A 55,744-nucleotide genomic window follows, 5' to 3' on the forward strand; every position below is an offset into this window, starting at 1 on the left:
AACGCCATTGGGTGCCAGTTATGGCCACCAATCGGACCGGGCAAAATGACCGGAGACGCATCCTTGTAGGACAGGCCTTCGGCTTCCACCGGACGACCGGTTTCCATGTCCACATGGGTGGCCCATGTGATCGGTGTGTAGGCGTCAGCTGAAATCAGCTCACCTGTTTCACGATCAAGAACATAGAAGAAGCCGTTCTTGGGAGCCTGCATGGCTACCTTGCGTACTTTCCCGTCGATCTCGAGATCAGCAAGAATGATGTGCTGGGTCGCTGTGTAGTCCCAGTTGTCGCCAGGCGTTGTCTGGTAATGCCACTTCAGATCACCCGTATCCGGATCAATTGCCAGAATGGATGAAATGTAGAGGTTGTCACCACCGCCTGGTGAGCGGATGTAGCGCGCCCAGGGAGAGCCGTTGCCGGTGCCCACGTAAAGCGTGTTCAACTCGGGATCGAAAACCATCGAGTCCCAGGTCGTGCCGCCACCGCCGACTTCCCACCATGTGGGGCCTTCGTGGTCCTCACCCATGGACCATGTTTCCATGGCCGCTTCGAGTGCGGGGTGTTCAATGGGATCGTCCGGGTTCCCCGGAACTGTGTAGAAGCGCCACAGCTGTTCGCCTGTGTTGGCGTCATAGGCTGTGAAGTAACCGCGCACACCAAGCTCTGCACCACCATTGCCGATGATGACCTTGCCATTGATGACACGTGGTGCACCGGTGATGGTGTAAGGCGGTGTGTTGTTGATCGTATCAACCTGCCAGACCGGCGTGCCGGTCTTGGCGTCCAGCGCATGCAGACGGCCGTCGAAGGACGCGACATAGACCTTGCCGTCCCACACAGCCACGCCGCGGTTCACGACATCACAGCAGCCATAGCGGCCCCACTCGCCGGGAACTTCTGGATCAAACGTCCAGAGCTCTTCACCCGTGCGCGCATCAAGGGCGTGCGTAATGCCCCAGTTGCCTGTGAGGAACATGTAGCCGTCCACCACGATGGGCGACGCTTCAAGACCACGGTTAGTGTACATCTCATAGGACCAGGCCAGGCCAAGGTCTGAAACGTTGTCCGTATTGATCTGGTCAAGCGGCGAGAAGCGCTGCTCAGAGTATGTCCGGCCATGGGCCAGCCAGTTATGTGGCTCATCGTCGGCTGCAATGATGCGGGCCTTGGTGATCTTGGTGGCCGATTCAACCGACGGCTTGGCCGCATCAGCTTCAACAACCGGTGTTGGCGGCACAGCTTCAACGTCAGCTGCCGGTGCTTCTGCAACCGCAGGCGCTGGTGCCGGCGCATCGCCACGGTCCGGTGACAGCACAAGGGCTGACACAACAAAGACAGCACCAATCGCCAGGCCAGCAATAACTGGGGTCACTGACCCCGGGCCCTTCCAGTAACTCATACGTTCCCCCTCCAGAGGTATTTGGGGAGCTGGGTGTGTATTGGCTTTGTTGCCATCCCTAACCAGCGCCCGATCAGGCAGAGCTCCTGTGGATTCAGGAGCGTTGTTTTTGTTCGTTCAGCTAGGAAACTAGCGCGGGAGCGCCGGTTGGGAAAGCGGGAGCAGAAATACGAATCCCTCGTACGCATAAATATTAGGCATAGTGATCTATGTGCACACTATTTATGCACATTTGGTGCCCATCTGCTGATCTTTGAGTCAGCGCCACCCTCAATATGCCCATGATTTCAACATGTTAGGCGATTCTATCGAGTCTGGCACGCTTCATGATTCCTTAACTGCGCCTGGGGGGCTGGGGCGCACGTCTTTGCGCGTTTCTCCGGGAAGAAATCAGCGGCAGCCGGAACGTGATCCGGCGGCCATCCAACCGGCCAACGATAAACGGCCAAACCGACGTGAAGGAGGCCCAATGAAACTGGTAATGGCAGTCATAAAGCCGTTCAAACTGGACGAAGTCCGCGAGGCACTGACCTCGCTGGGCGTTCAGGGTTTGACGGTGACGGAAGTAAAAGGCTTCGGACGGCAGAAAGGCCATACCGAAGTCTACCGCGGCGCTGAATACGCCGTGAGCTTCCTGCCCAAACTTAAAATCGAAGTCGTGATCAAAGACGAACAGGTCGAACAGGTTGTTGAAAGCATCGCTTCCAACGCCAAGACCGGTCAGATCGGCGACGGCAAAATCTTCGTGTACCCGATCGATCAAGTCATGCGTATCCGCACCGGCGAGACCGACGGCGACGCGCTCTAAGAGATTTCGTGTGAGAGGAGAAATCTACTATGGATAACCTGAAGAAACTCTGGGGCCTCGCCATTGCGGCAGCGCTCACAAGCGTGATGCTGGTAGACCCAGCACTCGCACAGGAAGAGGCACCGCCCTCGACCTCGCCTGAAGAAGCCTATTTCGTATTCAACACTTTGCTCTTCCTCATCGGCGGCTTCCTCGTCATGTGGATGGCAGCTGGCTTTGCCATGCTGGAAGCAGGCCTTGTGCGTTCCAAGAACGTGGCCATGCAGTGCACCAAGAACATCGCGTTGTTCTCAATCGCCGGTCTCATGTACTGGCTGGTTGGCTACAACCTGATGTATGACGGCGTCGATGGTGGGTACCTCGGCTCCTTCACCTGGTTCGCTCACCCTGAGCACGGTGCTGAAGATCTGACCTATGCCGCTGGCACATCTGACTGGTTCTTCCAGATGGTGTTCTGCGCAACCACCGCGTCCATCGTGTCCGGCACGGTTGCTGAGCGCATCAAGCTGTGGCCGTTCCTGATCTTCGTTGCCATCCTGACCGGCTTCATCTACCCGATCCAGGCTTCCTGGCAGTGGGGCGGCGGCTGGCTCTCAGAAGCTGGCTTCTCCGACTTTGCTGGTTCTACCCTCGTGCACTCCACGGGTGGCTGGGCAGCTCTTGTTGGTGCCATCATCCTTGGTGCCCGCTCAGGCAAGTACGGTCCTGATGGCCAGATCAATGCGATCCCCGGCTCATCACTGCCACTCGCCACGCTGGGTACGTTCATCCTGTGGCTCGGCTGGTTCGGCTTCAACGGTGGTTCACAGCTTGCCCTTGGTACGCTGGGTGACGCCTCTGACGTGAGCCGCATCTTTGCCAACACCAACATTGCCGCTGCTGCTGGCTGTGTTGTGGCAATGGTCCTGACCCAGGTCATCTACAAGAAGGTCGACCTGACCATGGCACTGAACGGCGCACTTGCCGGTCTCGTGTCCATCACCGCAGAACCGCTGACGCCAACCTTCGCGTCTGCTTCTCTGATCGGTGGCGCAGGTGGCATCATCGTGGTTCTCACGGTGCCACTTCTTGACCGTCTTCACATCGACGATGTTGTCGGTGCCATCCCGGTTCACCTGTTCGCAGGCATCTGGGGCACCATGGCAGTTCCGCTCACCAACGGTGACACGAACTTCGCTGCACAGTTCATCGGTGTGGCATCCATCGGCGCCTTCGTGGTGGTGGCCAGCCTGCTGTTCTGGCTGATCCTCCGCTTCACGATCGGCATCCGGGCATCTGCTGAGGAAGAGATGGAGGGTCTCGACCGCTCCGAACTCGGCCTCGAAGCCTACCCGGAATTTGGTCGCGGTTCGCAGACCATCTAACGACTTCGCCACCGGGTGGGACCTCCCTCCCGGTGGCGCCCTTGTTCCCTCGCCCTGATTGGTTCTCACCCTTGGGGACCGCGTGAAGGGCAACCTCCCAACTTCCAAAGGCCCGGTGGCATGTCCTCCGGGCCTTTTTCTTTGCCCGATCAAAGACCCGTGACTGCACAAACTTTCATCTGACTGCCTAGTTTTTCTGCCCACAAATTGGGCGGTCAATGTTTGTGCAACATGACTGGGCAACAGGCACGAAGGCGTTAGTCTTCTGTTAACATTAGGGTTTCAATGCCTCATTGTTGAGCTGGCACGCCGCTTGAGTACCTCAAGCAGTTCTGACCACAACAACATAGCTGCCGCCCCACCCAACATCTGGGTGTGCAGGCAAGGCAGCACACTCGCCTGGAGGGGGAACACCCATGGGAGATCTGGACCCGGCCACCGTTTCAACGGTGCTGACCGGTGCTGACGTATTCTTTGTACTGATCGGCGCTATTCTGGTTTTTGCAATGCACGGGGGCTTCGCATTTCTTGAAGTCGGTACCGTTCGCCGCAAAAACCAGGTGAATGCACTTGTGAAGATCCTCGTGGACTTCTCAATTTCCACCATCGTCTACTTCTTCATCGGCTACATGGTCGCCTACGGCACGACATTCTTCATGTCAGCAGCCATTCTGTCGGGCAGTGCGCCTGGACCAGATGGCGTGGCCTTTGCCGGTTCCGGCCTCGACCTGGTGAAGTTCTTCTTCCTCGCAACATTTGCGGCGGCCATTCCGGCCATCATTTCAGGCGGTATTGCCGAGCGCGCAAAGTTCTGGCCACAGGCCATGGCCACCGCGGTCATCGTCGGTCTGATCTATCCCTTCTTTGAAGGCATGGTCTGGGGCGGCAATTACGGCCTGCAGGATTTCATGGAAGCCAACTTCGGCGCACAGTTCCATGACTTTGCAGGCTCTGTCGTTGTCCACGCCGTTGGCGGTTGGCTGGCTCTGGGCGCAGTGCTTGTGCTCGGCCCCCGCCTTGGCCGCTACAAGCCGAGTCAATCATCAGCACAGGGCATTCCGCCTTCCAACATCCCCTGGCTCGCCATGGGCTCATGGATGCTCTGCATCGGTTGGTTCGGCTTCAACGTCATGACGGCAGGTTCCCTTGAAGGTGTGTCCGGCCTCGTTGCCCTCAACTCCCTCATGGCAATGGTCGGTGGCGTTATGGCAGCTCTCATTGCTGGCCGAAACGACCCGGGCTTTGTTCACAACGGTGCGCTTGCAGGCCTTGTTGCCGTGTGTGCCGGCTCAGATGTGATGCACCCGATCGGCTCACTCATCACCGGCGGTGTTGCCGGTGCGCTGTTCGTTATCACGTTCCAGCTGGCTCAGAACCGCTGGAAGATTGATGACGTACTGGGTGTATGGCCGCTGCACGGTCTGTGCGGCGCCTGGGGCGGTATCGCCTGTGGCATCTTCGGCCTTGAAGCTTTGGGCGGACTTGGCGGCGTAACCCTGGCCGCACAATTTGTCGGAACGGTCATCGGCGCAGGCTATGCACTGGTCCTTGGCTACGCTCTTTACGGTGCACTCAATGCCACTGTCGGCATCCGCATGTCACCGGAAGACGAAGAGCGTGGCGCGGATCTGTCGATCCACTCCATCTCTGCCTATCCAGAAGAGGACCTGACTTCCCGCTCCTAAGCAGGAACAGGCATACCAACATCGGTAAGTGGATGGCCCGGTCGCGTCAGCGGTCGGGCCATTTGCGTTTCAGCACCAGACATGTGGTCTGTCATCGAAGCAATGTCCTTGCGGGCAAAGGTTGCGCCGACAGATGAATGGTGTGACAGCACGAGCTGCTGAAGGACCAATCGGCGCAATTTCGTGCCGCCCCACACAACCAGCCCAACACACAGGATACCCAAATCAATCAACAGCGCCTGCAGAGCATCAAATCCGGATGCCACCGCGCCGCAAAGGATGTAGATCGACGCAAACCCGGCTGCAAAAGCAAGCATGCCGCCCAGATGAGTCGCCCATTCGTCAGCTTTCGTCGTTTCTGCACTCATCGCACCTGACCTCCCGTCTTGATGACAGTTCGCCTCAACGTCGATGTGACCTTGAGACAAAGGCTACGGGAGCCAGCTTGCACATTCGCTGAAGGGTGCAGTTGCAATTCGTTCAACTTCTAACCATTCCACACACCACACGATTGAAATTGTGGTTTCAGCCGCCCTGACGCGGCCGTGTGGCCAGCGTTAACAATGCGTTAACGCTAAAGACGCAGGCTGCAAAAGCTGGCCGTTTTCCGTCGAAAACAGGCCTCGAAGCCTATGCCTTTTTCCATCAGGTCCTGGCCCCTGCCCCGACCATGAAAACGCTTAACACCCAGACGCGGGAAGCCCCGGATTTGTCAGATACGCCCACCTATCTCACCCGTTTTGACGGCATGCCGGAATCGCCCTTTGCGCGGTTGCGGGCCCTTCTGGACGGCGTTGAGGCCGGTGGCCCGACCATAAATCTGTCCCTCGGCGAACCCCGTCACCCCCAGCCTGATTTTGTGATGCCGGCTTTGACCGCAGCATCCGCAGGGTTTGGAAAATACCCCCCTGCCCTTGGCACGCCTGAATTTAGGGCAGCCTGTGCGGGCTGGCTTGAACGCCGCTACGGCCTTGAAGGCGTCATTGAGGCGAACGCCATGGTGCTGCCCGCAAACGGCACCCGCGAGGCCCTGTTCAATATCGGGCAGGTGATTGCGCCGGCACACAAGACCAGCGGCCAGACATCTGGGCGGCCGGCATTCCTCCTGCCCAACCCGTTTTATCAATGCTATGCAGCCGCCGCGCTGGGCGCAGGCGCTGAGCCGGTCTATCTCAACACCACCATCGAGACCGGTCACCTGCCTGACCTCGACGCCCTGTCAGATGAAGAGCTGGACCGCGCAGCAGCGCTTTACATCTGCTCCCCTGCCAATCCGCAGGGAGCTGCCGCCGACACAGCCTATTGGGTCAAGCTCATCACCCTGGCGCGCGCGCACAACATCACGATTGTTGCGGACGAGTGCTACGCGGACATCTACACGGGCACGCCACCAACAGGCATTCTCGAAGCAGCTCACAAATCCGGGCTTGGTTTCGCCAACATCATCACCTTCCACTCCCTGTCCAAGCGCAACAATCTGCCCGGTCTACGCTCGGGGTTCTCGGCAGGTGATCCTGACCTGACATCCGCCTTTGCCAAATTCCGAAATCTTGCAGCGCCGCAAGTGCCGCTCCCGGTTATGGCAGTGAGCATTGCCGCGTGGAACGATGACGCAGACGCTGCAGCCAACCGCGCGCTGTATGACGCCAAGTTTTCAACCGCAGAACGTATCATCGGCAATCGCTTCGGCTTCAAACGGCCAGATGGCGGCTTCTTCCTGTGGCTAGATATGGCCGAAGTGGGTGGCGGCGAGAAGGCTGCCCTGGCCCTGTGGCAGGAAGCAGGTATTCGCGTGCTGCCCGGCGGCTATCTGTCTCGTGACACCAAAGATGGTAATCCGGGTACGAACTATATTCGCATCGCCCTCGTCGGCGATGAAGACGAGACGGCCCGCGCCCTAACCCGAATGACGGAGATCTTTTAGCCATGCGTCTTGCAGTCTCCCTCTCCTCAACACTGTCTGCCGCCATAAACGTGGTGCCCCTGTCGGTGCGCGAATTCCTGCGGGACCGGACAAACGAACTGATGGGCATCGCGGCGCTCTTCGCGGCAGCCTGGACGGCGATTGCCCTCGCCACCTGGAGCCCGCGTGATCCAAGCCTCAATCACGCCACCGCAGCCGAGCCTCAAAACTGGCTGGGTGCAGATGGCGCTATCGCCGCTGACCTGATCATTCAATCGGTCGGTGTGGCTGCAGCGCTTCCGGTTCTTATCCTCGCCGTGTGGGGAACGCGGCTTCTCATTCACCTTGAAATCGAGCACGTCGGCCTTCGCCTGCTGGCAGTGCTGGGCGCAACTGTCGGCTTTGCCTTTGCCGCAGCCCTGTTCAGCCTGTCAGTCCTGCCCGGTGCCGGCGGGTCGGTTGGTGCCATCCTTCTCAACGCGACAATCGCCATCACCGGTGACATTGTCGCCCCCGTCATTGCACTGCTCGCTGGCGGGGTAGCCGTCATGCTGGCCGGCTGGGCCATGCCGGTGTCGGTTGATCAGGTCGCCCGCTCCGCGCCGTGGCTCGTAGATTTTGTCCGCGAATGCGCATGGCGCGCCCGCCCGGTGACACAGGCACTCTCACGCATGTCTGTCGCTGCCGCAGGACTCCTCATTGCACCCTTCAGACGCCGCGAGGCTGATGAAGACGATGCTTCCAGCACCCGACGCGAGCCGGTCTTTGGACAGCGCCACCGTGATGAGGTCATGGCCGCCCGCGCCCCCGTCGGCATCGCAGGCCCGGAGGAAAACCCGGCTCCTGCCAAGCGTGTTACCCGTATCTCCAAGCCGGTGCGCGAAAGCAAACGCTCTGCGGCCGAGCGCCAGCCAACCCTCAATCTCATTCCCAATGAGGACTATGAGCTTCCACCCCTCTCTTTGCTCACGCCCCCCAAGGCACGACAGGGAGAAGTGATTTCCGACGAAGCCCTGCAGCAAAACGCCCGCATCCTTGAAGGCGTGCTGGAAGATTTTGGCATTCGCGGTGAGATCATCGAAGTGCGCCCCGGCCCGGTTGTCACCATGTATGAGCTGCAGCCTGCACCGGGCATCAAATCCAGCCGCGTCATCGGCCTGGCAGATGACATTGCGCGCTCCATGAGTGCCGTCTCTGCCCGTGTTGCCGTTGTGCCCGGACGCAACGTCATCGGCATTGAGCTGCCGAACGCCAAACGTGAAACGGTCTATCTGCGCGAACTGCTGGCATCTGCGGACTATGAAGCCACCGCGACCCATCTGGGGCTGGCGCTTGGCAAGGATATATCCGGCGAGCCCGTAATCCGGGACCTGGCCCGCATGCCGCATCTGTTGATCGCAGGCACCACCGGCTCGGGTAAGTCGGTGGGCATCAACACCATGATCCTGTCGCTGCTCTATCGGTTGCCGCCGGACCAGTGCAAGCTCATTCTCATTGACCCCAAGATGCTGGAATTGTCCGTATACGATGGAATTCCACACCTGCTGTCACCGGTTGTGACTGACCCCAAGAAGGCTGTCGTCGCGCTCAAATGGGTCGTGCGGGAAATGGAAGACCGCTACAAGACCATGGCCAAGCTCGGTGTGCGCAACATTGAGGGTTACAACACACGCGTGGCCGAAGCCCTCGACAACGAAGAGATGCTCTCGCGCACGGTGCAAACAGGCTTTGACCCGGAAACCGGATCGCCCGTCTATGAGGACGAGGAGATGGAGCCAACGCCCATGCCGTTCATCGTCGTCGTGGTCGATGAAATGGCCGACCTGATGATGGTCGCCGGCAAGGAAATCGAAGGCGCGGTGCAACGGCTTGCGCAGATGGCGCGTGCGGCCGGCATCCACATGATCACGGCCACGCAGCGTCCGTCTGTTGATGTCATCACTGGCACCATCAAGGCCAACTTCCCGACCCGCATTTCGTTCCAGGTCACATCCAAGATCGATAGCCGGACAATTCTCGGCGAGCAGGGTGCCGAACAACTGCTGGGTCAGGGCGACATGCTCTACATGGCAGGTGGTGGTCGCATCCGGCGCGTGCACGGTCCGTTTGTGTCGGACGAAGAAGTCGAACAGGTCGTGCGTCACCTCAAGCAGCAGGGCGCGCCACAATATCTCGAGCAGATCACTGCGGAACCCGAAGACGGCGGCGAAAGCCTGTTCGGCACCGGGGTGGAAGATGGCTCCGGTGACGAGCTGTACGACAAGGCCATCGCCATCGTGGCGCAGGACAAGCGCGCGTCCACCAGCTACATCCAGCGCAAGCTGCAGATCGGCTACAACCGGGCCGCCCGCCTGATTGAGCGCATGGAAGAAGAAGGCATCGTCTCCGCTGCCAATCACGCCGGCAAACGCGAAGTGCTGATCGGCGAAATCGGGTCTGGCGACCACGCATACTAGGCCCGTGCCCGGCCCCTCCACGCGAACCATCACAAAACCTCGGTTTTGCCTGAATTGCTGTTCAGAGTAGGTTCACGACCTGATTGCGATGCTCGCACCCATGTTGAGTGTCCTGAAACTGAAAGTCTGGCTCATGCCGCGTATTCTGTCCCTTGCCCTGTGCGCCACCATGGCAGCATTTCTGGCCATGGTGCCCGCCAAAGCCCAGCTGGCCGCCCCGGCTCCCCTCAATTCCGAGGAACTGGCTGATGTTGCGCGCATAAACGGCTTTCTCAACAGTCTTAAAAACATGTCCGGCCGGTTTTTGCAGATCAATCCGGACGGCGTGCTGAGCGAAGGCGCGTTCTATATCGCCCGCCCCGGCCGCGCCCGCTTCGACTATGACCAGGAAGACCTGATTGTCGTGGCCCGTGGCCAGCAACTGCTGATCAAAGAAGGCACATTCGTCACCAACGAATTGCCCCTGGACGGCACGCCTTTGAAAATTCTGCTCGGCCGCGACATCGACCTGGCCACGGATGCCCGGATCATCGCCGTGGACAGCCGTGCAGGCACCCTCGCCACCACCATTCAGGACCCCGATGCTCCGGAACTGGGCCAGGTCACCCTGATTTTCACCGGCCCCACCCTCCAGCTGCAGCGCTGGATCGTCACTGACGCCCAGGGCCTGCGCACCACCATCTCCCTCACCGAGATCAACTACCCCGAGCGCATTGACCCGGACCTGTTCCGCCTGGAATCCGGCAACTCCACCTTCCGCGGGCGGCAGGATTAGGATTGCTGGGCTTGTTGCCGCTTGAATTGGGCGTAGTCACCCGACTGGATCAATGTCTTGCCTTCAACCGGCCAGTTATAGACATAGACCCAGACTTCAATCTGATTTCCATTCTCCTGCCGAGCAGTGACTTTCTTTCTCACATACTGACGCGGCTCCGGAAACTCGCTTGACGCCTCCTCATAGACATCAAGATGAGCGAGAGTTTCATCAGCGTTGGCTAGCTTGAATATTTGGCCATGGGTCAAGTGGTGGCCTGATCCATCAAGAATCATCCCGGGATACTCACCAATGTCAAAAAGCCGACCAAGGACAAAGGCTGGCCCCACCACGCTGGCCGCGCTGGAAAGCAGCCGCGCCATTTTATGCTGACTGTCCTCACGCAACGTGCCGTACACAAAAAGTAGGGACGTTTGATCTTCCATTATAGCTATACAGAAATCCTGTGCTTTTCCATGTAGGCGTGCAGGTTCTCATATCCCTCGCGCGCCGCGTACGTCAGAATGAATTCGTAGTCACAAAGACGCTTGAGGTAGTACTCAAAAAGCATGTGGACCTCGTCTCGGTGAAGACGACCCGTCTTCTCCATCGCCAGAATGAACTCAAAGAAGTTGAGATAGTCAGAGAAACTCTCATGTAGGTCGCTCGCGGCGTTGTCGGCAATATCCCGCTTAAGGGCTGCGTGCTCCGGGGTGACCGGGAAATCGATGATCCGCCGCATAGTCTTGTAGGTATCTGCCTCGTAAAACTTCTCAAAGAGTTGATAGAGCCAGTCCGCTCGTTTGAGCTTCAAATCCCGGACATAGGTCGATAGGCCGATTGCTGCAGCGGCAAATAGCAGTGCGAGTTCCGTGACCGCCAAATAGTCAATGTTCATTTGAGTGCCCATGTTCCTGACATTGTGACGAGCATAGCAGGTGCGAAATGTATCAACCTGCAGATGTATTAGCTAAATGAGGCCACCAAACGCGCAGATCCATGGGTTTTTGGACAATCCTTTCGCATCGGACGGCAAGCATTTCTGCAAAGGATATGCCCCCGGCCAGCCGCAGACAGCGCTGAAACGACACTGAACGATCATTCATCCACACTTATCCGCGTGCGGAATCGATGAGCGAACGGCCCAAAATCTGACAGAACCTTAACCTTTGCTTCATGAACCTGAAGGAATTGCGTTGAAGGGCGCCCGGACAGGGCCTACGTCTTACACATCAACGGGCGCAGACCTCTATGCCCGGCTGAGCGTTGCCCCCCCGCTCGTTCACCGGTTGGTCTGCAATAGCCCGCCGTGCCGACGATCCCCCTCTCGGTACGAAAAGAGCGCACCATGCGCGGCCCCTGGCTGTCCCCGCAGCCGGGGGCTTCTCTTTTCCGGGGTCCAGTCCCGCTCCTGTCAGGCGTCAGTTTCCATCAGCACGATCCTCGTTCTGGTTTTTACCCGGGGACCGCGCTATGGAGACGCCATGACCTCAAACCAGACGAATTCAGGCCAGTTCCCGCCGGATACCCCAGATTTGGAAGATGACGACATTCCCTCCGGACCGGAGATGGAAGCGCTGGAGGCTGAACTGCCAAGCCTCGCCCGCATCCGGCGGTTCGCGGTGGCAGCGGAACGCGTGGACTGGTTTGCCCATGTGGGCGAACACCCCGGCCCGCGCACCATGGACATGGCCGAACACTATGTGGATGCTCTGGGGTTCCCGGACGCCCGCGTCGCCCTGGTAACCGACTGGGCCGAAGCGGCAGCCGCTGCAGAAACGCTGGACTTCGATTCATCCGCCTGGGAGGCCGAAGAGCAGCTGCGCTCCGCCCTCACCATGGATGCGCTGGAGCTGATGAGCGAGGATGCCCTGCAGGTGGCCCTGACCCATGTGGCCGCCACCATTACCGACCCCATCAAGACAAGCGCCGAAGAAGCACTCGCCATCTGGGATGAGCCCACTGACGAGATGCTGGATCTGGCCGTCGGCAGCGCGGTACAGGCCTGCCACCAAGCTGTGCTGGTTCTGGCGGCAGGCGCTGAAGAAGATCACCCCTTTGCCCTCCGGTTTCGTCTGTTTGAGGGCGGCCGCTGGCCGATTGGCGTCGCAGGCCTGAGTTTCAATCTGTTTTAGGAAAGTCGCCCCCTTGTCCCTGAAAATCGCCACATGGAACATCAACTCCGTCCGTCTACGGATTGATTCCGTTGTCCGCCTGCTCGACGACCACAAGCCAGACGTTTTGTGCCTGCAGGAAACCAAATGCCCCGATGACCTGTTTCCCGAAAAGGCCATCAAGGCGGCGGGATATGAGTACATCGAGAAGAGTGGCCAGAAAGGCTATCACGGCGTGGCCATCGTGGCGCGCGTGCCGTTAGAAAAGTCATCCGTCAAACGGTTCTGCGGCAAAGAAGACTGCCGCCACATTCAGGCGACCGCAAAGGGCGTTGAGATTCACAACTTCTATGTGCCCGCCGGCGGTGACGAACCAGACCCCGAGATCAACGAGAAATTTGCCCACAAGATCCAGTTTCTTGAAGAGATGGCCAGCTGGTTCAAAAACGCCAAGCAGAAGACAACCGCCAAGCGCGTTGTTGTCGGTGACCTGAACGTGGCCCCGCTTGAGCATGACGTGTGGTCGCACAAGCAGTTGCTGAAAGTGGTGAGCCACACGCCGCAGGAAGTCGAGCTGTTTGAAAAGGTGCTGGCGTCCCACAAGTGGATCGACGTGCCACGGCTCTTCACGCCTGAAGAAGAAAAACTCTTCTCGTGGTGGAGCTACCGGTCAAAGGACTGGCAGGCGTCCAATCGCGGACGACGGCTGGATCACATCTGGGCAAGCCCCGCCATGGACGGCATGGCTAAATCAGTGACCACATTCACCGACGCACGCAGCTGGGAAAAACCCTCAGACCACGCGCCGGTGATTGCGGAATTCAAGCTTTAAGGTCCACCGCCTCCCTCGGCCTCTCAGTTCCCTCAATGCCGTCCCCTCTCCGCTGTCCCTCCGGCTTGACCGGAGGGCCTATGGGCGGCTCGGATAGACCCTCCGGTCAAGCCGGAGGGAAGTCGGGAGAAGGAAGGGAACCATCCATATTGACCAGGGCCTAAGACGCGCCGCTTTTGACGAAGCTGGCTGACGCCGCTTTGGCATCTCGGCTTGCACTGCTCAGCGCGCTTTGGTCCGCATCCGCATAGGCACTGACCTTGTGCAGAGCGCCGGATATGGCGTTGACCCCTTCCTTGATCATGCGCGTAGCAACCGGCGGCATGGACGCAGCCTTCTGGGCAAGATCCGTAGCGACATCGACCGCATGGCCTGCATCAGCCAGTTCATCCACCAGCCCCCAGTCCAAAGCATGCTCAGGCGACATGCGCTCACACAGAATGCAGATGCGCTTGGCCCGCGCCGACCCGACCATGGAGACCAGCCGTGGCAGCGCACCCCATTGCAGGTTGATGCCGATTTTCACCTCAGGAACGTAGAGGAAGGCGTCGCGAGACATGACCCGCCAATCAAGTGCCAGCGGCAACGCCACGCCCGCGCCGACCGCCATGCCTTCAATGGCGGCCACTGTGATCTGAGGCATGTCTTCCCACGCCTGGCACAGCTTCACGCCGCGATAGTAAACCTCGCGCAGTTCAAGGTCGCTCGACGCGTCGTCGTCGCGGGTCGACCGTTCCTTGAGATCAATCCCGGCAGAGAATGCATCCGCCCGCCCGGTGAGAACCACCGCACGGGTCTCAAGATCATCATGAAAGCTGCGCGCGACTTTGGTGAGCTCGATGATCAGCGCCTGATTGAACGCGTTGAGACTGCCACCACGGTCAAACGTGACCACGGCGACATCACCGCGCTTTTCGACCTTCACCAGATTGTCCGACATTTCCTGCGCCTCCCATTTTGTTGTTGGGAGAAGCTTAGCAAAATGCCGCCGAAGGCCGAGCGCTAATCCAAAAGTCTATTTGTCTGCAGGTTTGTCTTCGCGCTTCTTGAGGGTCACAAGCGTGCAGGTGCTCGATCCCTTGGCAAGCAAAGTGCCTTCAGCATCCAGCAACTCACCTTCAACAAACACGACAGATTTGCCGCGCCGCAGGACACGGCCACGACCAATCAACCGGCCGGGTTTGGCGACGGACAACATGGAGACTTTCATCTCGAGCGTTGGGGAAATCTGTCCCCATTCAAGCTTCAGGCCGACTGCAATCGCCAGAATATCGTCCATCATGGCCGCCACCATGCCGCCATGGATACCGCCCCACAGATTGCACAGATTGTCGGTTGCCTCGAACGCCAATTCGACGGTTCCCGCATCCACATCGCAATCAATCACCTCAAGGCCAAGATAGGCACTTGCCGGGGATTTGCGTTTGAAGATGGCTTTTATGTTCGGTGGCCAGTCTTCTGTTTCACGGGCACTTGCCATCGGTCTCTCCTGATGTGTCGATTTGGATGTGAATTGAATGAGGGTTTTCAGGCGCGTGGGCCCGGGGTGCGGGCTGCTTCACGCGCTTGCGCTCGGATGCCGCGGGCAAGGCCGCGCAAGTCCATGCCCAGGGAGCGCATCATGGCGCGCCCCATGGTTGGGTATTCGCCAATGAGCCGGGCAACGAGCGGGCGATCAATCACCAGCAGCCGTGTGTTTGTTTTTGCCGCCAGCCGGACAGCGAGAACCGTTTCGGCCATGGCGCCCTGTGCATTGATGAGGGCGCCGGGTCCCGCAACGTCATCACCAACAAGCAGCCGTCCCCCGCTCACCAGGTAAGCCGGTGCGCCGCGCACATCAGCTTCCTGCAGAACCGTACCGGCGGGCACTTCTTTCACGTCGGCGGAGAAAGCAAGCAACCGCAACTGCGCGGGCTCGACATCGCGAAACAGCGATGATCGCGCAAGAGCAGAAACCAGCTCTTCAAGCGGCAGGGCCGGATATATGCTATCTGACGCCGGGCGCGGCTTAGGGGTGTCATCTGTCATGACATAGTTTGTGACAAAGCATCCCTTGCCTTGCAAGCCCGCCACGCCTTCCCGCCACGACCACCCCGACTGGGCCACTTAAGACAGGAACGCCGAACCATGACTGCCCCTGCCTGGGACCATGAGAACCCCTACGTCGCATCGTTCAAAGTTCAGGACGCCGACATCGATGCCTTTGGGCACGTCAACAACGCCGTCTATGTCCGCTGGATCAATGACGGCGCATGGGAACACTCCAAATCACTTGGCCTCGACTTTGAGAAGTATCGCGAGCTGGATTCTGGCGTCATCGTTGTGCGCCATGAGATTGACTACAAGAGTTCTGCCATGCCCGGCGAGACGGCACTGGTCGCCACATGGATCAGCGCCAATGACGGCCGCGTACGCCTCAGCCGCCGCTTCCAGATTTGCGATGAGGCCACGGGACGAACACTGGTGCGGGCGCATACCAACTTCGCTGTCATCGCCCTGACCTCAGGCCGCCCTCGCCGCATGCCGCAGGAATTTATCGATGGCTATCCGGTGATGTGGCCGGCCGACTAACGTCTATACACCACCATCAAGCGGCTGACCCATCTGCACTTTGACCGACAGATCCGCAAGTGACGCGCACCCGAGCATCGCTGCAAGGGCATGGAGTGGTGCGTCCAGAGATTTGAAATAGGCAAGCTCCACAGGGTCCGCCGCATCAAGCCCCTGCTCATCGCACCAATCAGGAAAGTCGTCACTCACCTCATAGGCCACCGCTATATCCAGCGCGCGCACAAGCAGGCGCGCGGTGTCATCATGCGGCGGAGGCGTGCCCGTGCCCGGCAAGCAGACAGGCGGGCACTCGGGAGCCTCGAACCACAGATTAAAGCCCGAGTCTGTCAGTTCCGTTCGCCCATGCAGCTGACGCGATGCCACCAGACGTTCCAGTCCTGCAAAGACATTTGGCACACTAGACTCCCAGAATGCAGCTAGTCCCGTTTGCCAGACAGCATGATCGCCACACCCATGGCAAGGCTTCCGAAAGTGACGCACAGCCCCATGAAAAACAGGATGGCGAACAGCCACCCATCTGGTGATGCAAACAACAGCGTGCGCAGATTGGCGATGTTGGTCGCAATCAGCGCACCGCCGAACACCAGGCCCGCAACAAGACCAGCCAGCATGTGACCGAGCATGAAGCGGACGAGCTTTCGAGCATCGCTTGGGTCTTGGGTCATTCAGGTTCCCGGTTGGCAGCAAGTGCCCGAGCCTCGCACAGGTGCGGCGAAACCGCAGATGCGGCGCCGTGTCACTGGTGAAAGCACGCCGGTTTGGGCACATATCCCCCACGCATCCGGGGGGAGGCGAAATGCCAATTTGCTAGGGCTCTAACAGATGACAAACCCCAATTCCCTTTTGCTGCTCATGGTCAACACGTTGATGGTTCTCGTGCTGAGCGCGATCCTGGTCACACCGATGGTTTTCTTCTACGCGGCCCTCATCGGCGCGCCGGTGATGTTGTGCCTTCTGGTCATCATCACCCTGACCACGCGGGCAAAGGCCCCCATGGACACAAAAAAGGCTGCTGCCGCATAAGCGACAACAGCCTTCAAGTGCGTGTGTGATGGCGCCTATGGCACCAGGCGATAGCCGCCTGTTTCCGTCACCAGTATCTCCGCATTTGACGGATCGGATTCGATCTTCTGGCGCAGACGATAGATGTGCGTTTCAAGCGTGTGCGTGGTGACGCCCGCGTTGTATCCCCACACTTCGTGCAGCAGCACGTCACGACCAACGACCCGATCGCCGGAGCGATACAGATATTTGAGGATGGCGGTTTCCTTTTCCGTCAGCCGCACTTTCTTGTTGGCTTCTTCCTCAAGCAGCAGCTTGGCCGCCGGCTTGAACGTGTACGGTCCAATCTTGAAAACGGCATCTTCGCTCTGCTCATGCTGGCGCAGCTGGGCACGAATGCGCGCGAGTAGCACACCAAAGCGGAACGGCTTGGTGACGTAATCATTGGCTCCTGAATCAAGGCCCAGAATGGTGTCCGCGTCAGAGTCGTGTCCCGTCAGCATAACGATCGGGCATTTGACACCCTGACCACGCAGAAGACGGCAGACCTCGCGGCCATCCATGTCAGGAAGACCCACGTCGAGGAGGACGAGGTCCACATGGGCGTCTTTCGCCAGCTTGACGGCATCGGTGCCTTTGTCTGCGGTCGTGACTTCAAATTCCTGATGCAGGTCGAGCTGCTCGGCGAGGGATTCGCGCAGGGCGTCATCGTCGTCAACAAGAAGGATTTTCCGGATATTGCTCATAAGGGCCCCCGCCGCTTAATTGGCCGAACGCGGAGCACTCTCCGCTGGCTTGTTTCTACACTGTTACGCCATTTCAAGGCCCTCTTACAAAGGGTACCCCGCATCATCGGCGTGGGGCTTATGTAGGGGGCCGACCCGCACACGTGCCACACACACTCTTTCACCTACGCGTCAACCGCCCGTGAGCGGGACAAGCCGCACAGCTTGCCGACCACCCGGCAAATTGTGCCCGTAAGGGGATCTGATAGCGCAACTAAGTCATTGAAATGAATGGTGTTTTGTCTGGTTCGCCTCTTGCAAGGACAACCGCAAGGGAGCCTTATCATGCAGACCACAGTCATCACAGCGCCGTTACCAACGGTACCCAATCAGGAGCCAACCCACCGGTTTGGCCGCGCATTGGACGACCGTCTGCCTGCCACAGGCATGCACCCTGCGGGAGTTCAGGTCGCGGAAACCACCCCTGACGGGTCCCCAATCACCACAGCCTCGACCACACCCGCTGCGACAGCGGCAACCGATGAAGATGGCTTTTCGTTTGATGACCTGCTGGACATCGTCAATCCGCTGCAACACCTCCCCGTCGTTTCCACTGTCTATCGTGAGATCACCGGCGACGAGATCCGTGCGGAGTCCCGTGTCCTGGGAGGCGGCCTGTTTGGCGGAGTACTCGGTGCAGCAGCTTCTCTGGTTGATGTGGCTGTCGAATCTTTTTCCGGGGACAGCATGGGGGGTCACGTGATGACCGCCCTGTTCGGGGAAGATGAGGCCGCACCTGTGTCAGACGAAGACGCAGTGCAGGTAGCGGCTCGAGAAGCCGCCACAACACCGCCACCCGTTTCACCGGCTTTGCCCAGCACACCATCGGTCACTCCGGCAGCAACACGCCCCGCAGCAAGGACCCCAATATCTCATGTGGGGCCGCAAGCAGGAGCGGCCGCATCGGACATATCGACTGCACCGGCGCTTCAGTCTTTATCGCCCTCAGCATTTGACGCATTGCTTGAATCGTTCGGCGCATCCGCAACGCCAGCAAACAACAATGCCAAGCCTGAGTCCGGCCTGGCATATGCGCCGACCGCTGCCTCGTCAGGTCGCCTGGTCAACAAGGCTCTTTAGCCCGTTGGCACCAAGGGGACTGTGTGAATCCCTTCATACTGATAGACTTCCACCATGGATATTGATGTTTGGCAGCATGGCCCCAAGGCACATGGCGGCAGGCTGCGTATTGGCAATAGGGTCATACGCTGCGCCATCGGCAAGAACGGCATTACCTCGCCCGGATGCGAAGGCGATGGGGCAACACCCGCAGGAACATTCCCGCTTCGCCGCATTCTGTATCGAAGCGACCGGGGCCAACGACCATCAACGGCTCTCTGCGCCAAGCCGATTGGTCCGCGAGATGGCTGGTGCGATGAGAGCTCTGACCCCGCCTATAACCAGCCGGTCCGACTGCCCTACCCCGCAAGTGCTGAAAAACTTGCCCGGCGCGACCGACTCTATGATGTGATTGTGATCCTCGGGCACAACGACACGCCGGTGATACCTGGACTTGGCAGCGCAATTTTCATGCACGTGGCCCGGCGAGACTTTGGTCCGACGCTGGGTTGCGTTGCCCTAAGCCCCGATGATCTGGCCTACGTGCTGCGTCGTGTTACCAAAGACAGCACCATCACCATTCATGAAACACCCTTTGGAAAGTCCGCCTAGGGATGCTGGGTCCGGATGCCAAAGATGGCGCTGCCGACCCGAACATGGGTCGCACCATGGGCAATCGCTGTGTGGTAGTCAGCACTCATGCCCATACTCAACCCCTCAATAGCATTGCGCTGTGCAATGTCCGCAAGAAGGTCAAAGTGCGGCGCGGGATCTTCATTTGCAGGCGGGATGCACATCAGCCCGGCGATGTGCAGACCAATCTCATCACGACACGTGGCAATGAACCCGTCAGCATCTTCTGGCAATGCTCCGGACTTTTGGGGTTCCCTGCCGGTGTTGATCTGCAGAAACAAATCCGGGTGCCGGCCCTGAGCCTCGATTTCACGCGCAAGCACGCGCGCAAGTTTGATCCGATCGACGGAATGTATGGCGTCGAACAAGGCCACTGCGTCCTTGGCCTTGTTGGTTTGCAGGGGACCAATCAGATGTACATGGGCATCCGGAAAGGTTTCGCGAAGCGTTGGCCATTTCTCATGTGCTTCCTGAACTCTGTTTTCACCAAAGATCCGCTGGCCCGCCTCAAGAACGGGAACAATCGCCTCGACCGGAAACGTCTTGCTGACCGCGACAAGCGTAACGGCGTCGGGGGCGCGTCCCGCATCAACGGCGACGGATTTAATCCGGGTACGGATGGCCTCAAGTGGGCCATGGGTGCTGGGGTCTGGAGTGGTGCTCATGGGAGCTGACCATAAGGCCGCGCTGCGTACAATCGCAAGGCTTGCGGACCTGCGGTTTGCGCCGCGGCCGCGGGACGCGTGGCCGAACCTTGTCATCATGACGGATCGTGCGGTGCAGGGAGATGCCTGGGATCTGGCAGACGCTGTTGCGGCAGGTACAATCATCTGCCTGCGGGACTATGACCTGAAAGATCGCGCGAACTACACCGCAAGGTTGGCGTCCGCCTGCCGCCACAAAAATGTGCGTCTTGTGGTGGGTGGAGATGTCTCGCTCGCTTTGCGAGTCGGAGCCTGGGGAGTGCACATCCCTGAAGGTCTGTGGAAGCGGAGCATTCAAGACGTCGTGCAAGCGCGAGATCATGGTCTCCGGGTTTCGACCGCGATCCATAGCCGTCAGGCGGCAAGGTCTGTTGTCATCGGGGGCAAAGTTCTGTGCGACGTGGCCATGGTATCGCCGGTCTTTCCGACGCTAAGCCATCCAGGACAACCGGTTTTAGGTCCCTTGGGTCTCGCCGGAATTCTCGACGCGCTGCCAACACCCGCTTATGCACTGGGCGGCGTGACGCCAAGGACCATAGGTCGATTGGCGGGTCTACCCTTATGCGGCGTTGCAGGCATTCGCTTTACCTGACACCAGATCCCGGTCCATGGGCGGCCGTGGTTTAGACCAGCGACCAGGCCTCAGACAAAAGAAAAGGGCGGCTCCGGAGAGCCGCCCTTCCCAAAGTACCGAGTGGTATGAAGCTTAGAACTTCACGCCGAATTCGGTGAAGAGAGCAGAACCTTCGCGGTCCACAGCTTCGTCTTCAGCGTACTTGTAACCGAGAGTGACGTTAGCGCCACCGCCCAGTGAGTAAGCAACACCAGTCACGATTGCAGACAGGTCAACTTCGTCGAAGTTGCGAGCTACTGCACCCGGGTTGATTGATGCGTCACGGTTAGCTTCAGCGTATTCAACACCGAAAGTCCAAGGACCTGTGCCGTATGTTACGCCGATGTCCCATGCCTTGTAATCTTCAAGAACACGAGGCTGAGCCGTACCAACACCGAACTGTGAAGCGTCTGTTTCCTTGACGGCATATGCGCCACCAAGTGTGAAGCCAGCGAAACCAACGCTTGCGCCAGCTGCCCAGTCTTCAAGATCAGGTGCGCTGTTGCCGATGACCTGAGGTGTGCCAGTTGCGTTGGTGTTAACCACGCCACCGTCAGCTGTCAGGTAAACGAAGGATGCGCCAAGGTCTACGCCGTTGAATGCGTATTCCCAAGTGATACCAGCTTCGAAGATGTTCTCGATCGTGTTGTTGCCCGAGAATGAGTCACCGAATGACTCGTCACCTGAAAGCTCTTCAAGTTCTGGTGTGAACGAAAGACCAATCTGGAAGCCAGCAAGACGTGGCGTGAAGTAGATGATCTTGTCGCTGTCGCCAGAGAAGTCGACAACAGTGTTGATGATGCCATCGTTACCGGACTGAACCAGTGCACCAGCACCACCAGCGCCAACAGCCGCTGTTGTGTTGGAGAACAGGCCTGCGCCACGGTTGTCACCGGCACCCAGTGGGTCGAGGTCGGTGTCGTTAGCAAACGTTTCCAGGAAAGGAGACGGAGCAACGATTGGCATCTGATCGCCAACGCCGTCCTGTGCACCGAACTGGAATTCACCGAAAGCGCCGCTTACCCAGAGGTATGCTTCGTCAACGGTGTCTGATGCGCCACGCTCACCAGATTCAAGCTCAAACTTGACGCCGACTTCAACGCCGTTGTCGAGAGTTGTTGAACCCTTGAAGTGGATTTCAGCTTCACGACCGAAACGGATAGTCCGCTGGTCCTGACCCTGAAGGAGCGGAATGGCAGCCGGTGCAGCAGCGCGGGTACGACCCTCGCCTGCATCGTTGTCAAAAACCGCAGCGATAGAGCCGACGAAATAACCGCCGACCTTAATGTTGATCTTATCAGCAGCCATGGCAGGCGCGGTCGCAAAAGCGGCGGCCACCAGGGCAGTAGTTCCAAGAAGCTTCTTCATCTGTCCCTCACATTCGAAAAGAGGTGTGCACTAGAGCACGAGAACATGCCCAAACGGGACGAGGTTCGCCCCCCATGCTCGACACGCAAACTCTGACATTGACGGCCAATCGTCAAGCAGTGCGGGCCCGATCCGGGTTCGGACGCATGCAGATGTGGCTTGGGGGACACAATTCCCTAACGAGGGATTACCAAAACCACCCTTTCAGGGCTGAAATGGCCGGATATCTTGGGGAAACAGTGCCCCATACTAGAACGGGCATATAGGGACATATAGAGGTGCACCGCCCAATGTGGGGCCTTGCAGTCATATCGAGTGTTGCATCAATGTCTCACCTTGCGAACCTGCGCAGCACCAGTTTGTGGTGAAGTGTAAGGGGTCGTGATGCAACGTCAGTTTGTTGTGGCTTGCTAAGGGCCGCAACGGCTCGTTATAAGCAAATATCAAGGGCTTAAAGCGTTTTGGCGGTTGCCCTGCCGCCTTCCCAGACCGGATTGCGGGTCGGCCTGTGCAAGTTGGACATACATTGAATTACCTCAAGATTTTCGCTGTCTCTATAGCTATCGCCATGGGTGTTGCCGGGTGCGGTACCGGTATTGAGACTGAGAACCGCTTTCCCACAGAGAAGCCCGGCGGCAAGAGCGACCCTTTCGGCAGAGCCGGCAATGAACCAGGTGTTTTCGGTGAAGGCGGTCTGTTTGGTCTGGGTGGCGGAAGCTCTGGCGGCGGCGACAATGCCAACGGCATCGGCGTCAACAGCTTCCTGTGGCGGGCATCTCTCGACACAACGTCCTTTATGCCTCTGTCTTCAGCTGATCCGTTCGGTGGTGTCATCATCACTGACTGGTTTACAGCACCGGAAGCACCCTCAGAGCGCTTCAAGATGACGATCTACATTCTCGACACCAGCCTGCGGGCTGACGGGGTGAAGGTATCAGTCTTCAAGCAGGCACAGGCACCAGACGGCACAGGCTGGGTCGATGCGGCGGTGGCACCAGGCACAGCAGCGCAACTTGAGAATGCAATTCTCATCCGTGCACGCCAGTTGCGCATTGATACGCTAGCGGCGGAAGAGTAAGCCTCACCCCGCCCAAATCGATCACTTCAAGATCACCACATACATTTTATGGGCACGGGTGTTTTGAACCCCGTGCCCAATTTGTTTGAGCAATCCAGATGACCACGTCAGTTCCAGACCGCTACAACCCAAAGACATCAGAACCCAAATGGCAGCAGGCCTGGGACGAGCGGAATGTCTTCCAGACCCCGCCGACCGATGACGACCGCCCGAAATATTATGTGCTGGAGATGTTCCCCTACCCGTCGGGCCGCATCCATATGGGGCACGTGCGCAACTACGCCATGGGAGATGTGGTGGCCCGCTACAAACGGGCGCGCGGTCATGCCGTGCTCCACCCCATGGGCTGGGACGCCTTTGGCATGCCGGCTGAAAATGCCGCCATGGAAAAAGGTGTCCACCCCAAAGGCTGGACCTACGACAACATCGCCGCCATGCGCGAGCAGCTCAAAGTCATCGGCCTCGCCATTGACTGGGAGCGCGAGTTCGCCACCTGCGACCCGGACTATTATCAGCACGAGCAGGCCCTTTTCCTGGACTTCCTGGATGCCGGCATTGTCGAGCGCCGCAAGTCCACCGTGAACTGGGACCCGGTCGACAACACGGTGCTGGCCAACGAACAGGTCATTGACGGCAAAGGCTGGCGCTCAGGCGCACCGGTTGAGCGCCGCGAACTGACGCAGTGGTTCTTGAAGATCTCGGACTATTCCGACGAGTTGCTGGAAGGCCTCGACACCCTGGGCAGGTGGCCGGAAAAAGTCCGGCTGATGCAGAAGAACTGGATCGGCAAGTCACAAGGTGCCCGCGTGTTCTTCCCGTTGTCGGGAAGTGGCGTGGACGCGGATGAAAAACTTGAAGTTTTCACAACCCGGCCGGACACCCTTTTTGGTGCTTCCTTCTGCGCCATTTCTCCGCAGCATCCACTTGCTGCACGGCTGGCCGACGGCAACGCGCCGATAGCAGACTTCATTGCTGACTGCGCCAAGGTCGGCACCAGCGAAGAAGCCATTGAAAAGGCCGAGAAGCGCGGCATCGATACTGGCCTTACAGCGCAGCATCCGTTTATCGACGGCAAGCAGCTGCCGGTCTACATCGCCAACTTCGTGCTGATGGAATATGGCACAGGCGCAATCTTTGCCTGCCCTGCCCACGACCAGCGCGACCTGGACTTTGCCCGCAAATATGATTTGCCGGTGACAGCCGTCGTGGCGCCCAAGGATGCCGATGCGTCTGAGTTCGCCTCCACATTGGAAGCCGGCACCGAGGCCTATACGGGCGATGGCGTTGCCATCAACTCTGACTTTCTCGACGGGTTGGCTGTTGGCGAGGCAAAGGCCAAGGCAATTTCCGCCCTCGAAGACAAAGCACTGGGCGAAGGGACAACAAACTATCGCCTGCGCGACTGGGGCATTTCGCGGCAACGCTACTGGGGTTGCCCCATCCCGATCATCCATTGCGATGACTGCGGTGTGGTAGCTGTGCCCAAGGCAGACCTGCCGGTGACATTGCCCGAGGACGTGACCTTTGACGCCCCCGGCAATCCGCTGGACCGTCACGCCACCTGGAAAGACGTGGACTGCCCCACATGCGGCAAGGCCGCCCGTCGCGAGACGGACACGTTTGATACCTTCGTGGATTCATCCTGGTACTTTGCGCGCTTTACAGCACCCGACGCAGCCACACCGACAGATCGCGAAGCGGCCAACAAATGGCTGCCTGTTGATCAATACATCGGTGGCATCGAGCACGCGATCTTGCACCTGCTCTATTCGCGCTTCTTTACCCGCGCGATGCAGAAGACCGGGCATGTGGATCTGGCTGAACCCTTCGCCGGGCTGTTCACCCAGGGCATGGTGAACCACGAGACCTACAAGTCCGCCGATGGCGCGTGGCTGTCACCTGCTGAAATCGATTTCAAGACAATTGATGGCGCCCGCACAGCAACCGCGCGCGAAACCGGCGACCCGGTCTCGATCGGCAGCGTTGAGAAAATGTCGAAGTCGAAGAAGAACACCATCGACCCGACCGACATCATCAATGAATACGGTGCAGACACCGCCCGCTTCTTCATGCTGTCCGACAGCCCGCCCGAACGCGACGTTGAATGGACCGAAGCCGGTGTTGAAGGTGCGTGGCGTTTCACACAACGTCTCTGGCGCGCGGTAACGGGCAATGCCGCCGCGATGCCTGCACCTGAAACGCCCGCACCATCTGATTTTTCAGATGCAGCGCTGGTTCTGCGCAAGGAAACACACAAGGCCATTCAGGGCGTGACAGACGGGATCGACTCCTTCCGCTTCAACAGTGCGGTTGCCCGGCTCTATGAGTTGGTGAATGCGCTGTCGGGTTTCAAAATCGACGCGGACAATGCGGGTGACGGCTTTGCGGTGCGCGAAGCAAGTGAGACACTCGTCCAGCTCGCAGCTCCCATGATCCCGCATCTTGCGGAAGAAGCGTGGGCGACCCTGGGCCATGAAACCCTGGTGGTCGATCTGCCCTGGCCGCAAGCAGACGACGCTTTGCTGGTGGAAGACAGTGTGACCCTGGCTGTGCAGGTAAACGGCAAGCGCCGAGATGAACTGACAGTTGCGCGCGATGCTGATCAGCCTACTATCGAGAAGGCTGCGCTGGCGCTGGACAAGGTGCAAAAGGCGCTGGACGGCAAGCAGGTGCGCAAGGTCATTGTGGTGCCCGGGCGCATCGTCAACATCGTTGGATAATCAAATGCAGGTAGCAGGGGTCGGCATGGGCGTGAAGGCGGTAGCAGTTGGACTGGGTCTGGCGCTGGTTTTGGCGGCCTGCAGTTTCCGGCCTCTCTATGGCACCAGCAATGAAGGCAACGCGGCACGCATTGGCAGTGAAACCATCGCGATTGGGCCGATTGGAGATGATCGCGTCGGTCAGCAGTTGCGCAACGGCCTCATCAACCGCCTGACGCCGCGCGGCCAGCCCGCCTTTCCCGCCTATCAGCTTGATGTGACCATCACCGATTCACTGGGGGACTTGCTGGTACAGGAAGATTCAACCGTTCTGCGCCGCAACTACAAACTGACGGCGTCCTACCGCCTTGTTGAACTGGCGACCGGTGATCCGCTGCACAGTTCCACGGTAAGCCGTACGGCATCGCTGAATCGGTCAGATTCCGAATACGCCAACGTCATTGCGCAACGCGATGCAGAAGAACGCGCGGCGGAGGCGGTCGCGGACGTTCTGGCACAGCGTCTTGGCATTGAGCTCGCGCGCCTGGCCTCGCCAAAGGAGCGCCGTCGGGCAGCCATCGCGGAAGCCGCGAAAATTGCAGCCGCCAAGGTAGACCGGACCTATCCGCCCGAACCTTTGGACTCTCCCCTCTCACCGCCGCCAGCGGATGACGACGAAGATGAAGCCGAAGCGCGCTTCCCGGCACCCGTTGCTGTGCAGCCGGGCGAGTAGCCCCGCACCCTTGGTTGCCCCCACGCCCCTAGGTAGAAGGTGCACTAGCAGGTGAAGCTCAAAGCCTCCGAGATAGAGCGTTTCATCAAGACGCCACCGGACAATGTGCGCGCCGCCCTTATCTATGGACCAGATCTGGGCCTGGTGCGCGAGCGCGCAAAAACCCTTCTCAATGCCCTGACCGACACACCGGATGATCCCTTCAGTGTCGCTGACCTTGAAGAGCAGGCCCTCAAGGGGGACCCCGCGCGACTGGCCGATGAGGCGGGTGCTGTTGCGATGTTCGGCGGACGCCGTGTGGTGCGTGTGCGCGATGCGGGCGAAGCCGCCGCCAAGTCGCTGGCCGGATATCTCGACCAGCCCGGCGATGGGTTTGTCATTCTGGAAGCCGGCGAACTGACACCGCGGTCAGCGCTGCGCAAACTGGCTGAGTCCTCCAAGGAAGCAGCCGCCCTGCCCTGCTACGCCGACACGGCAGAAAATCTCGAGCGTCTGGCCCAGGGCATGTTTCGTGAAGCCGGTCTCGACGCCGACCATGCCGTCCTCACCACATTGGTGGAACAGCTGGGGGCAGACCGGCAGCTGTCGCGCAACGAGATTGAAAAACTCATTCTCTACAAGGGCGGCGAAAGCCCGGTCACGCTGGAGGATATCGAAGCCAGTGTCGGGGGGGCCGACGCCCGCGGCCTTGATGATGCGGTGGATGCGGCCGCCAGCGGCGACATGCAGGCTTTCGATACAAGTTTCGCCAAGCTGATTGAAAGTGGCGTGGCACCGGAGCGAATGATCCGTACACTGACGATGCATCTGCAGCGCCTGCATCTGGTGCTCGGCCGTGTTGAACGCGGTGGACGACTGGACGAAATTTTGCGGTCCTTGCGCCCGCCCCTGCATTTCTCCCGGCAACCGGCCATGCGACGCCAATGTGCAGTCTGGTCCCGTCGTCGCCTCGATGGCGCGCTGGCCATGCTGGCGGATGCCGAAGCAAATTGCCGGGGCGCCGGCGCGCTGACAGAGCCGGTCGTCGCCCGCGCCATGATGAGCATCGCCCGCGCGGCAGCAGCAGGCCGACGAGGCTGAGTGCATCGCCCGCACGGCAGCAACAAGCCGCCGACGCTTAATGCATCGGCGGCCCTGAAAGCAGCAATTAAATTGTCAGTTGGACAGCCGCAGAAAGAAGACGGCTAGATCTTGCCATTTGCCAGACGACGGCAGATCTCATCGAGCTGCTCCAGCGTCTTGTAATTGATCAGCACCTTGCCGCCCGCATCGCCCTTGTGGTCAATCGAGACGGTGAGCCCCAGAGATTCTGCAATATTGCGCTCAAGGGATTTCGTGTCAGCGTCTTTCTCGGCAGAAACACTGGCTTTCTTGGCTTTGGCGGCCTTGAACGGCTTCTTGCCCAGCGCTTCAGCTTCACGCACCGACAGACCATCAGCAATGATCTGCTTGGCCAGCGCCACCGCATCATCGTGACCCATGATCGCGCGGGCATGGCCCGCACTCAGATCACCGGCTGCAAGAAAGCCTCGCACCTTTTTGGGCAGCGAACGCAGACGCAATGTATTGGCAACATGGCTGCGGCTCTTGCCGATGAGTTTGGAGACGTCCGCCTGCGTGTAGCTGAACTCCTCCATCAGCCGGTCATAGCCGTCGGCTTCTTCAATCGGATTGAGGTCGGCACGCTGGACGTTTTCGATGATCGCAATTTCGAGGGTCTCGGCATCGCTGAGATCACGAACCACCACCGGTACGCGATCAAGCTTCGCAGCCTGGGCAGCACGCCAGCGACGTTCACCGGCAACAATCTCGAATGAGTTCGTCGCGCCTGAAACCGGCCGCACCACGATGGGCTGAATGACACCCTTCTCGGCAACGGATGCCGTCAGGTCAGCCAGATCTTCCTTCGTGAAATCTCGGCGCGGCTGATACGGATTGGCCTTCAAAAATTCGATCGGCACCGTGTTGGGGCTGATGGTCGCTGCGGGCTGACCGGCACGCTTGGCCGCAGGCGCATCGTCTCCGATCAGAGCCGCAAGCCCACGTCCCAGTCCGCGTCGTTTTCCCTCGTCTGCCGCCATTTTTTCGTATCCTTAAGTCGCTGCGATCTTGGCCTGAGCACAGGTATGGCCTGGCCCTACTTTGCTGTCGCCTGCTTATGTTTCGGTCTCAGGTTCCGGTGCCGGGTCGCCCTTTCAGGCGGCGGCGTGCTTGATGTCACGCTCACGCTGAATGAGCTCGGAAGCCAGTTTCATGTAGGCTTTGGAGCCAGCACATTTGTAGTCATAGACAAGTGCCGGTTTGCCAAAACTCGGCGCCTCGGAGATGCGCACATTGCGCGGGATCACCGTGCGGTAAACTTTGTCGCCCATATATTCGCGCACATCGGCGGCCACCTGATCAGACAGATTGTTCCGCTTGTCGAACATGGTGAGGACGATGCCCTGAATCTCAAGATCAGGATTGAGACTTGTGCGCACCCGCTCGACCGTGTGGAGCAGCTGGCTCAGACCTTCGAGGGCAAAGAACTCACATTGCAGCGGAACCAGAATGGCGTCGGCTGCGACCATGGCATTGATGGTCAGCAGATTGAGCGACGGCGGACAATCCACCAATACATAAGAGTAAGCGCGGCCTGCTTCAGATGACGTGAAAGCATCAAGCGCGTTGTCGAGGCGATGTGAGCGCTGCTCGAAATCAGCCAGCTCAAGTTCTGCACCCAGCAGATCCATGGAGGAGGCAACGAGTGACAGACCCGGAACGGTTGTCTCGATCGTGGCGTCTTTGATTTCAGCCTCGCCGATCAACACCTCATAGGCCGTCACCGGGCGGCTGTTGCGATCAACGCCAAGACCGGTTGATGCATTGCCCTGGGGATCAAGATCGACAACCAGCACCCGTTCGCCGACAGCGGCCAGCGCGGTGCCCAGATTGATGGCTGTCGTGGTCTTGCCGACGCCGCCTTTCTGGTTGGCCAGAACAAGCACACGGGGCTGCCCTGGCTGGACCGCAGCGCGGATCGCGGACAGGTCAATTGGGGTATTGTCAGACTGGCCTGCAGCAGGTGCTGAAATCTGATCAGTTGGCTCTTTCGGCGCGGACACGGGCAAGCTCCTCCAGCTTGAGTATGACCCCATCCCCGGCAGTAATACTTGGGGCTTGAGAGGCCTTGATCGTCCAACATTTTGCGGCTTCGGTCAATTCCAACACTACATCTCGTCCCTTCATAAAGAGACCAGTGGAATCCTGTGACCAAAAGGGCGCAATCATTTCGAGCAGTTTTGGCAGTGGCGCTACCGCCCTGGCCGAGATCACGTCCGGGTAGCGGCCCACCTTTTCGACCACACTTTCAGCCGCCTTTTCAACCCGCATTGGCAGCACCCGAACAGGTGCTTTCGTCTGTGCAATGACGGTCTGCAGGAAGGCACATTTGCGGGTGTCGCTTTCGATCAGAACAACTTCCGCACCCGGATGAGTTTCCATCATCATGATGCCCATCACGAGACCCGGAAAGCCGGCCCCGCTGCCAACGTCGAGCCACAGCTTGATGTCGTCAGGGGCGTGGGCGAGCAGCTGGGCTGAATCCGCGAAGTGCCGCTCCCATGCCGTGTCCACTGTGGAGGGTGCCACGAGGTTGATGGACGCCTGCCATTTGACGAGCAGTGCCTGATAGGTCTCAAGCCTCTCCCGTGTTTCACGTGAAACAGCGGCCAGGCCGGAAAGGGATTCTACGTCAGTCACTTGCAGACCTTTATCCACAGGAAATGCCCCGGCGGGGGATTATTCCGCTGCAACGCCCGAGCCAGCCGGCCGGGACCGCAGATGCATCAGCAATGCTGTGATGCCCGCCGCCGTAACACCCTCAACCCGGGCAGCCTGCCCAAGGGTTGCCGGCTGCACCCGTGTCAGCCTCTGCTGGCACTCAATCGAAAGGCCGGGAACCGTGGTGTAATCAAGGCCTGCGGGCAATCGCACATTCTCGTCGCGTTCAAAGGCTTTGATGTCTGAGGCCTGCCGCTCGAGATAGACCGCATAGCCGCCCTCAATTTCCATCTGCGATGCCACAGCCGGATCTATCCCCTGCAGCTCAGGCCAGACACGGCCAAGCCAGGCCATATCCACTTCCTTGTACCGCAGCATCTCAAAGGCAGTGCGTCGGACACCATCCTGATTGATCTTCAGCCCATGCTCCGCTGCTTCCCGCGGGATCATTGTCAGGGCTTCCAGACGGGCACGCGTGGCATCAAGGGCGGCACGCTTATGGGCAAAGTGATGCGCCCGCTCAGACCCGACGCAGCCAAGGGCGACGCCCTGCTCCGTCAGGCGTTGATCTGCGTTATCCGCCCGCAGGCTCAGCCGATATTCGGCCCGGCTGGTAAACATCCGATAGGGCTCGCTGACACCCCGCGTCACCAGATCATCAATCATGACGCCGATATAGGAATTGGAGCGCTCAAAGCTGATGGCCTCACCACCACTGGCAAGACGCGCCGCATTGAGACCCGCAACCAGCCCCTGCGCGGCTGCTTCCTCATACCCGGTGGTGCCGTTGATCTGGCCTGCCAGAAACAGTCCCGGTACCGATTTGACGGCCAATCCGGCTGACAGTTCACGGGGGTCCACATAGTCATATTCAATGGCATAGCCCGGCTGGATCATCCGGGCTTCTTCAAGCCCGGGAATGGTGGTCAGCATCGCAAGCTGCACGTCTTCCGGCAGCGATGTCGAAATGCCATTGGGATAGACCGTATGGTCATCCAGACCTTCAGGCTCCAGGAAGATCTGGTGTCGGTCTTTCTCGGCAAAGCGGACCACCTTGTCCTCTACTGACGGGCAGTATCGCGGGCCGGTGCCCTCAATCTGGCCGGAGTAAAGCGGCGCACGATCCAGATTGGCGCGAATGATCTCGTGGGTGGCTTCCGTGGTGCCGGTGACATAGCAGCTGATCTGCTGCTGGGTGATTTCCGTCGTCAGCGACGAAAACGGCTCTGGCGGCACATCACCCTTTTGTTCCGGAAGCGATTCCCACCTTATGGTCCGCCCGTCCAACCGGGGTGGGGTGCCAGTCTTGAGTCGGCCCAGATTGAGTTCAAAACGGTCAAGCGTTTCCGCCAGACCAATGGCAGGCGCGTCACCGATGCGCCCCCCGGACGATTTGACCTGACCCATATGAATGATGCCGCGCAGGAAGGTCCCGGTGGTCAGAACCACCCCTGCCCCGTGCAAGCGGCGGCCATCATCCAGAACAACGCCGGACACCGTCCGGTCCGTCACAATGAGGTCTTCCACCGGCGCTTCTACAACGCTGAGATTATCGGTCTCACCGATGGCCTGCTGCATGGCGTTTCGATACAGCGCCCGATCCGCCTGGGCACGCGGCCCCCGCACCGCTGGACCCTTGCGCCGGTTCAGCATCCGGAACTGAATGCCGCCCTTGTCAGCCACCTGCCCCATCAGACCATCCAGAGCATCGATCTCCCGGACCAGATGCCCCTTGCCGATACCGCCAATGGCCGGATTGCAGGACATCTCACCGATGCGGTCCGCCCGATGGGTCACCAGCACCGTCTGCGCGCCCATGCGGGCAGCGGCAGCGGCAGCTTCACAGCCCGCATGACCGCCCCCAATGACGATCACGTCAAAGCGGGCGCCGTCAGCAGGCGCGATGATATTGGGCATCAGGGTCATGGGAGCGGTGCATAGCGCAATAGGGCGGCAAACTAAAGGACGCAGACAGGGGAAAAGCCATCTTTATCCACAGCTTTGGACTCCATTTGTTTCACGTGAAACATTGAGGCCCTGTTGCTGTGAATCATCGGCGGTTCCCCATGAAACACCTGTGGGGGGTTAATGCCGCGTTAACACCGGTTAACAGGTCTTAACGCTATTTCCCGATACAGAAGTCGCGGAAGATCACGTCGAGCACGTCTTCAACATCCACCGTGCCCACCAGACGACCGAGCGCTCGCAGGGCCATCCGCAGTTCCTCGCTCACCAGCGCCGCCTCGCTGCCCGCTTCCTGGCGAGCCTCATCAAGGCCCCGCTGCAATGCGTCCGCAGCCTCCCCCAGAGCCGCCGCCTGCCGGGCACGCCCTACAACGGCGGATCCCCCGGAGCCCCCGGCCAGATCCCGCGCGGCATCCGCCAGCCAGGCCTCGAGGGCATCAAGCCCCTCTCCCGTGGTCGCAGACAGGCGCAGGTCGCAGGGCTGCCCGTCTCGCTCACCCGCAATGTCAGCCTTGTTGCCAATCACCAGCCGGCGGGCCGTTTCAAGACCCTCCGGCCACACGGGATCCTGAGCGTTGCTGAGATCACAGACCCACAAAGCAATATCAGCGGCGGCGGCTTTCGACTTTGCGCGCGCAATGCCTTCGCGCTCCACCGGATCGTCAGTGTCCCGCAACCCGGCTGTATCCGCCAGAACCACAGGGATTCCGGCCAGATCAAGCCGCACTTCAATTATGTCGCGCGTGGTGCCGGAAATATCTGAGACGATTGCAGCCTCCCGGCGCGCCAGCCGGTTCATCAGACTGGACTTGCCCACATTCGGTGGCCCGAGAATGGCAACTTGCACGCCATCGCGCATCACTTCGCCCGCACTTGCGGACGCCAGGATCTGCATCATCTCACCATGTACGCGGGAAATCATGGACACCGCCTGATCTGACAGGCCTTCCGGCAGTTCCTCGTCGCTAAAATCAATCTCCGCCTCAATCAGCGCCAGTGCCTTCACCAACTGCGCCTTCCAGTCAGCACAGCGCGCCGTCAGCCCACCTTCAGCCTGCGCCAGAGCCAGACGCCGCTGCCCGGCCGTTTCCGCATCAATGAGATCAGCCAGACCTTCCACCTGTGTGAGGTCCATACGGCCATTGGCAAAGGCGCGGCGGGTAAATTCGCCTGATTCCGCCAGCCTGAACCGGGCAAGGGTCGAAAGTGCATCCAGAACACCCGCGACCACCGCCGTGCTGCCGTGGACATGCAGCTCCGCCATATCCTCGCCGGTGACAGTGCCGGGCCCGGGCAGCCAGAGCACCAGCGCGTGATCAAGCTGTTCGGATGTATGGGGGTCCGTGAGCCGCCGCACGACGGCCTTGCGCGACGGTGGAAGGCCAGCGCTGCCCAGCGCCGTCAGCGCATCCGCAGCACGCGGCCCGCTGATGCGAATGACCGCAATGCCTGCCCGCCCCGGACCACTGGACAGGGCAAAAACGGTGTCGTCCATGGGGGTCGTAATCCGGAATTAGCTACGCTTGCGTCGAGTCTTAGGGGTCTTCTTTGGTGCGGGTGAATCGCTCTCTACCTCGTCATCCATCGGTGCACCACCGCCGCCAACGGCAGACTTCGCCACACCCCAGAAAAGCTTCTGCAGCTTGTCGATACCTTCAACGCCCACCGGCAGCGCCAGCTTCACCAGCAGCTCCGGGTCCACATAGGCAACATTGCGTTTGATCTGATCGCTGATCTGCGCCACCAGCTCTTCCTGCATGGGAGCGAGGTCCGGCAGGCCGATGACCTTGCGGGCTTCCTCAGGGGTCATCTCGATGTCGATGTTGATCTTCATGCGTTGCTCCTGCATTCCTGATGGCGTCGGGTCACCATTGTGACCCCTTATGCACCGCCCTACGTCGTGAAAGCCACCATGTCACAAAACCTGCTCCGCGAAGAGACCAGCCCGTATCTTCTTCAGCACAAGGATAACCCGGTGCACTGGCGCCCCTGGGGCCCGGCAGCGCTGGCGGAAGCCAAGGCAGCCAACAAACCGATCTTGCTGTCCGTGGGATACGCCGCCTGCCACTGGTGCCACGTCATGGCCCATGAAAGCTTTGAAGATGACGCGGTGGCTGCGGTGATGAATGAGCTGTTCGTCAACATCAAGGTGGACCGCGAAGAACGTCCGGACATCGACACCATCTACATGTCCGCGCTACATCATCTGGGCGAGCAAGGCGGCTGGCCGCTGACAATGTTCCTCACCCCTGACGGCGAGCCCTTTTGGGGCGGCACATACTTTCCCAAGACCGCAGGCTATGGCCGGCCGGGCTTTCCCGATGTCTGCCGCGAGGTCTCGCGCATCTTCCATGATGAAAGCGAGAAGGTGACCAAGAACGCAGATGCCCTGCGCGCGGCTCTCAAGGAGCAGGCAAAGGCACAGGCCCCCGGAGAGCCTGCCCCGGAAATCCTCGACAATGTGGCGGACCGGCTGGTGCGCAGCGTTGACCCGGAACATGGCGGCGTTGGCAGCGCCCCCAAATTCCCGCAGCCCTTCCTCCTGGAGCTGCTCTGGCGGTCCTGGCTGCGCACGGGAGACCAACGTGCCCGCAACGCTGTGACCCTTACCCTCACCCGCATGTGCCAGGGCGGCATCTATGATCATCTGGGCGGTGGCCTTGCCCGCTATTCCGTCGACGAGCGCTGGCTGGTCCCCCACTTCGAAAAGATGCTCTACGACAATGCCTGTCTCATCAGCCTGTTGAGCGATGTTGCCACCGGCACCGGCTCCACTCTGTTCGCGGCCCGTCTGCACGAGACCGTTGGCTGGGTGCTGCGCGAAATGGTGACCGAGGAAGGCGCCTTCGGGGCCAGCCTTGATGCCGACAGCGAAGGCGAGGAAGGCAAGTTCTATGTCTGGAGCGAAACCGAAATCGACGCCGCGCTCACCGACTTTGCGCCCGACGACGTGGCCGACTTCAAGCGCATTTATGACGTAACACCCGACGGAAATTTCGAGGGCCACACCATCCTCAACCGTCTGGACCACCCCGACGACCTGCCAACCGAGCAGGAAGCCCTGTTTGCCCGCATGCGCGAAGTCCTGTTCACCACCCGCGCACCGCGCATTCGCCCCGGCTGGGACGACAAGATCCTGACCGACTGGAACGGCCAGATGATTGCTGCCCTCGCCAAGGCCGGTGCCGCCCACAACGAACCCGTCTGGTTGGAAGCGGCTCAGAAGGCATTCGACTTCATCCGTACACGAATGATCATGAACGGCAGGCTGCATCACGCTTTCAGGGCGGACAAGCTGCAACATCTCGCCATGGCAGACGGCTATGCCAACATGATTTCAGCCGCCCTCGCCCTCTATGAGGCCACGGCGGATGACACCTGCCTGAGCCAGGCCAAAGACTGGTCAGAAGAGCTGCACGCCCACTATTGGGACGAGGAAGGTCACGGATATTTCTTTACCGCGGACGACGCCGAAGCCCTGGTGGTGCGCACCCGCAGCGTGACCGACGACGCAACGCCCTCCGCCAACGCCACCATGATCGAAAACCTGGCCCGGCTTTATTATCTCACGGGCGATGAAACCTATCGCGATCGAGCCAATCAGATCATCCGGACATTTGCCTCTGATCTGGCGCGCAATTTCTTCCCCATGTGCACCTATCTCAACGGCCTCGACACCCTTCTCAACGCGACCCAGGTCGTGATCGCAGGCACGGGCCCTGAGGCAGATGCATTGCGGCAGGTGGCCCTTCAATCTCCCCTGCCCTCCCTGGTTCTCAATGTCGCCAGCGATGATCTGCCTGCGAGCCACCCAGCCCACGGCAAGACCGTGCCAAAGGACGCTGAAGCGGCAGCCTATGTCTGCCAGGGCACAAATTGCTCGCTACCGGTCAACAACCCGGATGCCCTCCACAGCATGCTGGCACGGCCCGTATAAGAGTGCGTGCCCGAAAGTGCTGATCTAACCAGCCACTTCACATCCTCAGCACACAGGCCACATTTGCTTGCGTGACGGTCCCTGCACGCTAAGGTGCGCGGCAATAGTCAGGATATTCCTCACCCAAGCTATGGAGCGCGACACGTGAGCGGACAGGACATCGAGATCAAAGGCCCCGACGGCACATTTGGCGGCTACCTCGCCACCCCGGACAATGGCAAAGGCCCCGGCATCGTCGTCATCCAGGAAATTTTCGGCGTCAATCAGGTCATGCGCGATGTTTGTGACCAGCTCGCGCGGGAAGGGTTTGTCGCCCTGTGCCCGGACCTGTTCTGGCGGCTGGAGCCCGGCATTCAGATTACCGACAAAACCGAAGAAGAATGGGCCAAGGCGTTTGAGCTATTTGGCAAGTTTGATGTAGATGCCGGCATCATTGACGTAGACGCCACCATCGAGCATCTGCGCCAGATGGAAGTCTGCAACAACAAGGTCGGCGCTGTGGGCTATTGCCTCGGCGGCCTCCTCGCTTACCTGACATCTGCCCGCACAGACGCGGATGCCAGCGTCGGCTTTTACGGCGTCAACATTCAGGAAAAGCTGGATGAAGCCGAGCAGATCAAAAAACCACTGATGCTGCATATCGCCGAAAAGGACGAGTTTGTTCCTGCCGAAGCACAGGCAGCGATCAAGGAAGGCCTCTCCGGCAAAGACCACATCACGGTTCATTCCTATGCAGGCCGCGACCATGCCTTTGCGCGCGAAGGCGGAGCCCATTTCCATCAGGACGATGCTGATCTCGCCAATGGACGCACCCTGGCATTCTTCCGCCAGCACCTCGCCTAGCCTCGGGCGGTTTAAACCTGAATCAATCCGGGCATCGTTCCGTACACGAATCAAAACAACACGCACTTAGTGACAGGCAGGAACGTCTCCATGGTCAAAGCCATTCGTATTACTGAAACCGGTGGCCCGGAGGTTCTCAAGCTTGTGGACGTGGATCTGGCTGATCCAGGCGCTGGCGAAGTCCAGGTTCAGCACACCGCGATTGGGCTCAACTACATCGACACTTACTTTCGGTCAGGCCTCTACCCGGCGCCCATTCCATGCGGCCTGGGTCTTGAAGCAGCAGGCGTCGTCACGAAAGTCGGCGAAGGCGTCACTGCACTGAAAACCGGTGACCGTGTTGCCTATGGCTCAGGACCACTCGGCGCCTACTCAGAAGCCCAGAACGCACCGGCCAATCGCCTGGTTAAAGTGCCCGATGGCGTGAGCGACAAAGATGCCGCCGCCATGATGCTCAAGGGCATGACCGCGCATTACCTTCTGCGCCGTACATATGAAGTGAAGGCCGGCGACACGATCCTGTTTCATGCAGCCGCTGGCGGCGTTGGCCTTATTGCCTGCCAATGGGCAAAGCATCTGGGCGCAACGGTCATCGGGACTGTTGGCAGCGAAGAAAAGGCTGCACTCGCCAAACAGGCCGGAGCGGACCACACAATTCTCTACCGTGATGAAGACGTGCCTGCACGGGTCCGTGAGATCACCGGCGGCAAGATGGTGCCGGTTGTCTATGACGGCGTCGGCAAGGATACGTTTGAAATGTCGCTGGACTGCCTTGCCCCGCTGGGCCTGCTCGCCAGCTTCGGCAATGCGTCAGGACCGGTTCCGCCTTTCGACCTGAGTATTCTGAATCTCAAGGGGTCGCTGTTTGTGACCCGGCCATCACTGGCGGCATACACCGCAAGCGATGAAGATCTCGCGATGACGGCCGCAGACCTGTTCGAGGTCATGGCAAAGGGTGCTGTGAAAGCAGATGTACGCCAGGAATATGCTCTGGCAGACGCGGCCCAGGCCCACAAAGATCTTGAGGGTCGCAAAACGACCGGTGCAACCGTCCTGATCCCTTAGAAAGCAGCGCCGACGCTAAGCCCTATTGGCCGTCCAGCAAACTCTTGTCTGGCGTCCCGGCACCCACGTCGATGAACGCTGTGTTCTCGACCGCCAACAGATGCTGCTTCTCCGGCTGATATGACATCGGGTCCAGAACGTCGCGCGCCTTGCACCATTGCAGTGTGCCAATCAGGCGCGGCGGACCGTCACCAACAGCAACCGGCAAAAACGTCATTTCAAATGCATGACCGGATGCAGGCTCACTGTCACTGTCAGTGCGAACCACCATCACACACCCACAGGGATGGTCACCAACGCCCTGAAAAAGGTTGCGTCGAAAATCACGCCGCTCCGGCGCCACATAGGCAAGCATGTCCTGGCCGGTCAGATCGACGCCCGAGCTTTCGGTAAGAGCACTGCCCCACAACCGATGCACCAGATCGGGCCCCTGCCATTCGAGATATCGAACATAGGGTGCAAGAGTCCGCATTTGGGGCGGCGAAATATCTTCTTTGTCGGGAACCGTTTTGTCGCCGCGTATGTACCACCAGTGGGCAAGAAACGCGTGAGCCACCGGCGTCAGCCGCACATCCCCGTGGTGACGGGGAACTTCTGACAGGGGAGCGGCGACTTTGGCAGCTGCCGAGTTGGCAACCTCTGGGCGCAATGCAGAATAGGCCCATCCAGACACGAGAGGCGGGTTGTCTTTTTCACTCACGTGAACCTCTTCCTGAAAGGGGGCCAAAACGTCGGTCGAAGCAGCAATTCTGCCCACTTAAGGCACAAATCGTGGAAAGAAACCGTTACTTCGTTGGATGACAGTTGATCGGACTTAGTCCGGAATGCCATACCCAAGATCAAGGTACCGGAACGAATGGATGACCGTTTTAGGATCGTCCGCCAGCTCAACGCGCTCGCCGGGCACCGAATCCACAAAAGACCCGGGGCCAATCATACGAGGCTCCCCGTCTTCTCCCGCTGCAACCGGCAATGTCAGAAACTCGAACAATCGCGTCATGCCGGATATGTCGGTGACCCGGCGCTGCTGAACAAAGCCGCAGGGAACGCGATGCAGGTTCTTCAGGCGTTGGATTTCCACCGGGCGCTCGGCTTCAGGTAAAAAATCGAAGACATTACGGCCAGTCAGATCCACATTCATCCACTCGGATAGTGCTGTGCCCCAAACTGTGAAGACCACAGCATCCGGCCCGCGCCATCGCATATATCTGACATATGGGAGCAGGCTGACGAAGTCCGACGGCCGAACGTCTTCCGCAGCCGGGACCGGTGATGATCCACGGACGTCTTTCCAATACGCCAGAAAAGCCTGCGAGCGAAACGAGAGTGTCGCCTCACCGTTCACGTGGCCGACAAATTCCGGTAGATGATCCGTATGCGCCATAGGACGAACCTAGGCCGCAAAGGTCTGCAATCAGTTAATGATCAAACTAATTTGCACAGGACCTGGAAGTCCTAGACCGGAACACCAAAGCCAATATCAATGAAGGCGTGCTCGAGCAGATCCATGGGCTTCCTTGAATCAGCCATCCCGTCCCAACGGTCCGGCAACTCACGCATCATCACCGAGCCCAGAATGCGGTCATATCCGACGTTTGCGTCACTGCCATTCGAGACCGCCGCAACGGGCAGATGAAGCACTTCCAATTCCCGGACGCCGCCGCCTGCAATGTACGACCTCTTGACCGCGACACTTCCACACGGCTGCGCATGCAATTCCCGAAAAGTGGAAAGCTCACGATCACGCTCTTCCGGCACCATGAGATCAAGCAGGTTCATGCCAGTGAGATCATGGCCGAGCGCCGCGCTCAATGCGCTGCCAAAGACACGAATACGCAGGTCTTCTGCGCCTTCCCAGCTCAGATAGCGGGCGTAGGGAAGCAATTCACGGAAGCCTGACGGGCTGATCTGGGAACTGTCGGGCATGGCGCGTGAGCCGCGGACACCATGCCAGTAGGTCAACATCTCGTTGCCAACATGGGTCAGGGAGATGTCGCCCTGCACCATCGGTAGACCTTCGGTCTGTCCGGAAAACTCGGTTTTGGTCGCACGCACATAGGATGGATCAAAGGCCGGCGCAGACCAACCAGGCACAACCAACTCATCTCCACCCAAAGGGGTGTTCGCTCGGATACCGCTCGGCCCGTTGTCCTGAGTCACTACGCATCACCCATGGTTGAGCCTCGATACGTGAAGCTGTCACCATGGATGTTAGCAGCAGAAAGTTACGTGTTCATTGAATCGAAGAATTCATCGTTCGATTTCGTCTGCTTGAGCTTATCGAGCAGGAACTCAATCGCGTCCGTGGTGCCCATCGGGTTCAAAATACGGCGCAACACATACATTTTCTGCAGCACCTTCTTGTCGACCAGCAGTTCTTCCTTACGCGTGCCGGACTTGAGAATGTCCATGGACGGGAAAGTCCGCTTGTCCGCGACCTTGCGGTCAAGAACGATTTCAGAGTTACCGGTGCCTTTGAATTCTTCAAAGATCACTTCGTCCATCCGGCTGCCGGTATCGATCAGCGCCGTTGAGATGATGGTCAGTGAACCGCCTTCTTCAATGTTACGGGCCGCACCAAAGAAACGCTTGGGCCGCTGCAACGCGTTGGCATCCACACCACCGGTCAGCACCTTTCCCGAGGACGGCACAACTGTGTTATAGGCGCGGCCAAGGCGGGTGATGGAGTCGAGCAGGATCACAACATCGCGGCCATGTTCCACCAGGCGTTTGGCTTTTTCGATGACCATTTCAGCCACCTGCACATGACGCTGGGCGGGCTCATCAAAGGTCGACGACACGACTTCGCCCTTCACCGAGCGCTGCATGTCCGTCACTTCTTCAGGACGCTCATCAATCAGCAGCACGATCAGATAACACTCGGGATGATTGGCAGCGATCGAGTGCGCGATGTTTTGCAGCAGAACCGTCTTACCGGTACGCGGTGGCGCAACGATCAGCGCGCGCTGGCCCTTGCCCAGCGGCGACACGATATCGATGACGCGTGAGGACTTGTCCTTGATGGTCGGGTCTTCGACTTCCATCTTCAGACGCTCGTCAGGATAAAGCGGCGTCAGATTGTCAAAGTGGACTTTGTGCTTGGCAGCATCCGGGTCTTCAAAATTGATCGTGTTGACCTTGAGCAGCGCAAAGTAGCGCTCGCCGTCTTTCGGACTGCGAATGTCACCTTCCACCGTATCGCCGGTGCGTAGGGAGAAGCGGCGGATCTGCGATGGCGAGACATAGATGTCATCGGGGCCTGGCAGATAATTGGCATCCGGTGAGCGCAGAAAGCCGAAGCCGTCCTGCAGCACTTCGAGAACGCCTTCACCGATAATATCGACCTCTTTTTCCGCCATGTTCTTGAGGATCGAGAACATCAGCTCCTGCTTGCGCAGGGCACTGGCGTTTTCCACTTCATACTCTTCGGCAATGGAGAGCAGCTCAGTGGGGCTTTTGGCTTTGAGGTCGGCGAGTTTTACAGGATCCATCGGGTCTTCTTTGAAACTTTGGCTGGTGCCTCATGACCACTTTGGCGGATGAGGCAAAACGGGGATGGGCTACGACCTGCCGTCCGGCAAGTAGCGCCCTGAATGGGAAAAATCCTAATGGCCGCTAGGAACGGCAATCCGGCAACGTCTTTGTTTTTAAAACTGACCGCTTGTGGCGCGGTCATGACATCAGCTTCGGTATGGATTTGTGAGGAGGCGGGTCATTCTCAGGACACGAGATTGGGAGGAACCCCAACAACAGCAACCAGAAAATGGTGAAAGCGAATTTGTCTAACGGTCGGAATTAGTCAGATTTGCCGGTGAGCCAAGTTGACCAGAAGTGCGGCCAGACACAGTGACAACGGCAAAACGTCCGGATGACGTTGGGGACAATATCTCTATCGACGGCTGAAAGCTTACCGGAATCCGCAGCCAAGCGCAAAGCCATAAAGAAGGCCGCATTCTACCTAGGGGTGGAAGCGTCCTAGAACGGCTTCACGATCACCAGAATGACGATGAAAATCGTCGCCACCGGCCCGATCTCATTGATCATCCGGAAGAACTTCTCGGTCTTCGGCCGCTCATCGCGCTCAAACTTCTTGCGCCAGGCTGACAACATGCCGTGCAGGGCACTGAGCCCCACAACGAGGGTGAGCTTGCCGTGCAGCCAGCCGGCCTGGCCAAAGCCCTCAAGGCCCGGATAGAGCGTAAAGACAAGCAAGATGCCCAATAGCCAGGTAGCGATCATGGCGGGGTTGATGATGATGCGCATCAGCCGCCGCTCGGCCAGCTTCATGGTCTCCGACATCTCGGAACCAACGGCAGACGGGTAGTGGTAGATGAAAAGCCGCGGCAGCATATACATGCCGGCCATCCAGAAGATCACCGAAATGACGTGGAGCGCCTTGATCCACAAATAATAATCCGCCACCGGTTTTCTCCCCGATTTATTGGTCTAGGCCGCCAGATCAGCGGGACATTTGCCACAGGTTCCCGGGCAGATACGCTTGCCGCCCACTGGCGCCACGCCATCCCCGGCCCCCAGAACCGCTGCTTTCAGCGCCTCGATATAATGCGGGTTTGTGCCCAGCGCAGGCACCCGCTTGTAGGACACAACGCCCGCTTTTTCTGCCAGTTCGGCATATTCGATATCAAGCTCTACCAGCGTCTCGGAATGCTCGGACACAAAGGCGATCGGCACAACGACAAGTGACTTGCCCTCTTTGCCCGCCCGCTCGATTTCATCATCTGTGGATGGTCCGATCCACTCCAGCGGACCGACGCGGCTTTGGTAGCAGGTGACATAATCAAGGTCCGGTTGACCAAGGGCTGAAACCGTCGCCGCCACCGTCTGCTCGACCTGCCATTGATAGGGATCTCCGCCGTCGACAACCTTCTTCGGCAGCCCATGGGCGGAGAACAAAACCCGGGTGTTGGGCTCTGACACATAGGACCGGAGCAAATCCGTGTGCGCCGCGACATATATGCTGTCCGTCGGGTAGCAACACACAGTTTTCGTGTGCACCGCAAAATCATGCGCCCGCGCCTGCTTCTCCCAATCCAGAACCGACGATCCCGTGGTCGTGGTCGAGAACTGCGGATAAAGCGGCAGCAGCGTCACTTCATCCGGCCCAAATGCTTTCAGTTCCGCAATCACCTCAGCCGCAAACGGATGCCAGTAGCGCATGGCAATCACGACCTTGAAGTCATCCGCGGGATTTTCAGCTTTCAGGGCCGTTTCCAGCGCAGTTGCCTGAGCCTGGGTCAGCTCCAAAAGCGGCGACTTTCCGCCGATATGACCGTAGATTTCCTGGGCAACCGGCGCCCGGCGCGTGGAAATCAGCTTGGCCACCAGCCACCGCAAAGGCTGCGGCAGACCAATAATGGCCTTGTCGCTGAACAGGTTGAACAAGAACGGCTGCACGGACGCCAGCTGGTCCGGTCCACCCAGATTGAAGAGAACAACAGCCCGTTTCATCGATTGCGCACCCTTTCAACGACCTGACCCACATGTTCCGGCGGTGTCTGCGGCACAATCCCGTGGCCGAGATTGAACACAAACGGCTTGCCGTCAAACGCCTCAATAATTGTATCCACCGCCTTCAGCATCTTGTCGCCACCGGCCACCAAAAGCAGCGGATCAAGATTGCCCTGGCAGACTGTCTTGTCGCCAAGTTCTGATACCGCCCATGACAAGGGAACCGATGGATCAAGCCCCACCGCATCAACCCCGGTCTCCGCCACATAGCGCGGCAGCAAGGGTCCTGCCCCTTTCGGGAAGCCGATGATGGGCACCGTCACGCCAAGCGCTCTGAGCCGCTCAACCAGTGCCTTGGTGGGGGCAATGGACCAGCGGGCGAACTCCTCCTCCGGCAAGACACCCGACCAGGTATCAAACAGCTGCAAGATGTCAGCCCCCGCCTGCACCTGCCGCAGCAAATATTGCGCGGTAGATTCAACGAGCACATCCATCAGCGCCTCAAACGCCTCGCGCTGCTGATAGGCAAACAACCGCGCCGGCGCTTGATCGGGGGTGCCGCGCCCGGCAATCATGTAGGTCGCAACCGTCCAGGGCGATCCGGCAAAGCCGATGAGATCTGTTTCAATCGGCAGGGACGACCGCAGAATGGATACCGTCTCATAGATGGACGAGAGCGCGTCCGCTGCGCTGTCCACATCAAGCGCCGCGATCGCTTTGCCGTCTTCGAGAGGCTCAAGACGCGGACCTTCACCAGTTTCAAACCAGAGCTTTTGGCCAAGCGCCTGGGGGATAAGCAGAATGTCCGCAAACAGGATCGACGCATCAAAGCCATAGCGGCGGATCGGCTGAAGTGTCACTTCGCTGGCAAGCTTTGGATCAAAGCACAGGTCAAGAAACCCACCCGCCTTCTCGCGTGTTTCCCGATACTCAGGAAGGTACCGCCCGGCCTGACGCATGAGCCATACGGGAGGAGGTGACATCACCTCTCCCTTGATAGCCCTTAGAAGCCTGCCGTCTGGTCGAGACGCTTGAGAAGTCTTTATGTCGCTCGGCACGTCACTCTTCCAAACTATGATTCTTATCTAAATAGATGAGGATAGTAGGGGGCAGGGAAAGCGGGGATTGTGGCGCTGTCCCAGTCTCACCCAGAGATATACTCCGGTTCGCACGTCGACCCATAGGCTTTGCAGAAAAGACCTGTGGGCAAATGCACCAATGCCAGTGACAGTAGGCGAAAGGATAACGGGGAAAACAGGATCAAGTGACGCAGGCGCTCCGACTTACCCCCATAATCCCCGTGTTCAGATCAAACTCTGGCCGGGCTCATCCACAGACTCATGGATTTGCCGTTAACACTTCATTAACCCTTGTGATTCACAGGCCCCCCTGTCGAAAGGCGAATCTATCCCCATAAACAGGACATCACACATGGCTTATCCCGGAGCCCGATTGGACCTGTATGAGCCTGCTGACGGCCAGGTCATGGCTGTCGCAACCGCGCCAAAAAATGCCGCGCCATTGCCAGCCAAGCGAGAGAGCGGTAACCACGACTGTCTCTTGTCCTCCAAAGGCTCACCCGCGTGACTGCACCCACTGCCCCTAGCGACAGCAAGTCGTTCTTTCATCTGCATCTCGTGTCTGATTCAACAGGCGAGACGTTGAATGCTGTGGCGAAGGCAGCCGTTGCCCAGTTCGAGATGGTGCATCCGGTGGAGCACATCTATGCGCTTGTCCGCGGGCCGCGCCAGCTGGACCGGGTTCTGCGCCAGATTGAATCCTCTCCCGGCATCGTCATGTTCACCATGGTCAACGACAAGCTGCGTCGGGAACTGGAGACCCGATGCCGCGAGCTGCAGATCCCCTGCATTGCCGTTCTTGATCCGGTTATGCAGGTGTTGGGTGCCTATCTTGGAACCGAGCGCACGGAAAAGCCGGGGTCGCAGCACACCCTTGATGCTGAATATTTCAGCCGCATCGAAGCCCTGAACTACACCATGGCCCATGATGACGGCCAGAACCTGGACAACCTCGAAGAAGCCGACATCGTATTGGTAGGTGTCAGCCGCACATCGAAAACACCAACCTGCATGTATCTGGCAAACCGAGGCATCAAGGCTGCCAACTACCCGCTGGTGCCAGAGGTCCCTGTCCCACCGCAGATTGAAGCACTGGAGTCGCCTTTGGTCGTCGGCCTGGTCGCCTCACCGGAACGGCTGATGCAGATCCGCCGCCAGCGTCTTTTGTCTCTCAAGGAAGATTCGCAGACGGACTATGTCGACCTTGATCTCATCCGCAGCGAAGTAACCGCCGCACGCAGGCTCTATGCCCGCCACAGCTGGCCCATCATCGATGTCAGCCGCCGCTCCATCGAAGAAACAGCCGCCGCCATTCTCAATCTACACACCGAACGCCTGGCCCCATCTGACTAGAATGCCCGACTAGAATGTCTGATTAGGCCGCCTGATTTGCGAGTACCGAATGTCTTCAATACCCCCAACCATTATTCTTGCTTCCGGGTCAGCCGTGCGCGCCAACCTCATGCGCGGTGCCCACATCCCGTTTGAAATCGTGCCCGCCGACATCGACGAAAGCATTCTGAAATCGGAACTTGAGAACAGCCCGGCCGCAAACGGCGAACATGGCGCCGGTCCCGACATTGCCACAGCCCTTGCAAAGGCCAAGGCAGAGATTGTGTCGAAGACGCATCCAGATGCATTGGTGATTGGCGCCGACCAGGTCATGACCCTGGGCAAGACCTGCTACGACAAGCCGCGCGACATGGCCGAAGCTCGAAGCCGTCTATGGGAGTTTCGCGGCAAGCCACACCTGCTGCACGGCGGCGTCGCTCTGGCCAAAGGCGGCAAAACGATCTGGGACTATTACCAGCCGTCTCACCTCACTATGCGCAATTTCTCTGAGGCGTTTCTCGATCACTATCTGGAGACAGCGGGCGATGCGATCCTGAAAAGCGTAGGCGCGTATCAGCTTGAAAGCATCGGTGCACAATTGTTTGAAAGCATCGACAGCGACTATTTCTCCATTCTTGGTCTGCCGCTGCTGCCTTTGATGGCCGAGCTGCGCCGCCTTGGAGCACTGCCGGAATGAGCGAGACAGACATTCCCAATACGGGCCCGCGAAAAGTCTGTGTCATTGGGTGGCCGGTAGAGCATTCGCGCTCGCCGACCATTCACAACACCTGGCTCAAGCGCCACGGCATTGAAGGCGAATATACCAAACTGGCCGTGAAGCCCGAAGAGCTTCTGGACACATTGCGCTATCTGCCAAATCTCGGTTTCCGCGGGGCCAATGTCACCGTCCCGCACAAGGAAGCCGCTTTTGAAGCGTTGCAGCCTTTTGTCGATGCGCCGGCAGAGCGATTGCAGGCTGTAAACACGATGTATCGTGACCCCGACACCGGTGACATTCGCGGTACCAACACCGACGGCGCAGGTTTCTGGACCCACCTAAAACAATCCGTACCCGGATTTAATGGCAAAACTGCTGTTGTGCTCGGCGCCGGTGGCGCAGCCCGCGCCATTGTTGACGTGCTGGAAACCGAAGGGCGCATGAAAGTGCGCCTCGTCAACCGCACCGTCGCCCGCGCAGCCAGCATGGTGGCAGACATTGAGGCCAAGGCGACGGTCTATGGCTGGGAGCAATTGCCTGCAGCCCTGGAGGGAGCTGACCTTCTGGTCAACACAACGACGCTTGGTATGGAAGGCCAGGCGCCTCTGGAAATCGACCTTGCCCCATTGCCGGACCATGCGGTGGTCTATGACATTGTCTATGTGCCGCTCGAAACGCCCCTGCTCGCGCAGGCGCGCGCCCGTGGCCTTGCGGTGGTTGACGGTCTGGGCATGTTGCTGTGGCAGGCAGCACCCGGCTTTGCAAAATGGTTTGGTGTGGAGGTCGATGCAGAAGATGTGGCCGCCGCGCGCGCGCTCATCGAAGCGGACCTCAAGAACACAGGTCTCAAGAACAGGGAAAACAATTGATGCTGCTTGTTGGTCTCACCGGTTCCATCGGCATGGGCAAATCCGAAACCGCAAAGATGTTCGCGAAACTCGGTATCCCTGTCTATGACGCGGACGCCGCCGTGCACGCGATCTATGAAAAAGGCGGTGCCGCTGTTGAACCACTGCGCGCTGAATTTCCAGACGCCATCGTTGATGATGCCGTGGACCGGGTGAAACTGTCCAAGCTTGTCCTGAACAACAAGGACGAGTTGAAAAAACTCGAAGCCATCGTCCACCCGCTTGTGGGCGCCACGCAGCTTCAGTTCCTCAAGGACGCCAGCGACGCAAAGGCACCAATGGCCGTATTGGACATCCCGTTGCTTTATGAAACAGGCGGTGAGGCCCGCGTCGATGCGGTGGTCGTTGTGTCCGCCCCGGCAGATGTGCAGCGTGCGCGTGTTCTCGAACGTCCGGGCATGACCATTGAAAAATTCGAACAGATCCTCGCCAAACAGGTGCCTGATGCAGACAAGCGCGCAAAGGCTGATTTTGTTGTCGAGACGGACAAGGGCCTCGACCATGCATTTGAACAGGTGCAGCGAATCACCGAGGATTTGAAATCCTGGGAAGCCAAAGTGCTCAAGGAACGTTTGGGCTAACGCCCACAGGCTGCGTTCGGGAACGCACGCCACAATTTGATTGGGACCGCTGACAAAGCGGAGCGTCACGCATATGCGCGAAATCGTATTCGATACGGAAACAACCGGCTTCAAGCCATCCGAAGGCCACCGCCTGGTGGAAATCGGCTGCGTTGAACTGGTCAACCATGTGCCGACCGGCGCGGTGTATCACACCTACATCAACCCCCAGCGCGACATGCCCGAGGGCGCGTTTGAAGTGCATGGTCTGTCTGAACAGTTCCTGTCCGACAAGCCGCTGTTTGAACATGTGGCGGATGACTTTCTTGAGTTTGTCGGTGACGCACCCTTAGTGGCGCACAACGCCAACTTCGACATGACGTTCATCAATGCCGAACTCAAAGCCGCCAACAAGCCCACCCTGCCCGACGGTCAATCCATCGACACACTGGCCATTGCCCGCAAGCGCTTTCCCGGTGCGCAGGCATCGCTCGATGCCCTGTGCCGTCGCTTCAATGTGGATAATTCATCCCGCGAAAAGCACGGTGCGCTTTTGGATGCGGAGCTGCTGGCGGAAGTTTACCTCGAGCTCATCGGCGGCCGTGAACCTGGCCTGGTGCTCGAAGAAAAAAAGGCCGCCGCAGACGCGGCCCGAAACGGCGGCCCGGTCACGCCTCGCCGCGCACGGCCAACGCCCCTGCCCTCGCTAATTACCGATGACGAGCGCACAGCCCATCGTGCCTTCGTTGCCGAGTTCGGCGACAAAGCGGTGTGGCTGAAAGAAGCCTCTAACTAGATAAATCAGGCGTCGCTGGCTGGAGCGCCGGACTCTTCGGCAGCCTGCTTTTCAGCCTGGGCCTGCTCAAGCCGCTGACGGTAGAGCGCTGCAAAATCGATCGGGTCGATCATCAGCGGTGGGAAGCCACCGTCGCGGGTCATGTCCGCAATCACCCGACGGGCAAACGGGAACAGAATGCGCGGGCATTCAATCAGCAAAACCGGCTGCAGGCCCTGCTCGGGAATGTTTTCCAGCCGGAACACCGCGCCATAGACGAGCTCAACGAGGAAGACCTGATTGCCATCAACTTTGGCGTCCGCCGTCAGTCGCAGCTCAACTTCATAGTCACTGTCCTTCTGGCCCGGCACGCGCACATCAACGGCAACGTTGATCTGCGGTGACTGGTTGCTGAAGCCGCCCGGCGCATTCGGGTTTTCGAAGGACAAATCCTTGATGTATTGGCCAAGAACGCGGATCTGCGGCGCCTGGGGCTGTGCCCCGTCGCCTGCACCATTCGCAGCACCATTTGTGTCAGCAGCGGATGTATCGGACATGTGTTGTTGGCCTTGAAAAGAGAGTGATCAGGGTGAGCTGAGATATCGAACGCGGTGGCTAACACGCTCCCCGCCCCATCGCAAGCAACCGGCAACTCACGCCGGTAGGACTACTTGTCCCGCCATGGGCTGTCTTTGGCACCGGGTGCGCCGCCCGATATATCGGTTTCGATGGCCGACCCGTCGATTGTTTTCGGTGACGATGTGCCCGATGCAGCGCCCGTCGTCGTACTTGCGGTGTCATTGGCTGGCGGGCGCTGTTCCTTCCACATTTCAGCTTCATCTGCGTAGTGCATGCCCGAACCGGACATGCTGCCAGACATATAAAAGGACCCGCTCCGCTTGGCGCGCTCCACAATGCGGCTGCGCAGGGCGGCCCGGATCTGCGGGATGAACAGCGAGAAGCCGATGGCGTCCGTCAAGAAGCCCGGTGTGAGAAGCAGGCCGCCGGCGAACACCAAAAACATGCCGTCAAAGGCCTGTTCGACAGGCATTTCTCCGCGCTGGATCTTCGCCTGTGCGGTTTGTGCGGTGGAAAGACCCTGCCGCCGCAGCATCCACGCGCCCAGAAAGGCCGTGCCGATCACCACTGCAATGGTCGCGGGCGTCCCGATGGCTCCCCCCACTTCAATGAACAGGGCGATTTCAATAAGCGGGATGCCGATAAAAGCCAGCAACAGATAGAAGAACATTCACTCACCAGATTTGTGGGTTTTGGGCGCGGTTTTGGGCGTCAATGACGTCTGACAAAACATCGGGCTGGCGCTCGAGTTCTGCTACCCTAGCTTCAATGACATCTATATCTAAGTAGGCATGCCCGCGTCGCTGGACCAGAGCAAGCCGCAAAAGCTATGCTGCGTCTTATTAGGCGCGTTCAACCCGTTCTGAATGTCTGCCTCAATCCATGGAAGCCGCAAACCGCACATGACCGCCGATACCCTGATCAATCTTCTGTTTCTCGCCATCGCGGTGGTTGTGTTCTTCCGGCTGCGCGCCGCATTGGGCAAGCGCACGGGCAATGAGCGCCCACCGCATGACCCTTACGCGTCAGGACCATTTGAGCGCCGCAAACAGGACGACGACAACTCAGCTGACACACTGGCCAACGACGACAATGTCATTCCCCTGCCCGGCCACGAGCCGACACGGGAAACAGAAACAGCGCCACGCCCGGCTTATGCGCCTGAAGGCTCTGCTCTGGCCAACGGTCTGGCGCAGATCGAGCTGGCGGACCGCAACTTCACCCCGGAAGGTTTCCTGGACGGTGCCGGCAAAGCCCACGAAATGATCGTGAATGCCTTTTCAGCGGCTGACCGCGACATGCTACGCCAGCTTCTGGACGACGATGTCTATCGCAACTTTGAAGCCGCCATCGAAGACCGCGAAGTTGAAGGCCGCAAACTCGAGCAGAGCTATGTGGGCCTCTCATCTGCTGACATTACTGAAGCCGAACTCGACAATGGCCGCGCCCGGGTGACCGTGCGATTTGCCAGCGAGATCATTTCGGCCCTGCGTGCCGCCAATGGCGACATCGTGGAAGGCAGCCCGGAAGCGGTGCGCCAGGTCGTCGATGTCTGGACCTTCGAACGCGACACCAAGGCCCGCGACCCCAACTGGAAGGTCGTCGCCACAGGTGGCAATTAGGCCGACATCAACCCGGGGGAACGGCCATGCCCAAGCCACGCGCAGGCCTATTGGCGGGCAGCCGCGCAGCCATCGCCGCAGCTGTTGTGGCCGGTATGGCCCTACTTGCCGGACTCGTATGGCTCATGACTGAAGAAGGGCCTACCCCGCCTGACACCGCAAGAATGATCCTGTCCGAGACAGACTTCGCAAATCTGGACGGCTGGGAGGTGGATGACCACGCTCAGGCCCTGGCTGCCCTGCGCCAAACCTGCAAAATTCTAAAGCGCGTGCCCGCTGACCGGGCGCTACGCGGCGACCCGCAGCTTGGCATTACCGCCGGAGACCTGCATCCGGTGTGTGATCTGGCGGAAAAAACCGCCGATCAGGACGCCAAAACCTTCTTCGAGACCGCCTTTGTTCCGTTCCATATCCGGAATGGCGAAGAGACGGCCGGCCTCATGACAGGTTATTACGAGCCCGAAATGAAAGGCTCCCGCATCAGGAGCGATGCCTTTCCCACGTCGGTTCTGGCCCGCCCGGACAGTCTGGTGATGGTAGAACTAGGCGATTTTCGCGACAGCCTGCGCGGTCAGCGCATTGCGGGCCATGTGGAAAACGGGCGTTTGCGGCCATTTGCGGACCGCACCCAGATTGTAGAGGGCGCCTTGGATGAGGAGGGCCTGGAGCTTATCTGGCTGCCCTCCGCCATTGATGCTTTCTTCCTCGAGATCCAGGGGTCGGGTCGGGTAGTCCTGCAGGATGGCCCGGATGCCGGTCAGGTTATACGCCTGTCCTACGCCGGGCAGAACGGACACCCCTACACGGCCATCGGTAGGCCCTTGATCGACCGCGGCCACATCCCCCGTGAGGAGATGTCCATGGCCGCGATCCGCTCGTGGCTCGAGGCCAACCCGGACGAGGCCCAGGAGGTGATGAACCTCAATGCATCCTTCGTCTTCTTCACCGAGTTGGAGGTCGAGCACCCCGAGCTTGGACCGCCCGGTGCCCAGTCAGCGCTTCTCACCCCCCATCGCAGCATCGCGGTCGACCGAAAGCACCATGCGCTCGGCTTGCCCTTCTGGTTTGAACTGCCAAACCCCTCAGGCGCGAGTCCGGACGGCCCAATGCATCGGTTGATGATGGCGCAGGACACCGGCGGCGCCATCAGAGGCCCTGTACGTGCCGATTACTTTGCAGGTGTCGGCGACGCAGCGGGTGAGATCGCCGGCCAGATGCAGGACAGGGGCAGTCTCTCCATGTTGTTGCCCCACGCGGTGGCCGAGCGTGCCCGGAAGATCACATGGTAAACCCAAAAGACTCAAAGATTCGCCCGCTGCCGGAATGGCTTGCAGGCCAAAGATTCGCGGGCCGCGAAGATGGGTCCGAAACTCGGGATTCATCTGGCCGACGGGTGGCCGGCTGACATGGCGAAACGACGCCCGCCCAGAGGCCTGGACACCACCGAACAGCAGCTTTGGCAGAAGGTAACGCAGGCCGTGACGCCGCTTTCCAGCCGCCCGGACATGTCCGAGCTGCTGAAACTCGACAAACCAAAACAACGCATTCCGGGTGCGAAACAAAAAAAGACGAGCAGCTCACCTGCAGCGCAGCGGACTTTCGTGCCGCCCATGCAGCCTAAAAAGCACGCAAAACTGCCAGATCCCCACGATGCTGGGACTCTCGATGGCGGATTGCAACGCAAACTCCGGCGCGGCCGTATTGATCCCGACGCCAAGATCGACCTGCATGGCCTCACCCAGGCGCAGGCGCACCAAAGACTGCGGGCCGATCTGCCCCGCCACCGCGACAATGGCGTGAGATGCCTGTTGGTGGTGACCGGCAAAGGCTCGGCGTCGGCGCTTGCTCGCCACACGCTCCATGGCAGTGCGATTTCAGAAACACCCGAGCGGCGTGGCGTGCTTCGAGACAGCCTGCCGCGCTGGTTGGCGGACGCTGAATTCCGTCCCCACGTCGCCGCGGTCCGTCCCGCCCACCCGCGCCATGGCGGTGGTGGCGCGTTTTACGTGTGGCTGCGTCGGCATCGGTGACCTGAAAAGATTCGCAATAGGCGAAATTCAGTCCGGCCCCGAATCAAGCCAGTTTTTGCAAGAGATTCGCGGACTCGTAACGCAGACCGACTGCGGGATTCGCCCTGAGCGATCAATCCTTAGCGAAACCGCTCAAATCTAAAGGATGAATTTCTGAAGATCAGTGTCTTTGGCAAGGTCGCCGATGCGACTTTCCACATAGGCCCGGTCCACACTGATGACAGCGCCCGACGCATCCGTGGCCTCAAAGCTTACCTCATCCAGCACCCGCTCCATCACCGTGTGCAGACGCCGCGCGCCGATATTCTCGACACTGCCATTCACCTCAGTGGCGATGTCCGCGATCGCATCAATGCCCTCTTCCGTGAAGTCCAGGGTCACGTCTTCCGTGCCCATCAGCGCCACATATTGCTTCACAAGGCTCGCTTCGGGCTCTGTGAGGATGCGTTTGAGGTCGTCGCGCGTCAGCGCAGTCATCTCAACACGGATCGGCAGGCGACCCTGCAACTCGGGCAGCAGGTCCGACGGCTTGGAGACGTGAAACGCGCCGGACGCAATAAACAGCACATGGTCGGTCTTGATCGGCCCGTGTTTGGTCGAAACCGTCGTGCCCTCGATGAGCGGCAGAAGATCCCGCTGCACGCCTTCGCGGCTGACGTCCGCCCCCTGCCGCTCGGACTTGGCGCATACCTTGTCAATTTCGTCGAGAAAGACGATGCCGTTGTTCTCAACCAGGCTGATGGCTTCGCGGGTCACTTGCTCGTCGTCAAGTAACTTGTCACTTTCGTCCTGAATGAGCACCTCGTAGCTATCGCGCACTTTCAGCCGCTTAGGCTTGGTGCGCCCACCAAAGGCTTTGCCCAGCATATCGTTGAGATTGATCATGCCCACATTGCCGCCTTCCGGCATGCCGGGAATGTCCATCATGGGCATGCCGCCCGTATCACGGATTTCCAGGTCTATTTCCTTGTCGTCCAGCAAACCGTCCCGCAGCTTCTTGCGGAAACTGTCGCGGGTGCCCTCGCTTGCGCCTGCGCCAACCAGCGCCTCCAGCACCCTGTTTTCCGCTGCCGCATGGGCGGAGGCCTTCACTTCCTCGCGCTTGGTTTCGCGCACCATGCCAATGGCAGCCTCCACCAGATCGCGGACAATCTGCTCTACGTCGCGGCCCACATAGCCCACTTCGGTGAACTTTGTGGCTTCAACCTTGATGAAAGGCGCCTGCGCCAGCTTGGCCAGGCGACGTGAGATCTCGGTCTTGCCGACACCCGTTGGCCCGATCATGAGAATGTTCTTGGGCATCACTTCGTCCCGCAGCGCCGGATCAAGCTGCTGACGCCGCCAGCGGTTGCGCAGGGCAATGGCCACGGCGCGCTTGGCGTCCTTCTGGCCGACGATATGTCGGTCTAGTTCAGCAACAATCTGGCGGGGAGAAAGCGCGGTCATGGGGTTAGTCCTTGGGAAGTCTGAATAAGGGAAGAACCGGCAGTCGTAGCCGGCAGGGGCGGATCAGGCCTCGTCGAGTGTTTCGACAACCAGATTGCCATTCGTGTAGACGCAGATATCAGCCGCAATGCCCATGGCTTTGCGCGCGATGGTTTCGGCGTCCTGATCTGTGTCGGCCAGCGCACGGGCGGCAGCGAGGGCGTAATTGCCGCCGGACCCGATGCCGGCAATGCCGTTCTCCGGCTCCAGCACGTCGCCCGTACCGGTGAGAATGAAGCTTTCGGTTTTGTCTGCCACCAGCATCATCGCTTCCAGCTTGCGCAGGTAGCGGTCCGTCCGCCAGTCCTTTGCCAGTTCCACGCAGGCGCGGGCCAATTGACCGGGATATTGCTCAAGGCGGCTTTCCAGCCGCTCAAACAGCGTAAAGGCGTCAGCTGTTGCACCGGCAAAGCCGCCAATCACAGTCCCGCCGCCCAGAACCCGCACCTTGCGGGCGGTGGATTTCATGACCGTATCGCCCATGGAGACCTGACCATCCCCGGCGATCACCACCTTGCCGCCTTTGCGAACGGTCAAAATGGTCGTGGCGTGCCAGTTGGGAAAATTGTCGGATGAGGCCATGGGGTCGGAAGTCCTGATGAGAAAAGGCTGATATCTGGCGCAACAGGTGGCCCGCCGCGCCCGCCGGGTCAAGCCATGCCCCGAAATCACCTAAATTCAAAGCGGTCGACACACCCATTCGATGTTCAGACGACCCGCATCCCTCCGGCTTGACCGGAGGGCCCACTCGCCTTGCTGCCTTGTACGGAGCTCCAAGGAGACGCGGAAACTGCGGCAAGTGGAAGTGCGAGTAGGCCCCGGATCAAGTCCGGGGACGCGGCTGTTTGAGGTGGCTGGGCCCCTTAAAACTCAGTCGATCGGCAGGCCAGCTTCCTTGAGCCGCGCCTCGAGGCGAGCCATGCGGGCCATCACCGGGGCAACAGCGGCATCCACGGCCTCCTGCGTAAACCGCTGGGTGATATGGGCGTTGCAGTTGGTTTCCCAGTACTCGATCTCGATGACGATGGCGCGCTCCACCTGGGCATCGTAATTG

At 59.3% G+C, this 55,744-nt stretch carries 58 protein-coding genes (2 of these 58 only partly in view); 28 read left to right on the forward strand and 30 right to left on the reverse strand.

Translation table 11 applies throughout. The annotated features are described in order from the left end of the window. Nucleotides 1-1,400 carry the 5' portion of a PQQ-dependent dehydrogenase, methanol/ethanol family gene (locus ABXH05_RS07235; protein WP_353560429.1) on the reverse strand. The gene continues 886 nt to the left of window position 1, outside the view, so 1,400 of the gene's 2,286 nt are visible here — the first part of the coding sequence; its start codon is at nt 1,398-1,400; the stop codon falls past the left edge of the window. A 469-nt stretch (nt 1,401-1,869) separates the two neighbouring features. Here ABXH05_RS07235 and ABXH05_RS07240 point away from each other — a divergent pair, with 469 nt between their 5' ends. The 3 genes from ABXH05_RS07240 (at nt 1,870) to ABXH05_RS07250 (ending at nt 5,257) form a co-directional block, all read left to right on the forward strand. Beyond that, nucleotides 1,870-2,208 carry a P-II family nitrogen regulator gene (locus ABXH05_RS07240; RefSeq protein WP_043950300.1) on the forward strand — a complete coding sequence of 113 codons (339 nt, stop codon included), beginning with the start codon at nt 1,870-1,872 and terminating at the stop codon, nt 2,206-2,208. A gap of 29 nt (nt 2,209-2,237) precedes the next feature. Then, nucleotides 2,238-3,572 (forward strand): ammonium transporter AmtB, encoded by a 1,335-nt coding sequence (locus ABXH05_RS07245; RefSeq protein ID WP_461494544.1) that lies wholly within the window; start codon nt 2,238-2,240, stop codon nt 3,570-3,572. A gap of 416 nt (nt 3,573-3,988) precedes the next feature. Then, nucleotides 3,989-5,257: an ammonium transporter gene (locus tag ABXH05_RS07250; protein ID WP_353560430.1), complete on the forward strand. Its 1,269-nt coding sequence runs from the start codon at nt 3,989-3,991 to the stop codon at nt 5,255-5,257. On the opposite strand, the gene ABXH05_RS07255 is transcribed toward ABXH05_RS07250, so the two are convergent. Beyond that, nucleotides 5,254-5,625 (reverse strand): hypothetical protein, encoded by a 372-nt coding sequence (locus ABXH05_RS07255; protein ID WP_353560431.1) that lies wholly within the window; start codon nt 5,623-5,625, stop codon nt 5,254-5,256. The two genes, ABXH05_RS07250 and ABXH05_RS07255, sit on opposite strands and share 4 nt — an antisense overlap. 302 nt (nt 5,626-5,927) lie before the next feature. On the opposite strand from ABXH05_RS07255, the gene ABXH05_RS07260 reads away from it, so the two are divergent. From ABXH05_RS07260 to ABXH05_RS07270, 3 genes are all read left to right on the forward strand, one after another. Then, nucleotides 5,928-7,181, forward strand: coding sequence for an aminotransferase class I/II-fold pyridoxal phosphate-dependent enzyme (locus tag ABXH05_RS07260; protein ID WP_353560432.1), 1,254 nt, complete (start codon nt 5,928-5,930; stop codon nt 7,179-7,181). Between the two features lie 2 nt (nt 7,182-7,183). After that, the gene (locus ABXH05_RS07265; protein WP_353560433.1) at nt 7,184-9,616 is read left to right on the forward strand and encodes a DNA translocase FtsK; all 2,433 of its coding nucleotides are present in this window, start codon (nt 7,184-7,186) and stop codon (nt 9,614-9,616) included. A 100-nt stretch (nt 9,617-9,716) separates the two neighbouring features. Further along, nucleotides 9,717-10,391, forward strand: a complete 675-nt coding sequence (locus tag ABXH05_RS07270) for a LolA family protein (RefSeq protein ID WP_353560434.1) — start codon at nt 9,717-9,719, stop codon at nt 10,389-10,391. Here ABXH05_RS07270 and ABXH05_RS07275 read toward each other — a convergent pair. Then, a complete protein-coding gene (locus tag ABXH05_RS07275; protein WP_353560435.1) occupies nt 10,388-10,816 on the reverse strand; it encodes a gamma-glutamylcyclotransferase family protein in 429 nt (142 codons plus the stop codon). The two genes, ABXH05_RS07270 and ABXH05_RS07275, sit on opposite strands and share 4 nt — an antisense overlap. A 5-nt stretch (nt 10,817-10,821) precedes the next feature. Continuing rightward, the gene (locus ABXH05_RS07280; RefSeq protein WP_353560436.1) at nt 10,822-11,268 is read right to left on the reverse strand and encodes a hypothetical protein; all 447 of its coding nucleotides are present in this window, start codon (nt 11,266-11,268) and stop codon (nt 10,822-10,824) included. A gap of 586 nt (nt 11,269-11,854) precedes the next feature. Between ABXH05_RS07280 and ABXH05_RS07285 the strand changes: the two genes are divergently transcribed. Then, complete coding sequence (locus ABXH05_RS07285) at nt 11,855-12,505, forward strand: hypothetical protein (protein ID WP_353560437.1); 651 nt, start codon at nt 11,855-11,857, stop codon at nt 12,503-12,505. A gap of 13 nt (nt 12,506-12,518) precedes the next feature. Further along, nucleotides 12,519-13,316, forward strand: a complete 798-nt coding sequence (gene xth, locus ABXH05_RS07290; protein WP_353560438.1) for an exodeoxyribonuclease III — start codon at nt 12,519-12,521, stop codon at nt 13,314-13,316. A gap of 160 nt (nt 13,317-13,476) precedes the next feature. Here xth and ABXH05_RS07295 read toward each other — a convergent pair whose 3' ends face one another. From ABXH05_RS07295 to ABXH05_RS07305, 3 genes are all read right to left on the reverse strand, one after another. Then, nucleotides 13,477-14,256, reverse strand: a complete 780-nt coding sequence (locus ABXH05_RS07295; RefSeq protein WP_353560439.1) for an enoyl-CoA hydratase/isomerase family protein — start codon at nt 14,254-14,256, stop codon at nt 13,477-13,479. A 75-nt stretch (nt 14,257-14,331) separates the two neighbouring features. Next, nucleotides 14,332-14,796, reverse strand: a complete 465-nt coding sequence (locus ABXH05_RS07300; protein ID WP_348136508.1) for a PaaI family thioesterase — start codon at nt 14,794-14,796, stop codon at nt 14,332-14,334. 47 nt (nt 14,797-14,843) lie between these two features. Then, nucleotides 14,844-15,344, reverse strand: a complete 501-nt coding sequence (locus ABXH05_RS07305) for a cyclic nucleotide-binding domain-containing protein (protein ID WP_353560440.1) — start codon at nt 15,342-15,344, stop codon at nt 14,844-14,846. A gap of 99 nt (nt 15,345-15,443) precedes the next feature. On the opposite strand from ABXH05_RS07305, the gene ABXH05_RS07310 reads away from it, so the two are divergent. Next, a complete protein-coding gene (locus ABXH05_RS07310) occupies nt 15,444-15,887 on the forward strand; it encodes an acyl-CoA thioesterase (protein WP_353560441.1) in 444 nt (147 codons plus the stop codon). Between the two features lie 3 nt (nt 15,888-15,890). On the opposite strand, the gene ABXH05_RS07315 is transcribed toward ABXH05_RS07310, so the two are convergent. Continuing rightward, on the reverse strand, nt 15,891-16,283 hold the full coding sequence (locus ABXH05_RS07315) for a hypothetical protein (protein WP_353560442.1): 393 nt from the start codon (nt 16,281-16,283) through the stop codon (nt 15,891-15,893). 20 nt (nt 16,284-16,303) lie between these two features. Beyond that, the gene (locus tag ABXH05_RS07320; protein ID WP_353560443.1) at nt 16,304-16,552 is read right to left on the reverse strand and encodes a hypothetical protein; all 249 of its coding nucleotides are present in this window, start codon (nt 16,550-16,552) and stop codon (nt 16,304-16,306) included. 157 nt (nt 16,553-16,709) lie between these two features. On the opposite strand from ABXH05_RS07320, the gene ABXH05_RS07325 reads away from it, so the two are divergent. After that, on the forward strand, nt 16,710-16,910 hold the full coding sequence (locus ABXH05_RS07325) for a hypothetical protein (protein ID WP_353560444.1): 201 nt from the start codon (nt 16,710-16,712) through the stop codon (nt 16,908-16,910). Nucleotides 16,911-16,945: 35 nt separating this feature from the next. Here ABXH05_RS07325 and ABXH05_RS07330 read toward each other — a convergent pair whose 3' ends face one another. Beyond that, on the reverse strand, nt 16,946-17,635 hold the full coding sequence (locus ABXH05_RS07330) for a response regulator transcription factor (RefSeq protein WP_348136513.1): 690 nt from the start codon (nt 17,633-17,635) through the stop codon (nt 16,946-16,948). A gap of 324 nt (nt 17,636-17,959) precedes the next feature. Between ABXH05_RS07330 and ABXH05_RS07335 the strand changes: the two genes are divergently transcribed. After that, the gene (locus ABXH05_RS07335; protein WP_353560445.1) at nt 17,960-18,754 is read left to right on the forward strand and encodes a RodZ family helix-turn-helix domain-containing protein; all 795 of its coding nucleotides are present in this window, start codon (nt 17,960-17,962) and stop codon (nt 18,752-18,754) included. A 54-nt stretch (nt 18,755-18,808) separates the two neighbouring features. Then, nucleotides 18,809-19,345: a L,D-transpeptidase family protein gene (locus tag ABXH05_RS07340; RefSeq protein WP_353560446.1), complete on the forward strand. Its 537-nt coding sequence runs from the start codon at nt 18,809-18,811 to the stop codon at nt 19,343-19,345. On the opposite strand, the gene ABXH05_RS07345 is transcribed toward ABXH05_RS07340, so the two are convergent. Further along, nucleotides 19,342-20,031, reverse strand: coding sequence for a YggS family pyridoxal phosphate-dependent enzyme (locus ABXH05_RS07345; RefSeq protein WP_353560447.1), 690 nt, complete (start codon nt 20,029-20,031; stop codon nt 19,342-19,344). The two genes, ABXH05_RS07340 and ABXH05_RS07345, sit on opposite strands and share 4 nt — an antisense overlap. Between ABXH05_RS07345 and ABXH05_RS07350 the strand changes: the two genes are divergently transcribed. Beyond that, on the forward strand, nt 20,030-20,662 hold the full coding sequence (locus ABXH05_RS07350) for a thiamine phosphate synthase (protein ID WP_353560448.1): 633 nt from the start codon (nt 20,030-20,032) through the stop codon (nt 20,660-20,662). The two genes, ABXH05_RS07345 and ABXH05_RS07350, sit on opposite strands and share 2 nt — an antisense overlap. Nucleotides 20,663-20,776: 114 nt before the next feature. Here the strand turns inward: ABXH05_RS07350 and ABXH05_RS07355 are convergent, their stop codons facing one another. Continuing rightward, nucleotides 20,777-22,051: a porin gene (locus tag ABXH05_RS07355; protein WP_353560449.1), complete on the reverse strand. Its 1,275-nt coding sequence runs from the start codon at nt 22,049-22,051 to the stop codon at nt 20,777-20,779. Nucleotides 22,052-22,577: 526 nt separating this feature from the next. On the opposite strand from ABXH05_RS07355, the gene ABXH05_RS07360 reads away from it, so the two are divergent. The 4 genes from ABXH05_RS07360 (at nt 22,578) to holA (ending at nt 27,641) form a co-directional block, all read left to right on the forward strand. Beyond that, nucleotides 22,578-23,129 (forward strand): DUF3576 domain-containing protein, encoded by a 552-nt coding sequence (locus ABXH05_RS07360; RefSeq protein ID WP_353560450.1) that lies wholly within the window; start codon nt 22,578-22,580, stop codon nt 23,127-23,129. Nucleotides 23,130-23,227: 98 nt separating this feature from the next. Further along, a complete protein-coding gene (gene leuS / locus ABXH05_RS07365; RefSeq protein ID WP_353560451.1) occupies nt 23,228-25,849 on the forward strand; it encodes a leucine--tRNA ligase in 2,622 nt (873 codons plus the stop codon). 4 nt (nt 25,850-25,853) lie between these two features. Further along, nucleotides 25,854-26,561, forward strand: coding sequence for a hypothetical protein (locus ABXH05_RS07370; RefSeq protein WP_353560452.1), 708 nt, complete (start codon nt 25,854-25,856; stop codon nt 26,559-26,561). Between the two features lie 51 nt (nt 26,562-26,612). Continuing rightward, entirely contained in the window at nt 26,613-27,641 is a 1,029-nt protein-coding gene (gene holA, locus ABXH05_RS07375) for a DNA polymerase III subunit delta (protein ID WP_353560453.1), read from the forward strand. A gap of 104 nt (nt 27,642-27,745) precedes the next feature. Here the strand turns inward: holA and ABXH05_RS07380 are convergent, their stop codons facing one another. From ABXH05_RS07380 to ABXH05_RS07405, 6 genes are all read right to left on the reverse strand, one after another. After that, the gene (locus ABXH05_RS07380) at nt 27,746-28,642 is read right to left on the reverse strand and encodes a ParB/RepB/Spo0J family partition protein (protein ID WP_348136523.1); all 897 of its coding nucleotides are present in this window, start codon (nt 28,640-28,642) and stop codon (nt 27,746-27,748) included. A 114-nt stretch (nt 28,643-28,756) separates the two neighbouring features. Then, a complete protein-coding gene (locus ABXH05_RS07385; protein WP_353560988.1) occupies nt 28,757-29,596 on the reverse strand; it encodes a ParA family protein in 840 nt (279 codons plus the stop codon). A gap of 43 nt (nt 29,597-29,639) precedes the next feature. Then, complete coding sequence (gene rsmG / locus ABXH05_RS07390) at nt 29,640-30,302, reverse strand: 16S rRNA (guanine(527)-N(7))-methyltransferase RsmG (RefSeq protein ID WP_353560454.1); 663 nt, start codon at nt 30,300-30,302, stop codon at nt 29,640-29,642. 39 nt (nt 30,303-30,341) lie between these two features. Then, nucleotides 30,342-32,249: a tRNA uridine-5-carboxymethylaminomethyl(34) synthesis enzyme MnmG gene (gene mnmG, locus ABXH05_RS07395; protein ID WP_353560455.1), complete on the reverse strand. Its 1,908-nt coding sequence runs from the start codon at nt 32,247-32,249 to the stop codon at nt 30,342-30,344. 196 nt (nt 32,250-32,445) lie between these two features. Then, nucleotides 32,446-33,783, reverse strand: a complete 1,338-nt coding sequence (mnmE, locus tag ABXH05_RS07400) for a tRNA uridine-5-carboxymethylaminomethyl(34) synthesis GTPase MnmE (RefSeq protein ID WP_353560456.1) — start codon at nt 33,781-33,783, stop codon at nt 32,446-32,448. A gap of 18 nt (nt 33,784-33,801) precedes the next feature. Continuing rightward, entirely contained in the window at nt 33,802-34,122 is a 321-nt protein-coding gene (locus ABXH05_RS07405) for a DUF6489 family protein (protein ID WP_348136527.1), read from the reverse strand. Nucleotides 34,123-34,200: 78 nt separating this feature from the next. Here ABXH05_RS07405 and ABXH05_RS07410 point away from each other — a divergent pair, with 78 nt between their 5' ends. The 3 genes from ABXH05_RS07410 to ABXH05_RS07420 all read left to right on the forward strand — a co-directional run bounded on the left by ABXH05_RS07410 (nt 34,201) and on the right by ABXH05_RS07420 (nt 38,133). Continuing rightward, nucleotides 34,201-36,225, forward strand: coding sequence for a thioredoxin domain-containing protein (locus tag ABXH05_RS07410; protein ID WP_353560457.1), 2,025 nt, complete (start codon nt 34,201-34,203; stop codon nt 36,223-36,225). A 144-nt stretch (nt 36,226-36,369) separates the two neighbouring features. Continuing rightward, entirely contained in the window at nt 36,370-37,068 is a 699-nt protein-coding gene (locus ABXH05_RS07415; RefSeq protein WP_353560458.1) for a dienelactone hydrolase family protein, read from the forward strand. 90 nt (nt 37,069-37,158) lie between these two features. Then, entirely contained in the window at nt 37,159-38,133 is a 975-nt protein-coding gene (locus tag ABXH05_RS07420; RefSeq protein WP_353560459.1) for a quinone oxidoreductase family protein, read from the forward strand. 22 nt (nt 38,134-38,155) lie between these two features. Here ABXH05_RS07420 and ABXH05_RS07425 read toward each other — a convergent pair whose 3' ends face one another. From ABXH05_RS07425 to hemE, 7 genes are all read right to left on the reverse strand, one after another. After that, complete coding sequence (locus ABXH05_RS07425) at nt 38,156-38,833, reverse strand: PAS domain-containing protein (RefSeq protein WP_353560460.1); 678 nt, start codon at nt 38,831-38,833, stop codon at nt 38,156-38,158. Nucleotides 38,834-38,947: 114 nt separating this feature from the next. After that, nucleotides 38,948-39,517: a PAS domain-containing protein gene (locus ABXH05_RS07430; RefSeq protein ID WP_353560461.1), complete on the reverse strand. Its 570-nt coding sequence runs from the start codon at nt 39,515-39,517 to the stop codon at nt 38,948-38,950. Between the two features lie 71 nt (nt 39,518-39,588). Continuing rightward, nucleotides 39,589-40,293: a PAS domain-containing protein gene (locus tag ABXH05_RS07435; RefSeq protein WP_353560462.1), complete on the reverse strand. Its 705-nt coding sequence runs from the start codon at nt 40,291-40,293 to the stop codon at nt 39,589-39,591. A gap of 65 nt (nt 40,294-40,358) precedes the next feature. Then, nucleotides 40,359-41,624 (reverse strand): transcription termination factor Rho, encoded by a 1,266-nt coding sequence (gene rho, locus ABXH05_RS07440; protein WP_348136534.1) that lies wholly within the window; start codon nt 41,622-41,624, stop codon nt 40,359-40,361. Nucleotides 41,625-42,108: 484 nt separating this feature from the next. Then, nucleotides 42,109-42,555 (reverse strand): protoporphyrinogen oxidase HemJ, encoded by a 447-nt coding sequence (hemJ, locus tag ABXH05_RS07445; protein ID WP_353560463.1) that lies wholly within the window; start codon nt 42,553-42,555, stop codon nt 42,109-42,111. A 24-nt stretch (nt 42,556-42,579) separates the two neighbouring features. Beyond that, nucleotides 42,580-43,602 carry a ferrochelatase gene (hemH, locus tag ABXH05_RS07450; protein WP_353560464.1) on the reverse strand — a complete coding sequence of 341 codons (1,023 nt, stop codon included), beginning with the start codon at nt 43,600-43,602 and terminating at the stop codon, nt 42,580-42,582. Continuing rightward, nucleotides 43,599-44,648: a uroporphyrinogen decarboxylase gene (gene hemE, locus ABXH05_RS07455; protein WP_502947732.1), complete on the reverse strand. Its 1,050-nt coding sequence runs from the start codon at nt 44,646-44,648 to the stop codon at nt 43,599-43,601. Before hemE ends, hemH begins: the two co-directional genes overlap by 4 nt. A 537-nt stretch (nt 44,649-45,185) precedes the next feature. Here hemE and ABXH05_RS07460 point away from each other — a divergent pair. From ABXH05_RS07460 to dnaQ, 5 genes are read left to right on the forward strand one after another with little or no spacing between them, the layout of a single operon-like run. Next, complete coding sequence (locus ABXH05_RS07460) at nt 45,186-46,034, forward strand: pyruvate, water dikinase regulatory protein (protein WP_348136539.1); 849 nt, start codon at nt 45,186-45,188, stop codon at nt 46,032-46,034. A gap of 49 nt (nt 46,035-46,083) precedes the next feature. After that, nucleotides 46,084-46,710 (forward strand): Maf family protein, encoded by a 627-nt coding sequence (locus ABXH05_RS07465; protein ID WP_353560465.1) that lies wholly within the window; start codon nt 46,084-46,086, stop codon nt 46,708-46,710. Continuing rightward, complete coding sequence (locus ABXH05_RS07470) at nt 46,707-47,600, forward strand: shikimate dehydrogenase (RefSeq protein WP_353560466.1); 894 nt, start codon at nt 46,707-46,709, stop codon at nt 47,598-47,600. The genes ABXH05_RS07465 and ABXH05_RS07470 overlap by 4 nt, the downstream gene beginning before the upstream one ends. Beyond that, complete coding sequence (gene coaE / locus ABXH05_RS07475) at nt 47,600-48,220, forward strand: dephospho-CoA kinase (RefSeq protein WP_353560467.1); 621 nt, start codon at nt 47,600-47,602, stop codon at nt 48,218-48,220. Before ABXH05_RS07470 ends, coaE begins: the two co-directional genes overlap by 1 nt. A gap of 49 nt (nt 48,221-48,269) precedes the next feature. Further along, nucleotides 48,270-48,995, forward strand: coding sequence for a DNA polymerase III subunit epsilon (dnaQ, locus tag ABXH05_RS07480; protein ID WP_353560990.1), 726 nt, complete (start codon nt 48,270-48,272; stop codon nt 48,993-48,995). A gap of 5 nt (nt 48,996-49,000) precedes the next feature. Here the strand turns inward: dnaQ and secB are convergent, their stop codons facing one another. Together secB and ABXH05_RS07490 are read right to left on the reverse strand one after the other, a co-directional pair. Then, on the reverse strand, nt 49,001-49,531 hold the full coding sequence (gene secB, locus ABXH05_RS07485) for a protein-export chaperone SecB (RefSeq protein WP_348136543.1): 531 nt from the start codon (nt 49,529-49,531) through the stop codon (nt 49,001-49,003). A gap of 110 nt (nt 49,532-49,641) precedes the next feature. Then, on the reverse strand, nt 49,642-50,223 hold the full coding sequence (locus tag ABXH05_RS07490) for an FxsA family protein (RefSeq protein ID WP_353560468.1): 582 nt from the start codon (nt 50,221-50,223) through the stop codon (nt 49,642-49,644). Between the two features lie 232 nt (nt 50,224-50,455). Here ABXH05_RS07490 and ABXH05_RS07495 point away from each other — a divergent pair, with 232 nt between their 5' ends. The 3 genes from ABXH05_RS07495 to ABXH05_RS07505 all read left to right on the forward strand — a co-directional run bounded on the left by ABXH05_RS07495 (nt 50,456) and on the right by ABXH05_RS07505 (nt 53,205). Further along, nucleotides 50,456-51,175 carry a Tim44/TimA family putative adaptor protein gene (locus ABXH05_RS07495; RefSeq protein ID WP_353560469.1) on the forward strand — a complete coding sequence of 240 codons (720 nt, stop codon included), beginning with the start codon at nt 50,456-50,458 and terminating at the stop codon, nt 51,173-51,175. 26 nt (nt 51,176-51,201) lie between these two features. Then, nucleotides 51,202-52,464: a murein transglycosylase A gene (mltA, locus tag ABXH05_RS07500; protein ID WP_353560470.1), complete on the forward strand. Its 1,263-nt coding sequence runs from the start codon at nt 51,202-51,204 to the stop codon at nt 52,462-52,464. A 117-nt stretch (nt 52,465-52,581) separates the two neighbouring features. Further along, the gene (locus ABXH05_RS07505; protein ID WP_348136547.1) at nt 52,582-53,205 is read left to right on the forward strand and encodes a Smr/MutS family protein; all 624 of its coding nucleotides are present in this window, start codon (nt 52,582-52,584) and stop codon (nt 53,203-53,205) included. 138 nt (nt 53,206-53,343) lie between these two features. Here ABXH05_RS07505 and hslU read toward each other — a convergent pair whose 3' ends face one another. The 3 genes from hslU to ABXH05_RS07520 form a co-directional block, all read right to left on the reverse strand. Further along, on the reverse strand, nt 53,344-54,651 hold the full coding sequence (hslU, locus tag ABXH05_RS07510) for an ATP-dependent protease ATPase subunit HslU (protein ID WP_353560471.1): 1,308 nt from the start codon (nt 54,649-54,651) through the stop codon (nt 53,344-53,346). Between the two features lie 63 nt (nt 54,652-54,714). Then, nucleotides 54,715-55,272, reverse strand: a complete 558-nt coding sequence (hslV, locus tag ABXH05_RS07515; RefSeq protein ID WP_353560472.1) for an ATP-dependent protease subunit HslV — start codon at nt 55,270-55,272, stop codon at nt 54,715-54,717. Nucleotides 55,273-55,560: 288 nt separating this feature from the next. Next, a protein-coding gene (locus ABXH05_RS07520; protein ID WP_353560473.1) for a pyridoxamine 5'-phosphate oxidase family protein crosses the window boundary here: on the reverse strand, nt 55,561-55,744 show its final stretch. 320 nt of this gene lie beyond the right edge of the window; only the last 184 of its 504 coding nucleotides appear in the window; its start codon lies off the right edge, out of view; its stop codon occupies nt 55,561-55,563.

Source organism: Pyruvatibacter sp. HU-CL02332, assembly GCF_040362765.1.
Classification (GTDB): Bacteria; Pseudomonadota; Alphaproteobacteria; order CGMCC-115125; family CGMCC-115125; genus Pyruvatibacter.

Coding starts and splice junctions, on each gene's coding strand:
- ABXH05_RS07270 (WP_353560434.1), top strand. CDS start 9,717: ATGTTGAGTGTCCTGAAACTGAAAGTCTGGCTCATGCCGCGTATTCTG.
- ABXH05_RS07505 (WP_348136547.1), top strand. CDS start 52,582: ATGGCGAAACGACGCCCGCCCAGAGGCCTGGACACCACCGAACAGCAG.
- ABXH05_RS07410 (WP_353560457.1), top strand. CDS start 34,201: ATGTCACAAAACCTGCTCCGCGAAGAGACCAGCCCGTATCTTCTTCAG.
- secB (WP_348136543.1), bottom strand. CDS start 49,531: ATGTCCGATACATCCGCTGCTGACACAAATGGTGCTGCGAATGGTGCA.
- ABXH05_RS07295 (WP_353560439.1), bottom strand. CDS start 14,256: ATGTCGGACAATCTGGTGAAGGTCGAAAAGCGCGGTGATGTCGCCGTG.
- coaE (WP_353560467.1), top strand. CDS start 47,600: ATGCTGCTTGTTGGTCTCACCGGTTCCATCGGCATGGGCAAATCCGAA.
- ABXH05_RS07355 (WP_353560449.1), bottom strand. CDS start 22,051: ATGAAGAAGCTTCTTGGAACTACTGCCCTGGTGGCCGCCGCTTTTGCG.
- rho (WP_348136534.1), bottom strand. CDS start 41,624: ATGGATCCTGTAAAACTCGCCGACCTCAAAGCCAAAAGCCCCACTGAG.
- hemH (WP_353560464.1), bottom strand. CDS start 43,602: ATGAAACGGGCTGTTGTTCTCTTCAATCTGGGTGGACCGGACCAGCTG.
- ABXH05_RS07465 (WP_353560465.1), top strand. CDS start 46,084: ATGTCTTCAATACCCCCAACCATTATTCTTGCTTCCGGGTCAGCCGTG.
- mnmE (WP_353560456.1), bottom strand. CDS start 33,783: ATGGACGACACCGTTTTTGCCCTGTCCAGTGGTCCGGGGCGGGCAGGC.
- ABXH05_RS07370 (WP_353560452.1), top strand. CDS start 25,854: ATGCAGGTAGCAGGGGTCGGCATGGGCGTGAAGGCGGTAGCAGTTGGA.
- ABXH05_RS07430 (WP_353560461.1), bottom strand. CDS start 39,517: ATGGCGCATACGGATCATCTACCGGAATTTGTCGGCCACGTGAACGGT.
- ABXH05_RS07490 (WP_353560468.1), bottom strand. CDS start 50,223: ATGTTCTTCTATCTGTTGCTGGCTTTTATCGGCATCCCGCTTATTGAA.
- ABXH05_RS07280 (WP_353560436.1), bottom strand. CDS start 11,268: ATGAACATTGACTATTTGGCGGTCACGGAACTCGCACTGCTATTTGCC.
- ABXH05_RS07325 (WP_353560444.1), top strand. CDS start 16,710: ATGACAAACCCCAATTCCCTTTTGCTGCTCATGGTCAACACGTTGATG.
- ABXH05_RS07255 (WP_353560431.1), bottom strand. CDS start 5,625: ATGAGTGCAGAAACGACGAAAGCTGACGAATGGGCGACTCATCTGGGC.
- mnmG (WP_353560455.1), bottom strand. CDS start 32,249: ATGACCCTGATGCCCAATATCATCGCGCCTGCTGACGGCGCCCGCTTT.
- ABXH05_RS07265 (WP_353560433.1), top strand. CDS start 7,184: ATGCGTCTTGCAGTCTCCCTCTCCTCAACACTGTCTGCCGCCATAAAC.
- ABXH05_RS07495 (WP_353560469.1), top strand. CDS start 50,456: ATGACCGCCGATACCCTGATCAATCTTCTGTTTCTCGCCATCGCGGTG.
- ABXH05_RS07350 (WP_353560448.1), top strand. CDS start 20,030: ATGGGAGCTGACCATAAGGCCGCGCTGCGTACAATCGCAAGGCTTGCG.
- ABXH05_RS07380 (WP_348136523.1), bottom strand. CDS start 28,642: ATGGCGGCAGACGAGGGAAAACGACGCGGACTGGGACGTGGGCTTGCG.
- ABXH05_RS07245 (WP_461494544.1), top strand. CDS start 2,238: ATGGATAACCTGAAGAAACTCTGGGGCCTCGCCATTGCGGCAGCGCTC.
- ABXH05_RS07300 (WP_348136508.1), bottom strand. CDS start 14,796: ATGGCAAGTGCCCGTGAAACAGAAGACTGGCCACCGAACATAAAAGCC.
- ABXH05_RS07275 (WP_353560435.1), bottom strand. CDS start 10,816: ATGGAAGATCAAACGTCCCTACTTTTTGTGTACGGCACGTTGCGTGAG.
- ABXH05_RS07305 (WP_353560440.1), bottom strand. CDS start 15,344: ATGACAGATGACACCCCTAAGCCGCGCCCGGCGTCAGATAGCATATAT.
- leuS (WP_353560451.1), top strand. CDS start 23,228: ATGACCACGTCAGTTCCAGACCGCTACAACCCAAAGACATCAGAACCC.
- ABXH05_RS07335 (WP_353560445.1), top strand. CDS start 17,960: ATGCAGACCACAGTCATCACAGCGCCGTTACCAACGGTACCCAATCAG.
- ABXH05_RS07340 (WP_353560446.1), top strand. CDS start 18,809: ATGGATATTGATGTTTGGCAGCATGGCCCCAAGGCACATGGCGGCAGG.
- ABXH05_RS07320 (WP_353560443.1), bottom strand. CDS start 16,552: ATGACCCAAGACCCAAGCGATGCTCGAAAGCTCGTCCGCTTCATGCTC.
- ABXH05_RS07285 (WP_353560437.1), top strand. CDS start 11,855: ATGACCTCAAACCAGACGAATTCAGGCCAGTTCCCGCCGGATACCCCA.
- ABXH05_RS07310 (WP_353560441.1), top strand. CDS start 15,444: ATGACTGCCCCTGCCTGGGACCATGAGAACCCCTACGTCGCATCGTTC.
- hslU (WP_353560471.1), bottom strand. CDS start 54,651: ATGACCGCGCTTTCTCCCCGCCAGATTGTTGCTGAACTAGACCGACAT.
- ABXH05_RS07420 (WP_353560459.1), top strand. CDS start 37,159: ATGGTCAAAGCCATTCGTATTACTGAAACCGGTGGCCCGGAGGTTCTC.
- ABXH05_RS07250 (WP_353560430.1), top strand. CDS start 3,989: ATGGGAGATCTGGACCCGGCCACCGTTTCAACGGTGCTGACCGGTGCT.
- ABXH05_RS07345 (WP_353560447.1), bottom strand. CDS start 20,031: ATGAGCACCACTCCAGACCCCAGCACCCATGGCCCACTTGAGGCCATC.
- mltA (WP_353560470.1), top strand. CDS start 51,202: ATGCCCAAGCCACGCGCAGGCCTATTGGCGGGCAGCCGCGCAGCCATC.
- ABXH05_RS07330 (WP_348136513.1), bottom strand. CDS start 17,635: ATGAGCAATATCCGGAAAATCCTTCTTGTTGACGACGATGACGCCCTG.
- ABXH05_RS07405 (WP_348136527.1), bottom strand. CDS start 34,122: ATGAAGATCAACATCGACATCGAGATGACCCCTGAGGAAGCCCGCAAG.
- ABXH05_RS07240 (WP_043950300.1), top strand. CDS start 1,870: ATGAAACTGGTAATGGCAGTCATAAAGCCGTTCAAACTGGACGAAGTC.
- ABXH05_RS07260 (WP_353560432.1), top strand. CDS start 5,928: ATGAAAACGCTTAACACCCAGACGCGGGAAGCCCCGGATTTGTCAGAT.
- ABXH05_RS07470 (WP_353560466.1), top strand. CDS start 46,707: ATGAGCGAGACAGACATTCCCAATACGGGCCCGCGAAAAGTCTGTGTC.
- hslV (WP_353560472.1), bottom strand. CDS start 55,272: ATGGCCTCATCCGACAATTTTCCCAACTGGCACGCCACGACCATTTTG.